The following is a 40999-nucleotide window of genomic DNA, read 5'->3' as shown; positions in this document are numbered from 1 at the left end:
ATTTGCCTCCGGCTTCCTTCAGATTCCGCCTCGCGACGGACACCCTTGCCCTTGGCTACGGTAGGCGCTCGCCAGCCCCCGTTCAGGACTTTCACCCTAAAGATGACGCCCATGCTGGGCGTACTACTGCAAGAAGCACCCGTGAGTACGGGTGCTTCTTGTATAATGATGGGTTATCCTCTACAGTTTTACCCTCTGTAAACAACCTAATGATCTTTTATTGACCAAATACGTTCCAATCAGTGGCAAAGTGAATTACAACTCACACGGCTGTGAGTTATTGTTTATTGAAACCCCCGCTGCCGCATGGCTTCAAAGAGCACAATCGTTGCCGCCATGGCCGCGTTTAGCGATTCGGCGCGGCCCTGCATCGGGATGCGCACGTGACGCTGCGCCAGCCGCTGTACCTCTGCGGATACGCCTTGGCCTTCGTTGCCGATAACAAACCAGGTAGGGCGGCGGAAGTCGCACTCATAGACACTGACCGCATCCTCAAGCCGGGTGGCCGCCACCTGGATGCCGTGGGAAGCCGCTTCCGGCAGCCATTGGGCCAGGTCCCCCTGCACAATAGGCAGATGGAACAAAGATCCCATTGTCGAGCGTACGGTCTTCGGGTTGTACAGATCTACCGTCCCCTTTCCGAGCAATACGCCCGAGGCGCCGACGGCGTCGGCGCTGCGGATGATCGTGCCGAGATTGCCGGGGTCCTGAATGCCGTCAATAACGACGACCAGGCCGTCCCGCTCGCTGGCCGATATTAAATCCGCCGCCCGCCATGGCAGCCTGGGAACAACCGCGAAAACCGGCTGGGGCGTTTCGGTGTCCGTACATTTGGCTAAGACCGCCTCCGATACTCGAACCAGTTCCACTCCGAGTGCGGCGGCTTCCTTTAGCAGCTCGATGCAGGCATCAGCCCGTTCGTCCGAATAAGCCACTGCTTCAGGAATCAGATCCGAGCGCAGCGCCTCCTGCACCAGATGAATGCCCTCAATCAGAAAGCGGCCTTGCTTTTCCCTTCCCTTGCGGCTTTGCAGCTCGGTCCACTGCTTGATCCTTGGATTTTGCACGGAGCTGATGACCGCTTCCGCTCTGCGATTCACTATCGGGTCCTTTGTATCCACTGCCTGTTCACCTATTCCTCAAAAGTCTTCTCAAACTGCTGCAAATCCGTATTTCTTCCCACTACAACGAGAATATCATGAGCTTTGATCGTATCCTCGGCATTCGGGGCAATATTCAATTTCTCTCCGGTTTTAATGCCTATGACGTTACAGCCGTATTGAGCGCGGATGTCCAGCTCCCTCAAATTTTTTCCGACCATCTGCCGGCTGGCTTGAATCTCGACAATACTGTAATCCTCAGAAAGCTCAATATAATCAAGAATATTGGCTGAAATCAAGTGATGCGCAACCCTCTGGCCCATATCCCGTTCCGGGAAAATGACCTTATCCGCCCCGATTTTCTTCAGCACCTTGCCCTGAAGCTCGGTCTGCGCCTTCACGACGACCATCGGCACACCGATTTCTTTTAAAATAATGGTTGTCAGAATGCTGGATTGGATGTCCTGCCCGATCGCAACCACCACGACGTCAAAATTACGCAAGCCGAGAGCGCGCACCGCTTCTTCATCCGTTGAGTCCGCCTGCACCACATGGGTTACGATACTGGAAATCTCCTGTGCCCTTTGCTCACTCTGGTCAATGGCAAGCACTTCATACCCAAGACTCGATAAATTTCTGGCTACGCTGGAGCCGAACCGCCCCATACCGATTACGGCGAATTGCTTTTTTTGTGCCATCAGGACGCATCTCCCTTCGCTTTGTTTTATTATAGCAAAACGAAGCTGTCCCCATCAAAATATACGGTACTTTAAGCATGAAGTGATGCGGTTGTGTACATATTAAGAAATGGAAAAAGACGAAAAGTGAGGAGCCTTCAATGAATTTGAATTTGAGACAAGCTATTATTCAACGCGTGCATGACAAAAATGACGATGATCTGAAGGATGTCATTGAGGATTCGATTGACGGCGAGGAGCGTGTGCTGCCCGGTCTTGGCGTGCTGTTCGAAATGATCTGGAAAAACAGCAGCGCCGATGCACAAAACCAGATGGTCCATACGTTAAAAGAACATCTAAATCATACCTCACCGACAGCATAAAAGGAGTAGTAAAAAGCGTACAGAACGAAATCGCTCTGCACGCTTTGTTTATTTATCCGGGCTTAGTCGAGTATCCCATGGACCAGACCGGGCGGCATAGGGGCCGGACGCTCACAGCTGCTTTGCATCATATAATGCTTGCCTTCATCCGCCGCATCATGGAAGCCGTGCATAGCCTCGAGCACATGATACGCAAGCTCTCCGCCTGCACGGTTCGCACGGCCGTTTTTTACGGCATAAGCCATATCGAGCACTCCCAAACCGCGGCTGTTCTCCGCATAGCCGTACATGAGAGGAATCTCGCTCCAGTCCTTATGATCGTGACGCTTTACGCGAATGGGACCGCCGAAGGTATTCGGATCGGGGACGCTGAGCGTTCCCTGACTTCCATAGATCTCTATCCGCGGAACCAGTGCGCCTCCGAATGCGTCAAACGACGTGATGATCGTACCGATGACACCGTTGTGAAAATCCATCACCCCGGCCACATGCGTCGGCGTTTCCACCTTAACCGTTTGGCCGAACTTCGGCTGGCTTATGATCGTGCGCTCAGGATACGAGATCCGCGTGGAACCCGTCACTCTGCGGATCGGACCCAGCATAGCGACGAGCGCCGTCAAGTAGTAGGGCCCCATATCAAACATCGGTCCGCCGCCCTTAGCATAATAAAACTCCGGATCGGGATGCCAATGCTCATGGCCGCGGCCGATCATAAACGCCGAGGCCGCTACGGGCGTGCCGATCCATCCGTCATCAAGCAGCTTGATGCAGGTCTGAATTCCGCCTCCAAGGAAGGTATCCGGCGCACTGCCGATCAGCCTGCCCTTCTCTTTGGCTTTGGCCAAAATCGCTTGACCCTCCTGCCTTGTCACGGCGAGCGGCTTCTCCACATACACATGCTTACCGGCTTCCAGCGCTTGAAGGCACACTTCCGCATGCGCTGCAGGGATCGTCAGATTGATAACAATATCGATTTCCTCATCCGCCAGCAGCTCGGAAACGGAATACGCCTTTGGCACACCGTGCTCTTCGGCGCTTGCTCTGGCCCGCGCCACATTCAAGTCTGCGCACGCGGCCACCTCCAGGACGGGATACGTTTTGCAATTTTGAAAATAAATGCTGCTGATTTTACCGCAGCCGATCATGCCTACTTTCAGCTTTTGCATATGAATTGTCCCTCCAGAGACGCTGTATTAGAATAATTTCTCCCCGGACACGCTCGTTTGATACGCGGCCAGACCTTTGCCTTCCGCCGCCCAAAGAAGACCTCTTCGCATGATTTCATTCACCTGCGGCATCTCCACGATATTGGCTTGATGTCCAAGCGAGCAGTAGAATACCCGGCCTATCCCCCAGCGTTTCGTCCAAACTACAGGCATATCAACCGCTTTGTTCAGCGAATGAGGCCCCTGTACTACCGGAAAACGCGTTGTAGCCAGCACTTCCACCGCCGGATCGACATGGAGATAGTACTGTTCGCTTTGGACTGTAAAATCGTCCATTCCCTCAAGCAAAGGGCTCGAGCTGTTTTTGATGTTGACCGTATATTCCACCCCGTCTCCGCCTGGATGTGACACCCAGTTGCCTCCGGTCATGAACTGCCAGTGCACGCTCTTCCGGAACGAATCGCACATGCCGCCATGACATCCGGCGATCCCTACGCCGCTTTGAACCGCCGCTGAAACGTTTTTTACCAGCTCCTCGTCAATTTCACCCATCGTCCATACGGGCACGATCAAATCCAGCTCCTTGAGCTTTGGTGCATCTGCGAACGCTTCCAGTTTATCGGATACTTCAACTTCATAGCCCCTGTCCTCAAGAAGGCCCCGAAAAATAGCCGCCACTTCCTCCGGCTGATGACCGAGCCAGCCCCCCCATACGATCAATGCTTTTTTCATGGTCGTCACTCCCCTATCATACTTCTTCGACTTGCACCCAGCGGCGCTCCGAAATCGATAAATCAACGGCTTCCAGCACCTGCTGGCATTTGACGCCGTCATGGAAATTCGGAACCGGCTGGCGGTCCTCCGCAAGCGCTTGCATCAGTTCCACCGTTTCATGGATGAACGTGTGCTCGTAGCCGATCGTATGCCCCGGCGGCCACCAGGCTTCAGCGTAAGCGTGTGCAGGATCGGTAGCCAGCACGCGCCGAAAGCCTTGGACATCCTCCGCATCGTCGGTAAAATACACCTGCAGCTCATTCATCCGTTCGAAATCAAACTTCACGCTGCCCTTGCTGCCATTGATCTCAAACGCATTTGTGCAGCGGTGTCCCGGGGCAAAGCGCGTTGCCTCAAAGCTTCCGAGCGCGCCGCCGGCAAAACGGGCGAGAAACAGCGTCGCATCATCCACCGTAACCCGACCCCGGGGCGCATCCTTGCTGCCCTTGGCACTGAGTCCGGTCATAGTACTTGGCAGCGGGCGTTCCTGGACGAAGGTCTCGTTCATGCCGATCACTTCCTTCATCTCACCGACAAGAAAGTGCGCCAAGTCAATCAAATGCGCACCCAAATCACCGTGTGAGCCGGAGCCGGCAACCTCTTTTTGCAGCCTCCATACGAGAGGGAAATCCGGATCTACAATCCAATCCTGCAGAAACCAGGCCCGGAAATGATAAATGGTACCGAGGCGGCCTTCCTCAATCAGCTTTTTGGCCAGCTGCACCGCCGGAGCGAACCGATAGTTGAAGCCGATCATGTGCTTTACACCCGCCGCTTCCACTGCCTTCAGCATTTCGCGGGAATCCTCCAGCGTCAGCGCAAGCGGCTTCTCGCAAAATACATGCTTGCCGCTGGCTGCGGCGGCCAGCGCTATTTCTTTATGCGCATCGCTGGGAGCATTAATATCGATCAAATCGATATCGTCCCGCTTCATGAGCTCCCGCCAATCGGTCGTATAACCCTCCCAGCCAAACTGCTCCGCGGCCTGAGCTGCCCCATCGGCGTCACGACCGCAAATCGCCTTCATCACCGGTTTGGCCGTCTTCGGAAAAAACATCGGCAAATCGCGGTAGGCGTGGCTGTGCGCTTTGCCCATAAATTTGTAACCGATCATCCCCACTCGAACCTGCTTCACCTGAATCCGCCTCCTCCAAGTTATGAACTCTTGCCTGCAGCTTACGATGGATTCCTGCTGGACTGACGAATAACGAGCTTCGTCTCCAGCTTCAGCTGAAAAACATCCGTTCCGGCATCTGCCCCTGTTCCCCCTGCGGCCCGAAGCAGCATATTCTCCGCTGCGAGTCGTCCCATCTCATAGAACGGTACGGCTACGCTGGTCAGCGGCGGATCCGTCATGCGTGCCGCGTCCGAATCGTCATAGCCAATAATGGCGAGATCCTTGCCCGGAACGCAGCCCAGCTCCCGCAAGCCCTGCATAAGACCTACCGCCATCCGGTCGTTCGAAACAAAGACCGCATCGATCCTGTCGAGATGACGATAAATCTCTGCCGCCGCATGGTATCCGCTAGTGCGGCTGTAATTTCCTTCATAATACCAATGTGCTGGGATTTCTTCGGGAGTCCCCGATTCCGCACCTTGCGCCAGAAATCCCGCTTCCTGCAGCGCTTTCGTATATCCCCGCAGCCGGTCTCCGCTATTGGAGAATTCCGGCGAGCCGTTGAGCATAGCAATCCTGCGATAACCCGTATCCAGCAGATGACGAATTGCAAGATAGGTCCCCGTCTCATGATCGGCGTCAACCTCATTAAAGCGCTCACCGTTATAATGCTGGTTAACCAGGCAGAACGGGAATCCTCCTTCTTCCAGCTTTTTGAGCTCCGTCCGCTCCCCTGGCGTATCCATAGCCCCCAGAATGATGCAGGCGTCTACTTTTTGCGACCGGAACATATGGGTATAATCGCTTTCCTCTCCAGGCGACCGAAACATCAGCAGCATGTCGTAGCCCGACTCCTTGACCTGCGCTCCGATCCCGCTTAAGATTTCGGAAAAATAATATGTAGAAAAAATATGGACCTTTGGAACAAAAGGAAGCACCACGCCCAGATTCCCGCTGCGACGGCGGGCAAAGCTCTGGGCAATCGCGTTCGGATGGTAGTTCAGTTTCTCGGCTGCCTGAAGCACCCTCAGCTTCGTTTCCTCCTTCATCGGCCCAACGCCGTTAAACACACGGGAAACGGTCGCTTCGGATACTCCCGCCAACTCCGCAACTTCCTTTCGGGTTACGATTCGAGCCACCTCCTCAAACCTGTATAATCATTATAATGTACGCGCGTTCATTATCTCATGGCACTTATTTCCTGTCAATCCTTCTAAAGCTCTGACCATAAATACATCTGTAACCCGCAGAAAAGGACGACCCTGTCTAGAGCCGTCCGTATGCTTTCGCGTAGCGATAAATCCTTCCATATATCCGTTTATCCTTGAGCTTCCTGAAGATAAACGGATCAGGGGACGTATTTACCTCCAGAATCCAGGGATAAAGCTTCTGATCCAATGCCACGTCAAGCCCCAGCTCCTTTATCCCGCCATATCTCGTCTGCATCTGTTTGGCCACAGAAAGACCCAACTGCTCCAAGTCCCGGAATAATCTCTTGCGCCCGGTCTCTCCCGTATGCCCCTTCAAGAGCGTATCGAACGGCAGAAGCGTTCCGCCGTTATGCACATTGGTCACCACCTTGCGCTTAGCTGCCATCCGGCCGATAATGCCCGTTGTGACCCAGCGTTTGGACGGGTTTTGTTGAACCATGACCCTAAGGTCGAAGCCTCGCTTGTTATATTTCAGCAGATGAATTCCTTTTTGAATCAGATATTTCCGTTTCCCTATCAGCTTAGAAAGCGCATTATACATTGCCCCAAAACTGGAAAATGTACTGATCTTCGTTCCCGATTGATAACTATACCCTGTTCCCCCCGGACCCGATCTCCGTTCTACGCGCATGACGCCAATTCCATATGTCCCTTTATCCGGTTTGATATATACCATTCCGTATTGATTCAGCATATCTTGGAGACGCTTTCGCGATATCACTTTCGTTTCGGGAATATGCTTGGCAATGGTTCGATTAGGCAGCAGCGCCTTGGTTTTTGCCCACTTGCTTGTAATATATCTCCGGTCATTCGGTTTGCCCATGTCATCCACCTTTCTTCTCTCCAGGCCAATGAAGCACATGAGCTCACTCGGCCTGACGGAAGCAAACTCCTGAATCCAACTTATTCTATGCCTTTAAGCATCTGTTGGATAAGGATAGCGGCCTAACCGCAATAAAGATCTGCACACGAAAGTCTCCTGAAAATAACAAACCCCTCTTCCGGTCACACCAACCGAAAAAGGGGCTTGATAATGTTATGGGGCCATCTCCAAAAACTTGAGATTCGGGTTTTTCTCCATTGCCGTACGCAGCGCATATTCGTTCTCGAACAAGGCTACGTAATTTTCCTTCTTGTCCTTGACCAGCTGCGAGTTGATCCGGAATTTCCCGGGATCGATCTCGTCTCCGACGAGCCAGCGGGCAAATTGATAGCTCATCCTCGAAAGCTGCACTTCAACGCCATACTCCGCCTTCATGCGGTATTCGAACACCTCGAACTGCAGCTGACCGACGACACCCAGGATCATGTCCTCGAAGCCGATCGTCTTGAATACCTGGATCGTGCCTTCCTCCGTCAGCTGATCGACGCCTTTTTGAAACTGCTTATGCTTGAGCGCATTCTTCACGGTCACCTTAGAGAACAGCTCCGGCGAGAAGGTCGGCAGCTCGTCAAACTCCAGTACACCGCCCTGGCAAAGCGTGTCTCCGATGCGGAAGATGCCCGGGTCAAACAGACCGATGATATCTCCCGGATAGGCGTCCTCCACAATATCCCGATCCTGCGCCAAAAATTGCTGCGGCTGCGCCAGCTTAATATCCTTGCCTACACGCACATGCTTCACCGACATGCCGCGCTCGAATTTCCCGGAGCAGATCCGCAAGAAAGCGATCCGGTCGCGGTGTGCCGGGTTCATATTCGCTTGAATTTTAAAAATGTATCCGGAAAATTTCTCATTCAGCGGATCAACCATGCCCTGTGTGCTCTTGCGCGGCGTAGGTGTCGGCGCAAGCTGCAGGAAGTTCTCAAGGAAGGTCTGTACACCGAAGTTGTTGATCGCACTGCCGAAGAACACAGGCGTCAGTTCACCAGCACGAATTTTATCGTAATCAAATTCGTCGCCCGCTACGTCGAGCAGCTCCAAATCCTGCACCAGCTGGTCGTAGAAAAATTCTCCTGCAATCTCCTTCACGACCGGATCATCATAGCCGCTTACCTTGCGCACGCTGATTTCCTTATGGTCATCCCCCTGAAACAGTTCTACCTGCGTCAGCTTGCGGTCATAAACACCGCAAAATTGCTTGCCCATGCCGATCGGCCAGTTCATCGGATACGAACGGATGCCCAGCACCTGCTCCAGCTCTTCCAGCAGGTCGAACGGATTTTGACCTTCGCGGTCCAACTTGTTAATGAACGTAAAAATCGGGATTCCCCGCTGACGACACACCTGGAACAGCTTCTTCGTCTGGGCCTCGACCCCTTTGGCCGAGTCAATCAGCATGACTGCACTGTCCGCTGCGGTTAACGTACGGTACGTATCCTCACTGAAATCCTGGTGGCCAGGCGTATCGAGGATATTCACCCGATGGCCGTTATAATCGAACTGCATGACGCTGGAAGTGACCGAAATTCCTCTTTGCTTCTCGATTTCCATCCAATCGCTTGTCGCATGACGGTTCGCTTTGCGCCCCTTTACCGTTCCGGCCAGCCGGATGGCCCCTCCGAAAAGCAAAAGCTTCTCGGTCAGCGTCGTTTTCCCTGCGTCAGGGTGAGATATAATAGCGAACGTGCGGCGTTTTTGTACCTCTTCTTGCAATTTACCGGTTGTGCCGATGCTCATGATCTAATCCAGTTCCTTCCTTATCAATTCGTCTGTTTCAACCTCAACTTAGACCAGCTTGACCGTCCAGTCCGCTTCCTTGATCCAGGTCCGGTTGCTGAACTCCCTGCCGCGCAGCCTTACTCTGTCTTTATATACCTGCACGTACAGGCCTTGCGATTTCTCCTTATCGACATGCTGAAAGCTTTTGTTCAATACGCGGCCGACGGAGGAATTGTGAAAGTAGTGAAAGCCCTCTTGAATGTAATGCTCCCCCGTGCCTTGAAAATCGTGATGACGATGTCCGCAAAACACGAACACATTTTTATAAGGCTTTACCAGCTCGCGAAATGGGTTCGCACGTATCAATTGATGCGTACGGCCGTCCTGGCCCGCCGGAGGCAGAGGCTGATGAGTCATGATGAAGACCGGCCGGCCGTCCTTATGGGCAGCCAGCTGCTTCTCCAGCCAAGCCAGCTGCTCGTCGGAATACCAGGCTCCCTCTCCGACCTCCGGATTTTCCTGAACATAGGTCTCCTGCGAGAGCATGATCAGATGGTGTCCCTTTACCCAATCGTCATGATACGGCTTCTGCAAGCCGAAAAACTTCTGAAACCGTTCGCGCGACTGCCAATCCGTTTTGCCGTTAGGCATCGTAGCCTGATTAAACGCCCCTTTGCGGTCGATCCAAATGTCGTAGTAATCATGATTGCCCATGTTTGCGTATACCGTGGGCAGCGGATAAGCCGACAAAATTTTATGCAGCTCCTGGTACTCCTTTTCCATACCATACTCGGTCAGGTCCCCTGTGATCACGACGGCCTCCACAAGCGTACCGAACTGCTTCATATCCTCGATGGCGCCTTTCAGCTTCTTGATGGTGCTTGGAACTTCCGCTGAAATGTGCAAATCGCTGAGAATCATATAAGAAAACTGGGCTGCGTCAGGATCTTTGCCCGGCTGCACAGCCTCCGACTCCAATACGCTTACCGGCTTTTGCAGCGTAAGTGCCTGATCCGGAGCGCGCTGTGAATCGACCGCTTTCTGAAGCAGCTTCAGGAGTGCTGTAGTCGCCGCACCGATCATAACAAGCAGTGCAACCATCCAGCGTATAAAAGTGCGTCTTGACATAGCAAGAATCCCCCATTGTTGCGCAACAGCTTACTCTCCATCATAACATATTTCCCGGTCCAAAAAAAAGAAACGAAATATAAAAAAAGCAAAACCGGGCTCACCCGGTTTTGCTTTTCATAACTTCCCCTTATTCGCCGTTAAGCGTTTTTTGAAGGTGAGGTTCATAAAATGAGTTTAGGAAAGTAATGGATGCGGAAAGTTTACGGCCGCCTTTGAAATCGAGTTGTTGCCGCAAGGTAAATCCATAGACAACTCGAATTTCAAGAAGCGGTGGAGCAGCCATTACTTTTCCGCCTCACACGTTTTAATGTCAATGAGCTTCAATACCCAAGCCTAACGCTGCGAATTCGCCCACTCCACTTCGCCCTCAAACTGACCGTTGACCGGCCACCAGCGGAAGCCGTCCTCCGCCACGAGCTGCTGTGCGCGTTCGGGTCCCCACGTTCCTGCCGGATACAAGTGCAAGTCTTCCGTACGTTCTCCCCAAGCCGAAGCGATCTTATCCACGTACTTCCAAGCAAGAGCCACTTCGTCCCACCGTGTGAAATAGGTGGAGTCTCCGCGGGCCGCATCGAAGAGAAGCCGTTCATACGCTTCAGGCGTGTTAAGGCCTACCTCGCAGCTTTGGCAGAAATCCATCGCTATCGGGATAATCATCCCTTCGGATCCCGGCTGCTTGGCATTCATTTTGAAATAGATGCCTTCGACCGGATTGACCCGGAACACCAGCAGATTCGGCTCCAGCTTGTGCTTTTTGGACAGGTATACGCTATTGGGCACATTTTTGAACTCGACAACCACTTCGGTCGTTTTGACCGGGAGTCTTTTCCCTGTACGGATGTAAAAAGGTACGCCCGCCCAGCGGAAATTATCGACGAACACCCTTGCTGCAAAATACGTCTCGGTTGTCGATTCCGGATTGACCGAGTCCTCTTGACGATAGCCGGGCACCTGGTGCCCCTTGACATTCCCCGCCACATATTGGCCCCGAACCGTATTCGCGCGCACCTCTGCTGCCGTTTGGAAGCCGCGAAGGCTGCGGAATACCTTCACCTTCTCGTCCCGGATATCTTCAGGGTGCATCCGGCTCGGCGGTTCCATCGCCATAATCGCCAGCATCTGAAGCATATGGTTTTGCCCCATATCCCTAAGCGCGCCGGAACGGTCGTAATACCCTCCGCGCTCTTCTACGCCGACCGTTTCGCTCAACGTAATTTGGATATTGGAAATGTACTTATTGTTCCACAGCGGCTCGAAAAAGGCATTCGCAAACCGTACGACATTGATATTTTGAACCATTTCCTTACCGAGGTAATGGTCGATCCGGTAAATATCCTTTTCCTCGAACACTTGGCGAATTTCTGCGTTCAGCTTCTCCGCCGACTGCAGATCGTAGCCAAAAGGCTTCTCAATGACCAAACGGTGCCAACCGTCGGATTCCAGCAAGCCGCCGGCTTGCAAATGATGCGACACACTTCCGAAAAGCTCAGGTGCTAAGGCCAAATAGAACAAGCGGTTGCCCCCGACGCCGAACCTGTCATCCAAACGATCGGTCAGCTCGCGAAGCTGACGAAAACCGCCCACATCGTTAATATCCAGCGACATATATTCAAAATGATCGGCAAACGAATCCCACTGCTCGTCCTTCGTTACGTTGTAACGGGCGAACTCCTTAATGGATTCATGTACATCGTCTCGGAACTGCTCATTTGAACGCGGACGCCGTGCTAACCCGACGACGGCAAAATCATCGCCCAGCTTTCGTTCGCGGTATAAGCTGTAAAACGCCGGAAACAGCTTGCGGCGGGCCAAATCCCCGGTCGCTCCAAAAATGATAAACACAGCACTTGTCATGGTTCCCTCATTCTTTCTATATGTAGATTTATGAAAAAACTTTCCGTTCTTCATTACCCTATAGCATAACCAAAACAGGAGTGAGATTCAACATGATTCAACATGATTCAACATAGGCCTTGTTTCGAAATTGGGCGGATTCCTTAAGGCATTCGTCTAGGACGGCACCACACGCGCCCGCATAGTCTAAAGTGTAGGAAAGCATTAACGGAGGTGAATTCGCGTGACACCGATCCATCCTATTTCTGAAGAAGTCTGCAAAGCTTTTTACGGTAAACCCGTGTGCGTGATTTTGAAGGACGGCGCCGAGCTTTTCGGCACATTGAGCCGTTGGGAGAAGGGAAAGCTGATCTTTAACGACGAGTCGGCGGTAAAGCTGCAAGCCAAAACCAAAAAAAGCGGGGCCAAAAAAGGGAAAGCAGGCTCCAGAACCAACAAAGCGCTGGAAACCCAAACGACGGCCTTTCCGGCAGCCCTCTCCCCGATCCACCCCTTCGGCGGCAGTCGAATGGAGTTTGAGCCCTCCAGGATCGCGATGCTGTTTGCACTCATCTAAGGCCAAGCGGCATGAACCAAAAAACGTCCGTTTTCATCGGACGTTTTTTGGTTTCAAAACTAACCCATGGACTTTCTGAGCAAATAACACCGTAACCGGTAATCGTAATATACAGCCTCATAACCATGCTTTGTATAGAAGCGCTGCGCTTGCCCATTGGCCTCGTCAACCCAAAGTACGATTTCCCGCAGTCCGTACTCTCCCGCCGTTCGCTCAGCCTGACGCATCAGTCGTGAGCCGATACCCCGGCCCTGGTACTTGGGATCGACCGCCAGCATATCAATCGACAGCCGGTCCCTCTCCCGCTTCAGAGCGATAAATCCTGCAGCCTTGTCTCCCGCAGCGGCATACACGAATGTCGTGCACGATGTGAGCCGCTTTATTATGGTGCTCCGGTTCAAACGAAGTCCAGGCATCGTCTGCTGGGCAAAGGGCAGCAGCAGTCTTTCCACGAGTCCGTAGATCGCAGCGTTATCCCGCTTCGGAACACGCTTTCGCAGCATGCGAAGACCGCCTTTCCTACGCTAAAGTAAGTACTTTATCGTATGAAACGCGGCAGTGTAAGGTTAATACATTTCACCCGAAAAACCGATATAAAGGCTATATTATTTCATATATTTTTTGGCCACGAACGCCATGAAGCCAACACAAATGATTAAAACACCCGCAATAACGATCCATTGAATCCAGTTCATGATTCGGTACAAGCTCCCATGTGTAAGTTAAGGTTGATAGATTATCATACTGTAGAAGCAGTAGGGGTGTCAAGAAAAACCATTTTATTGAAATAAGAAGCTTCATTTATAATTGTCATAAGCATATTGAATGAATGTGAGGCGAACGACAAATGACCGATCCCATTCAACGCATATCCCGTTCTTATGAAATCCATTCCCAGTGGTATGATTGGGAGTATAACCAAAACAGGCCATCCGGCGGTCATGCCTCCCCTAAACCCTTTCCCGCCATCCCCGCTGTGGACGAACCCGCCGTACAGCACGATTTTGACCGTTTTGCCCAGTGGATCGCGGAGAGACTGGCGGCCGTTTTATCTGCCGCCGAAACCTTGAAGCTGACAACCGAGACGCTGAAGGAGGCATCCCCCGGATCCACTTTAAGCAGAAGACTGGTAGAATGGGCGCCTGCTCCGGCACTAAACGCCATGGTTCACGATGACGCCCGGATAACGACCTATCTGATCCGACTTGACAGCGTAGCACAAGCGCAAAGGAATATCGGACTTCCACAAAAACGAACGGACGTTTCCCCTTTAGCCGGAAGCCTTTGCGAATTTAAATTGAACTCCTTTTCGGGATATTCCAGCCGAATATCCGTTGCTTTCGGACCTGCCGATACCAACGAACAGGCGCTGAGAAGAATCCGCCGTGCCGTGAACGAGGCTAAAGCCGGAGTGACTGCCCTATTGATCCGCGACCGTCGGGAAGATAAGCTGACGCTGGAGTTGAAAGCGGATGCCACCGGGGTAGGCAGCGCCTTCAGCTTAACGGACGTCCAGGGCGATGCTGCTGCGCTCACGGGGATTGACCGTATGGTGCAGGCCGCGGAGAATGCCATCTACACCATTAATGAAGGAACTTTGGTCAGCTCTGCCTCCAACGAGGTGAAGCTGGATGAGGAACGTCTGACCTTGATATGGAGAGAGTCCTCCGCAGAATCGGTGATCCTTTCCGTGTATCCGGATGCGGCAACCGTCAAGAAACAGCTCACCGCGGTGATCTCCCGTTACAATGAGCTTATTGTCGTGCTGCAGGAAGCTGCGGAAGCGCTGAATCCCGACGTAAGCCGCGACCTTCTTGAAGACTTGCCCTTACATTTTCCTGAAGAGCTTGGCATCCTAAAGCAAGCCGATCATACATTGCGGCTGGATGATGAGAAGCTGGACACGCAAATCCGTTCGCGGTTCGATATCGTTAAGGCGCGGCTGACAGAAAGCGGCGGGCTGATCACTCAAATCCACCATGCCGCAGACAAGCTGACCAACTCTTCACCGGATACCTTATTGAATAAACAAAACGGCGCCTACCGCACCTTGATTAGTTACGCATATGGACCCGACAAAAGGCTTCGCTCGTATCTGCCCGTTCCCATTACCGGATATCTGATGAATTTCTATTCGTAACTGCCGTTTTGGCTACGGCCTATGCGGGCCGGAGGCCGGTTCCACAGCAGAGGGCAGTTCTTCGACAATCCGGTCTACGGCCTGAAGCACCTTATCGGCCGGACTGCCCGTGCTTAAGGCATCGTGCAAACCGATCTGCAGAACGGATGAAATGTCAGCATAGTGGGCGGCTTTAGGCCGAAAATGTGCATTTTCCAGAACGGCCGGTATATCCCGGTAGAAGGGGTTAAAGACAAGCACTTCAGGGTCCTCAAAGGTGCGTTTCAAAACCGGAATTCTGGAGTGCTCAAGGGCGATCTGTTTTTGCGCTTCTTCGCTGATTATAAATTTGAGAAAGGCAACCGCCGCCGCCTTACGGGATTCGGAGATCCGGGCATTTATTCCCAGGCTTGAACCCCCGATGCTCGAGCCTCCTTTCGTCCCATGCGGACCGACAGGCAGAGGCGCGATCCCGATCCGGCCCCTGACTTTCGAGCCCTCCCGGTTGGACAGTCCCCATACGATCGGACCGCTTCGAAGAAATGCGGATCTCCCATTAAGAAACCAATCCCTGGAATCTCCTTCTTTAAAATCCAATACCTCTTTAGGAGAAATGCCTTCTTGAATCAGCCGCTGCATATATTGCAATGCCTCCACCGATTCCCGGCTGTACAGCTGAGGACGGCTGCCGGGCTGTCCAAGCCTGCCTCCATTATTCCAAACCGTTTCCAGAAAATTCACGGTCAAGCCCTCATAGGCATTGGCCTGGAATACGTAGCCTTGTTCTACAAGTCCGGTCCGCTTCAGATGCTCCGCTTGTGCGATGAAGTCGGTCCAGGTCGCGGGAGGACGCTGGCCTAACGATTCCAGCAGGTCCTTGCGGTAAAACAGCAGACCTGTATCCGCATACCAGGGCAGCGCGTACATCCTGCCGCGGGAATAGACGCCCTCCAATGGTTTAGGGAGCATGCCCTGCAGCTCATCGGCTGAAAAATATTCGTCCAACGAGGCCAACCACCCGGCGGAAGCAAACTCTTCAACCCATATGACATCCAGCGCAAACAAATCGGTTTGTGTGGAACCGCTAACCAATTGATTGACGTATTCATTGTGCATCACATCGGAAATGGGCGGAAGAATGACCGTTTTGACAAGGATATCCGGATGCTGCCGCATGAACGCCTCCGCCATTTTTTGCGCCGTCCCTGTCCCTGTTTCCAAAGAAGAGAACGTGATCGTCACCGGTTCATTCGGTACAGGCTCAGGCCCGGACCTCTCGGTCGATTGACAGGCTGTTCCAAACACAAGCGTCAATAACATCAGCAGGAGCATACGCCGATGTCGTCCGGCGTTCCGACGCCATCCGGTCATAAGGCCTGCTCCTCCCTGATCGGAAAGGCGGCATGCTCTGATTTATAGACATATTGCTCCCGCCATTCCTTGGGCGTCATCCCGCTGCATTCTTTAAAGCAGCGGGTAAAATATTTATAATCGGAAAATCCGATCTCGCTTGCAATCTCGTATAATTTTTTATGTGTATGCTTCAGCTGCTCCTTGGTCCACTCCATTTTCTGCTCCATGACGTATTCCAAGAATGTTTTTCCAACCGCCTGCTTGAACAAGGCGCTGAAATGGCTTCGGCTCAGATGCACATGATCGGAAACGTCACTCATTTTCAGTTCTTCCCGAAGATGCTTCTGAATATAAGCCAGCGCCTTGTGAATTTCGGGACGCAGAGCATGCATGCCGGAGGTGCCTTCCGCCTCCTGCGCCCACACGGCCAGCTCGCTTGCAACCAACTGCTTCACCTGCGACACCTTGCCCATCGGCTGCGGATCGTAAACGGCGGTTACTGGCAAGGCTGGCTGATGCTTGTGCCTTGCGAACCGGATCATCCCGATCATGGAAGAGGCCATTTCCTTTACAGCGGCAGAGGAAACTCCCGGCTTCCAACGTCCCATCAGCTGCTCGAATAAAGCTCTTGCCTCCGGCACCGCCTGCCTGACCAGCGCCTCAATCCAAAGCTGCTTCTCCTTTCCTGTAAATAAGGCATTCGCCGCTTCCTGTAAAGCCGAAGGAGCTTCCGTCATGTAAAACGTCTTCATTCCTTCATCGTAAAAAAAAGCTTCCATTCCCCACCTGGCCTGTTCAAAAGCCGGTTTTGCCTGATGGATGGATTTGAAAGGAGAGGCCGCCCCTATAAACAGCTCCTCTCTCCTGCAGCCGAACAGTTGAAGAAGGCGGCCCGACCAAAGCTGTACCTTTTGCTGAGCCTCCATAGCGGAAAGCGCCGAATGATACCACAGCATAACGACCAGATAGGGCTCCGCATCCAGCGTACAGAACAGCTCCTTGTCTTCCGCGAATTGTTCCTCAAGCCGAAGGCAGCTCATATAGAGAGGCTCGGAATGTTCGGAATTCAATGAGCGTGCGGCCAGCAGCAGATAGCTCCCATGTTCTGCCGAATGCGCTACCTTCATTGAAGCCGACGGTTCATTCCCCCCTGAATGGTCCCCGCGGGCCAAAACCGCCCTCAGCTCAGCCTGCTTCTCCAGCCGCTTGCTTTGCTCAATCTGCCTGATCATCTCATCTACACTTTTGCGTTCCAAGAGCTTGGCTTGTACCTTACTTAATGCCCGGTCCACCTCTTGCTCATCCATCGTCGTTTTCACCAAATAATCAACGGCGCCGAGCGTGATCGCCTCCTTGGCATATTCAAAATCGTCATGACAGCTCAAAATGACCGGTATCGTTTCGGGGTATCGCTCCCTGAGCTTCTTAAGCAGCGCCAGCCCGTCCAATTGCGGCATCCGGATATCCGTGATAACGACATCGGGCCGCAGCAGCTCCATAGCCTCAAGCGCTTTCATGCCGTTAGGAAAATCCCCCGCCACCTGCATGCCGTATTGAGCCCACGGAATCGTCGAGGCCAAGCCGCGCCGCACCAATACTTCATCATCGACAATGATCACTTTCCACATCCGTTATTCCCCCCGAATCGGCAGACTAAGAATCACCTTCGTTCCCTGACCTGCCTCGCTCATGATGCTGATGCCATACGGACTTCCGTATAAACGCTTGATTTTCTCCGCTACGTTAGCAATGCCGATTCCGCTGAACTTCCCTGCAAAATCACTTTCGCTGTGCAGCAGCCGCTCCACCTCTTCCGGTGTCATGCCAATCCCATCGTCCGTAACCGAGAGCAAAAGCATGGTTCCTGTCAATTTCGCTTCAATCCAGATATGCCCTGTTCCGTCCTCCAGCCCGTGAAAAATACTGTTTTCGACCAACGGCTGCAGAATCAGCCGGGGTACAATACACCCTCCGGCTTCCGGATCCGTCTGATAATCTACGGAAAGCCCCTGACCAAAACGGTACTGTTGAATCAGAATGTAGTTGCGCAAATCGTCGATCTCCTCGTTCAGCGTCACAAAAGCTCCTTTTTTACCGAGACTGGATTGAAGCAGCTTGATCAGAGCGGCAAGCAGCTCTTTAATTTGCGGAACGCCATGCATCACGGCAAGCCATTGAACCGAATTCAGCGTATTATATAAAAAATGGGGATTGATCTGGTACTGCAATGCCTTCAACTCGGCGTCCTTCTTGGCTCCTTCTTCTTCCTTCACCCGGTTTAAAAGCGAGTCGATCGTATCCAGCATTTCATTATAAGAAGCGCTCAATTCCCCGATTTCGTCATTGCCAGGCACTTCCACCCGGGTTTGAAACGACCCGGTTTTCGTTTTTCGGATCGCATTGCGCAACAGACGCAGCGGCTTAAGCACGTGCTTTGAAAAAGCCAGCGCCAGCAGCAGACCCAAAAGTCCAGCAGCCAAGGTGATCGTAAGAGTGAAGCTCCTCGCATCCCGGGATGATGTGAAAAGCTGCTCATAAGGAATGCTCGCTGCGATCGTCCACCCGGTCACCGGGGAGACCCGGCGAATGTCCAACTCATCTGAGGCAGGACTCAATACACCCTCTTGACCGAGAACGGCTCTTCCTGCCCGATCAATCAAGCCTACCTTTTGTCCCGCATACCCGGTTCCCGTTTCAAATTCCCCAAGCAGCACATCAGACGACATGTGAACAAAAACCCATTGGCGGCCCGTTCCCTGAGATGGGAAAGGATAGAACAGGTTGATGCTTTTAGGGCCCTGCAGCCGTATCTTGTAATAACTGGCCATATGCGGCGCTACAAAAACGCCGGACGCGCTTTGAAGCACCTCCGGCCACCAGGGCTGATTCGCCAAGAGATCCGGCGACAGGTCGGTATCCGTGCCTGACCGGACCGCGAGCTTCTGATTCTGGTCTGAAGACAAAAGATAGATTCCGCGAATATAGGGACGGCTTCCCTTTTGCGCATTCAAAAAGTATCGGATGTCCAATTCCTCTTTGTATCGCCTTTGCAATTGGTCCACGCTGCTGTCTGCACCTGTATCCTGAGGCTTCTGCAGCCACTGGACGATAGAGCGGTCCAGCACAATGACCTTGGCTATAGAGATCAAATCGAGCATATATGTGTCCACATTGCTGCTGATTTGCTGCAATGAGGCTTGGGCGGAAGCTGTTGTTTGCCGCTCGATGCTGCTTTCGAATTTAGAGTACGCGAAAATATTAACGATCGTCAGCGGGACAACCGCCAGCACCAAAAAAGAAAGGACCAATCGCGCGCGGATCTTCAAGTTAAATCTCCACCGCATTGATCTCACCACGTTTCTATTAGGTTCATCATGTCTAATGCTCAAAGAAAGCTTCAGATACCCACAGATTATCCCTTGACTGCGCCGGACGTCAACCCCGAAATAATTCTTCTCTGGAAAATTAACACCAAAATTACCAACGGGAAAGTGGATATAAAGGAAGCCGCAGAGATTTGTCCCCAAGGCACATCGTAATCCGACGGCAGGCCTACGATGGCTACCGGCATCGTTTTGAGCGCATCCTTGGAAATGAAGGTAACGGCGTATAAAAACTCATTCCAGGCAAAAATGAATACCAGGATCGCCGTGGTAAACATCCCCGGAGCCACAAGCGGAAGCAAAATTTTATAGAACGTTTGAAAAGGTGTGGCGCCGTCCACATCGGCCGATTCGTCCAGCTCCTTGGGCAGCTTGCGGAAAAAGGTGGTCAGGTTCCATAACGAAAACGGCAGTGTAAAGGCGATATAAGGGAAAATCAAAGCCATGTACGTGTTCATCAAATCCAGCTTCTGAATCATAAAATATAATGGCGAAATGATGACCATCGCCGGAAACATGGAAATGCCGAGCACGAAATAAAGAATCATCTTGGAGCCCGGAAATTTGAGACGGGCCAGCGCATAGGCGGCAATGGAAGATACCATTAACGCAATCAGCATGCTCAGGGAAGCTACGAAAAAGCTGTTGACCAAGTATTTAAGGAAAGCTTTTTTCTGGAACACGTCGATATAGTTGTGCCAATACGTTAAGTCCGGCAGCCAGCGTATATCGTTAATATTATAAAGCACACGTTCGTCCTGGAAGGAGGCGTTGGTGATCCAGTAAAACGGAAAAACCGTGAACAGCACCGCACCGATGACAATCAATACTAAAGCGACGTTTTCCCATGCAGCGGTTTTGGTTTTCATGCGCGTTCCTCCTTTTCCGATAAAGTCCAAATGTAAATAGCGCTGATCGCGGCAATGACAATCAGAATGGATACGGCCAGCGTTGAGCCGTAGCCGAAATCCAAATCTTTAAACAGCGTTTTATAGGCGTACAAGCTTGTTACTTCCGTCGCGTTGCCCGGTCCGCCCATGGTCATGACATAGACCAGATCGAAGACGCGGAAGCTGTCCAGTGTACGGAACAGAACGGCTACCAGAATCGTCGATTTGATCATCGGCAGCGTGATAGAGAAAAATTGGCGCAGACGCGTTGCGCCGTCTACCGCTGCCGATTCATACATATCTTTGGGAATCATCTGCAGGCCGGCCAGGATCAGCAGTGCCATAAACGGAGTCGTTTTCCACACATCGGACACGATGACCGCAGCCAGAGCACTCGCGGGCTCGGACAGCCAGGCGTGATATTGATCGATGAGCCCCAGTTTACCGAGCAAAATATTGACAAAGCCCCATTGGTCGTTATACAGCCACAGCCACATGGTAGCGGATACGACGGTCGGAATGGCCCAAGGCACCAAGGCAGCGGCTCTGACAATACCGATCATCCGCAGCGGCAAATTCATAATGAGCGCTAATATTAATCCGAGCACCAGCTCGAAGAATACGCTGACGACGGTGAAAATGATCGTATTCCACAGCGAGTTCCAGAATCTCGCGTCGTGAATCAACTTTTGGTAATTTTCCAAGCCGATAAATTGCTGATCCTGAGGAGCCAGAAGCGAATATTCATAAAAGCTGAGCTTGACCGTCTGAAACAGCGGGTAGATCGCTACCAACAGGATAAGCAGGATTGCCGGCGCTACAAATATGTAACCCCATCCCGCCTTTCTCTTCTCCAAATAGGTCATTTGAGTTTTCATCGCCTGTGCAGCTCCTTTCTTGCATAATGGTCCCCTCTGCCGCTTGGCAGAGGGGCTTTTGGTCATGCATACCTATTTTATTTCGCAACGTCCTCAAGCTTTTTCTGAAGATCGGTCAACGCCTGCTCAACCGGCTTTTGACCGTTGAAAGCAAGCGAAACTTCCTGCTGAATCGCCTCGGTTACTTTACCGTAACGCGGGGATTTCGGACGGGAAACACCGTTTTTCAGCACTTCATAGAAGCTTTTAAATGAAGCATTTTGGGTAAGCACTTCCTGATCCTCATACAGTGATACATCCGACGGCAGGCGTCCGCCTTCGATGGCCTTCACTTTTTGCTGCTTCGCTTCGGTCATCCATTTGATAAATTCAAAGGCCTCTTTCGGATGCTTGGACGTTTGGGATACAGCCAGGTTCCAACCGCCAAGTGTGGAGGCATGCTTACCGTTCTCGCCCTTAGGCAGCGGCACTACGCCCACCTTGCCTTTGACCGCGCTTCCTTCTTTTTCGGCAAGTGGCCATACGGAATTCCAATGTCTCATGAATACCGCGTTGCCGTTCAGGAACGTTTCTTGGCTTTCTTTTTCCATATAGGTATTTACGCCGTTTGGCATAACTTCCTTCAGCTTCACCATGGTCTGAAGCGCTTTTACGTTCTCGGGCGAATTGACAACCGGCTTACCGGAATTGTCCAAAATTTTGCCGTTGTACGATTCCATAATTTCCAGCACGTTGGTAACCAAGCCTTCATACTGCTTGTATTGGCCGACAAAGCCGTTCATGTTGTATTTTTGGCCCAGCTGCTTGGAAAGGGTCAGAAGCTCATTCCATGTTTCCGGCGGCTTGACGCCTTCTTTCTCCAAAATGTCTTTGCGATAGTAAAGCATTCCCGCCGTGGAATTCCATGGTACCGCATACATTTTGCCATCCACCGTAACCGCGTCAACCGGCGCTTTCAAGAATCCGGTTTTCACCTTTTCCTTCATGGCCGAATCCATCATGTCCTCCACCGGGCTGATCCAGCCGGCCTTGGCAAATTCACTGATCCATACAATATCAAGGCCGAGTACGTCCAAAGAATCATCCTTGGCCGCCAACCACGTCGTCAGACGGTCCCTCAGTTCTCCGGATGGCAGCGGTTTATACGTCACTTTAATATCGGGATGAGACTGGTTAAACGTATCGACCAGCTTCTTATCTACACCTACACCATCATCAAAAATCGTAAACGTGAGTTCTACCGGCTTGTTCGCTGCCCCGTCCTTACCCGCACCCGCTTCTTTCTTTTCTCCCGACGGAGCGCAGCCGGTTACAGCCAAGCTCAATAGCAGTAAACTCGCAGCCCATTTTTTCATTTCCATGTTCCTCCCTTTTTCATGCTTTGTTATGTAAGTGGTTACATCCGTCATTATAGGCTATCAATTGAAAGCGGTAACACGGGTCAATCATCTGTTTTGGGTGGTCAATCGTCTGATGTAAGCCTTTACAGTAACCCGTTCATTTCCTTTAAGGGTCGATCGTCTGATTCATGGTGGACATTCGTCCTGATCTTTGCAGAAGCACTAGCCGGCCCGATGCGGGAATGATACGCTTTCATCACAATCCATCACATGATCCACTTTTTTTTGGAAAGGAGCCATATACTTTCATGATTCGCCATATGATTGGAGCCTCAGCGGTTATCCGGAAGCTTCCCGAAAACGGTCAAGACAAGCCGCTGGACGTAGGAGGCGCGGGAATCACCGCCAGCATCGGCGGTGACGGCAAGCTGCGTTCTTTCAATGACAAGCACAGTGTTCACGGCTACGTCACCCTGACCGGCATTGAACCGTTCCCGAATTCCAAATGGTATCACTCCGAATATGTCCGAAGCTACCGTACCCGCCTGGTGGAGCCTGGCGTTACCGGCTTCGGCTGTATACCGGAGCATGACGAGAATTCGGAACTTTTGCTCATCGATCACCGCTACCCGGCATGGGAATCAAGCGGCGGCGCTTGGGAAGCGGCGTCCATTTATCTCGTTGACGAATCGAGGCCCGATCTGCCCAGACTCGTACAATGGATCCGCTGCAGGAATACAAGCCGCGAGCCTGTCGATATGCGCTGGGTTTTCGAGGGGCGCTTTAGCCTGCATCGCTGCAGCTATGGACAGCTCACCGAAGGCGGACCTATACCGCTGCCGGAGACGAAGATCGGAGTATCGGCTGATCAACGGGGATTATTTATCCAAAGTCCATCGTATGCCGCTGAGGCTGCCGTCCTCTTGTTCGGCTGGGATCAAGCCCTGGAGGAAGAGACCCGAAGCATCACTGCAGATGCGGATAAGCCGGTCGATTATTCCAAGCCTTTGACTGTGCACATTATGCCTGGTGAAACTAAGGATTTGTTTATCACCTATCAAATCAGGGATTTGACCGCTTCTGAAGACTTCGGTCCGGTTCATTACGCCTCGCCTGACGCTGAAGCGTTGAAGACCCTCATCGGCTCCAACGACCTGAAGCTGCTGCCTTCTGCCGAAGCTATGCCGGGCATTCATTTTTGGGCTAAAAATGTGGATTATATTCTTTCGTGCTGCGCCGTTCCCATCAAGCCCGATTATTGCTGCATTATAACCGATCATCAACTGCTGCCCTTATCGTGGAACCGCGACTCATTCTACATGATGATGCTGCTTGTCCAGGCCTATGAACAGGCGGAGCATGTATTCCGGGAGCCGGAAGCCATTCGAAAGCGGATTCTTCAGGTTTTGCGGGGGCATTTGTTATGGATGTTCGAGAAGGCGGATTGTCCGGAGCAGTATTGGGGCCGGGCCTATCTCACCAACGGATATTGCAAGGATTTGATTTACCAGCTTGATCAGCAGTGTTACCCGCTCTGGGAGCTGGCCGTATATTATCAGCTGTCGGAAGACAGGTCGGTACTCGAGCGCTGCAAGGACCGGTTCGTGCAGGCGGTTCAAGGGCTGTTCCATGCGAAGGATCCCGACCACTGGCTGTTCCGCACCGCCGAAACGCCGGCGGACGATAAAGTGGAACTGCCGTATCATCTGTCCAGTCACATTCTGCTGTGGAAAACCTTACAGGCGGTAGAGCCGCTCAATCAAATGACCGGCTGGATTCAAGACGATATGGGTTCTTGGGCTAAAAGCGTCAAATCAGCGGTAGACGAACACTTCAGCGGCAGCTGGAAGGACAGCCCGGTCTGGGCTTATTTAACCGATGGGCGCGGAAAGCACTCCTACTATCACGACGCCAATGATCTGCCCACGGTACTGGCTCCGGAATGGGGTTTTGTCGAGCCCGGGACTCCAGCGTGGGAACGGTGGAACATGACGATGGCCTTCGCTTTTACGGAAGACAACAAAGGAGGATTTTATCCTGGGCCTTTCGGGGGCCTCGGCTCCGTTCATACGCCCCATCCGTGGCCGCTTGGCGACGCTCAGGAGCTGGCTTGGCACCGGTTAAACGGCAGACCGGAGGCTTGGGCGCGGGTGTGGAACAAGCTTCAGGCCATCGCCCAGCGCGACGGCCTGTTTCCGGAAGCGGTTGACGAGCAAACCGGCCGCGTCCGGTCCCGTTACTGGTTTTCTTGGCCCGGCGCAACCATCGCGTTGGAGTGGCTGAAGCAAGCCGTTCAGCATTGAACATGAGGCTCTTACCACAAATAGGAGCGCCCTGCAAGCAGACTGCTCACAGGGCGCTCCTTCTAATCCACTAATCCTTGCTTATAGGCGTAAATAGCTGCCTGCGTCCGGTCCTCCACACCGAGCTTGGCGAGAATATTCGTGACATGAAACTTCACGGTCTTCACGCCGATGAACAGCTCGTCGGCCACATCCTGATTGGACTTCCCCGAAGCGATCAGACGCAGCACTTCCATCTCGCGCTCGGTCAGCTCCTGATGGGGAAGCGATACTTGTTTCGGCTGACGGAAACGATTCATCAGCTTGGAGGCGACCTGCGGCTCAAGCATCGACTGCCCCTTCACCGCAGAGCGGATGGCCTGGGCGATTTCACCGGCGCGTGATGTTTTCAAAAGATAGCTGAATGCTCCTGCCTCGATGACCGGATATATTTTCTCGTCATCGATGAAGCTGGTCAGCACGATGACCTTGCAGTCCGGGTGCTGCTGCAGCAGCCGGCGCGTCGTCTCGATTCCGTCCATGCCGTCCATGACCAAATCCATCAGCACGACATCGGGCTTGTATTCGAGCGCCAGACGAATGCCCTCCTGACCGCTGCTCGCTTCACCCACCACCTCGATCCCGTCCTCCGTGCCGAGCACGGCGGCCAATCCAATGCGGACCATCTCGTGATCGTCCACCAGCAGCACCTTAATCGTCGCTTCTTCCATCCTGAAGTCCTCCTTCCGCCATAATCGGAATCCGAATATCAATACGCGTTCCTTTACCGGGAGCGGTGATCAAATTCATCGAGCCGCCGATTTCAACGACACGCTCCTTCATGGTGACAATCCCATAGGAAGCCTGCTTCTTCATATCCATATTAAAGCCGACGCCGTCATCCCATATCAGCAGCCGAACCGCATCCGCCGACGGCTTCGTGAGGCGAACCTCCAGCTTGGAGGCCTTGGAATGCCGCAGCGCATTGGACATCGCCTCCTGCACAATGCGGAACAAGTGATCCTCAATGCCCCGCGGCAGCTTGATGTCCTCGGTCAGTTCCCAGTTGATCTGCATCGGCACCTTGGCAGATAATTCCTGCAGCAGCTCGACCAGCCCTTCGGACAGCCGTTTGCCTTCCAGATGGACGGGACGCAGATGCAAAAGCAGCGCCCTCATCTCGGACTGCGCTACGGATGCCATCTCCTCGATCAGATGGATCTGCCTCTGCGCCTTGTCGAAGTCTTTGTCCAGCGTCCGCAGGGCTGCCGTCGCCGTCATCGAGATGGCGAACAGCTGCTGGCTGACGGCATCGTGCAGCTCCCGGGCCAGACGCTGCCGCTCTTCAACAATAGCCGAATACTTGGCCCTTTGCGCAAGCTGGGCGTTGTTGTTGGACAGCCGCTGAAGCGAGGTGACCTGCTCCTCCCACTTTTGCGTGATCGCATTGAGCTGCTCCCCCAAACGCCCGATCTCATCCTCTCCCAGCGGAGGCACCGAACGGCTGAGGTTTCCCTTTTCCAGGGAGAGCATCGCTTCGCGCAGAAGCTCCAGCCTCCGCTTCGTTCGGCTGCTGTGCCAAAGCCCGTAAGAGCCGCCGATGACGACAACGATTCCGATCAGGGTCAGGCTCACCCATACGCCTTCCTGCCAGGTCTCGAACGCTTTTATGTATCCGTTGGTTTGCAGGAAATAAACCACCACGGCAAACAAAACAAGGCTGAGCCCGATCGACTCCGCCATGCTTCGCCATATCATGTTGGTCAGACGTTTGTCATGTCCATCCATTTCCACCAGCGCCTCCAACGGTTTTAAACGATTTTGATATCAATGTCGGCCACGATATACGAAATTTCCAGGTTCACCTGACGATCGGCCGTCCAGTAGTTTGGAGACCGCCATACGATTTTATTAAGCACCCCGGCTTCTTTATCGTAGCCGATGCTCGTCTGTCCGAACCATACCGAAGCCGATACGGACAGTCCCATATCCTCCGGTACGATCAAATCGATATCGGCAATCACGCCCTGCAGGATGACCGTCGTTTCTTTCTGCTCGGGAATGGCATAGGTGAAATCCATCTGCAGCTCCCCAAGCACGTTCCAGATCGACATGCTGCGCAAAATCCATGGCTCCCTGCCCCAACGGATGCTCTCGATCAGGCTCTGCTTTCGAACGTGTCTATCATCCTGATGCATTTTACGCATTTTATTATAAAAAAAGCCCAGAGAAATCAGAATAATCGCCGCAACCATAAGTAAATTGCCGCCTACCAGCAGCAGCAGCCCGATGATCATCAGCACATATCCCTTTCTCTCGTTTCCCGAACGAACCTTGTGCACACCGATCAGAAGCAAAAAGAGGGCGGCCACGGTAAAGAAACTGAGATGATTATCCGCCAGCAAAAACAATCCTGCGCCGATGAGCATCAGCGCAATGTTGCGATTGCGTTTGCGATGCATCCGTGCCGCCCCCTTTCGCATAGTCTCCGGTGATTTAAGCAAAAGCCACAGCGGCTTGAAACGGCCGACCATGGCTTTTGCCTTTCATAGCATATCACAATTGCTCGCTTTGCTCCAAGAGCATTTTTCCTTGCGTTTACTGCCCTTGTTCAGAGGTGATTTTATCCTTCAGCAGCTGCAGCTGATCCTCCACCTTTTGCTGCTTAACCGGATCTGTAGACGTTGCGCTTCCGTAAAGGGACCCTGTATAGGCAGAGCCTGCATAGGGCTTGCGTGCGATTTCCGCCTCCACTTCCATCGTCATGATTTTCTCTTCCATGCGGCGGAAGCCCTTCACGGCGCTGCCCCCGTCGATCACGTTGTTATGAGTGACTTCAGCCATTTGCTTTTTCGCTTTCGCAAGCTGTGCCCGGGTGACCAGCTCGCTGCGCTTGTTGCGCATTTGGTAATACGCATCCTTCATTTCATGCAGCTGCTGCAGCAGCTCCGCCGCTTGGGCTTTGGCTTGTTCATGCATTTCCGCATATTCCGTCATTTTTCCGTCATAGTACAATTTTTGCTCCAGAGCTTGACGCGCCGCCGCTTCTTGACCGTTCTTCAGCGCTTCCTTGGCTTGCTGCTCGGATTGCGCGCTGAGGCGGACCGCTTCATCCCCACGCTCTTTAAGCTTGCGCTCGCTGGAGATTTGACGGGCTACCGTCACCTCCGCCTGCGCGATTTCCTCTTCCATATCCCGAAGGTATTGGTTCAGCATAATGATCGGGTCTTCCACCTTATCCAACAATTCATGCATCGATGCCTTCGTCATATCCTTAATTCTTTTAAATACTCCCATGCTACACATCTCCCTTAGCTTGATTTTGTTGTCGTTCATATTGCGCTACTTTGGCGCGAAGCTCTTCGATTTCTTTTCTCATCGCTTTCTTTTCAATGTCTTTCATCATATCGTCCAGATGGCTCCCGGCCGCATCTTCATAACCAGAAGCTCTACGTGCGTGCTCCGCTTCATAAGCAGGGTTGTCATTATGCGGGGCCCAGCCGTACTTTTGCGCCTTGCGGTAATGCTTCTCCGCACGCTTCCAATCCTTCCAGCTGCCGTATTGGTAGCCCCACTTGTGTCCGTAGCCGTCTTCCCGAGCGTACCCCGGGCCGCCGCCGTAGGGTCCGCCTGTATAAGGCTCGTTGGGAATAACCAATACCGCCAAGAAATAAAGTGGAATCACCACACCCGCCGAGAAGAACGCCGCGATCACGACCAGGAGGCGCAGCAGCGTGGCGTCGATGCCGAACAGCTCGGCAAGACCTCCGCACAAGCCGGCAATTTTGCGGTCGGTACGCGAACGGTAAATGTTAGTCATAACTAGTTCCAGCCCTCCTGTTTCAGTTTATTGCGCAGCTTCGCAAGCTCCTGCTCAACCGCTTTCGATGCGGCTCCGCCTACATTCGACCAAGCCTCGCGCATCCCGCTTCTTACTTCCCGCAGGGTGTGCGCCGATAGCTCCATATCGGAAACCCGTTCCTCCAGCCGTTCGAACATCCGCGACCTCGGTCTGCCGTCCCCATGACGCAGCCGCTCATTCATGCGCTGCTGCAGCTTGACGGATTCAAGTCTTGCCATGTAATAGCTTCGTTTGGAGGCGACTTCGTCAAATTCCGACTTGAGCTGCCGAAGCTGCTCCTCCAGCTCGAGGATGCCCAGCTTGCTTTGATCGTACAGCGCTTTGTATTGGGCGGCTTTCTCCTCCTGCTGCATTTTTTCCTGCAGCGCCATGCGTGCGATTTCGTCCTCGCCGGCTTTTAAGGCCAGCAGTGCTTGCTGCTCCCTGCGTTCCTTCAGCTGCTCGGCCGAGGAATACTGCTGGCGAAGCGATGCCGCGTGTGTCAGAATCTGCTGCAGAAGCCGTTCGGATTCCCGAATTTGCTCCGATTGGCTTGCCAAATATTTATCAATCAAGCGAACGGGGTCTTCCGCGTTCTCCAGCATTTCGTTGAAATGCGCTACCGTTATGTCCCGGAATCGTTTGCCTAAGCTCATGCCCTGCTCAACCACCTTTTCTTCTCAGTTTTATTTCCTGTTGCCGCTAATAAGCTTTCCTGCCTCGGAGCATGGATATGCCGTAACCAATTAATCCGACAGCAATCAAAATTCCGATCAAGCCGGACAGCTTGCCAAGAAGGATCATGCCTCCAATGACGATCAAAATCCAGCCGATGACGCTCCTCCCGTTTTTCAGACCGAGAAATCCGAGGCCTACCATCGCGACGGGGAACAGAATTCCCATGATGTGATGCCCGAAGTGAAAGCCCATTTTGTTCAGCAGAATCAAAGAACCGAAGGTGATCAACAGCAGCGCCAAGCCCATCCGTTTGTTCATTTTCATTCGCTTCACTCACCGCCTTTCGTTTCGTTCTCGTTGGCTTATGTCTTTATTTTAGGGGAACGGAAGGCACTTCAAAACGGACCTGCGGCGGTTTTTGAAGCTGGACCTAAGTCCAGTAGCCAACCCTTCTGCAGACAAGCTTGCACCAAGCCTGCCGGACCGCATGAAAGCGCAATCCGGGGGCATACTAGTCTCAACCAATTTAAGAATAGGAGGGTACACCCGAATGAAGTCTGCCAAACTTACAGCAACCATTTGGTCGGTCCTTGCACTGCTGCTTTTACTGCCGGTTTTGGGAGCCGCCGTCGCCCCGAATTCAAACTCCGCTGCGCAGCAGGAACCCGCCCCTTATCCGGTACTCATCTATGACGTTAAGCAGGATAAAGTGGCTCAAGCGATCCCCAATAGTGCCGAGATCCGCCAAGAAGCCGCAGACTGGTTTCAGCGTGTCGGAGGCTTATCGGGACGATTCAGCGTCGGGGCAAACAGCGGTATTGTCATCCGCGTGCCGTTTCATCCCCCGCTTCCCGTGACCAAAGCTGAATTGTCCTTTCAATGCAAAGAGCTGTTCGTCATCCTTCCCAGCCATGAAGAAAAAGAAAGTCCCCAGCTGCTGGCCTTCAGCGCTGAGGACAAGACGTTCGTATTTGAATGTTCTTATAAAGAATTCGAGCCTTTTCTCAAAAAATATAACATTGCTTTTTGAAGCCTTTACAGCTGTGTTTGGGATGATAAAGGAGTTCCAAACGGGCTTGGATCCGACCGACCGCATGCCACGTCATTGACCTGACTTTCTCGAAAACCGCGACGCCTAGAAAAAATCAGGCAAATACGTTTGACGCACGGGTATAAGCCGCTCCAGCCTTTCGACCATCTCCGGCTTGCACTTCAGCCTGCCGATTTCCCTCAAAAAGCCCGGGCGCTGATAACCCATGAGCATCGTTGTCAAGGTTTGAACATCACACTGCACCAGCGGCCAGTCTGCCGCCACACTCGAAGCACCGGCTACCCGGGCCGTGCCGGACTCGTCCACCTTCAAAACGAACGTCCGATTGTTCCACTCCGCATCTCCGTCGGACACTTCCAGAAGCAGCGTGCTCTCCGTACCCGAAGCGAAAGGGTATTTCTCCAAGAAGCCTCCCGCATCTACGATCCGGGCCATAAAGTAAGGCACAAGCTCCTGCTTCACCCTTGGGTTATCCAGCAGGAAGGGCAGCCGGTCCTCCGCCGGTGCGCTGACGAGCAGCTTATCGATCATCGAATCGTGGTCCGCCAAGAAACGCCATAAGGCCAAACGGGCCTGATGGTGCAAACTGACAAGCTCATGAACTGTCAACACCCTATCCTTCACCTGATAGAAAACGTAGCCTGCCGGCTGGTCGTCACTATCATAATACGCTGCGACCGTTCCCTGCTTAGAAGCAAATATGCGCTCCCGCCACCACGCTTCATCTCTGACCAATGCGCCGTTAAACCGGGAGGCGTATTTCTCATAGATCGCTCCCAGAAGCGGAATGTCCTGCCCTGCGCGTACGATGCGTCCAGGTTGAGCGCCTACTCTCGGCAGCAGTCCCGTAGGGATCTCATACCTTTTATACTCCGTATAGGTTTCCCAACCATATTTACGGTAAAAAGCGAACTGAAAGGGATGCAAAAACGATACGGTCTGCCCATTATCCCGCATGATGCGCAGCGCATGAGCCAGCAGCCGCGCAACCAGACCGCCGCGCCGGTACTCCGGCCATGTCGCCACTCCGGCGATGCCCCCCATAGCAAACGTTATGCCCTGAATACGAGTCTCCAAATTAAGAATCGTCATTTTGGCAGCCAGCTGTCCATCCACATAGGCGCCCCACAATTCATCGGAACGAAGGCCGGCTATACGCTGCGACCGTTCTTCCGGAGTAAATATGTTTTGAAACGCAAATTCGGACAGCTCCAGGCTCTCGGCAAAATCCTCGCTTGGAATGTTGCGAATCTCTAGATTTCCGTTCATGCCCTATCCCTTTCCTTTACGCATATGTTGGCAAGAGAAAAAAACGATGTATATTACTCCCTTGTGATGGGGCGATGTTTAGTCTTGTGCCATTGTAACCCAATTTCACGATAATTTCCACGATTCCCGTCTGTACTCCTTTGAATGACAGGTGTTTTTGTCCCTAAATTCGGGCTTTCGTCCAATCCATAGGCCGCTACTCTTCATATCTTATACCATGTCTTCTGAAAGGGGGATGCCACATGAGCTTTGTTGGCGGGTACTTTACGTCTACCGGTATAATTCTGGTACTCTTCATCCTGCTTGTTATCGTTTCCCGTGCATGGTTTATCTAATGCCAAAAGCCCCGGACATGGCGTCATGACTCCAGCCGGGGTTTTCCATTCCTTCTTATTTTTCAGCCAACCGCATGATACGGACCTTTTCCCCCTGTGCCGCCCCCCTGCCGCCTGAGGGAATGCAGATCAGGCAGTCGGCATCTTTAATCGATACCATAATACTCGACTTGTCGAATCCGGCCGGCTGAACCTTTAAAATACCGCCTTCGACTCGCGAAGTGCCGCGCACGTAACGGGGATATGCGGAGCCTTTGCTGTAATCCACATCCAAAATAGCCTCGACTTCCGGCAGAAGCGGATACTTCGCACCAAGAGACGCTTTCATATACGGACGAACGAGCAGCTCAAAGCCTACATAAGAAGCCCCGGGATTACCCGATAACGCAAAAAGCGGCTTACCATGCCACATCCCGCACGAGGTCGGACTTCCGGGTCGCATGGAAATCTTATTAAAGAGCAGGGCTCCGTCCCAACGCTTGAATAAATCGACCAGGACATCCTTATCGCCCACCGAAACGCCACCTGTTGTCAGCACGATGTCTGCCCAGTCAAGCGCTGCGAGCAGCTGCTTTTCCACAATGTCCGCCTCGTCAGGCAAAATCGGCATCAGGCGGGGAAGTCCGCCTGCTTCCCGGACTTGACTGGCCAGCATATATCCGTTGCTTCCTCGAATTTTACCGGGAGCCAGCGGGGACTCCACCGGCAGCAGCTCCGAGCCGGTAGAGAAAATCGCCACCTTAGGCTGTTGAAAGACCGGCACACGGTGGTATCCAAAGGTTGCAAGAATCGCCGCCTCCCCCGGTCCGACGATACAGCCCCGTTCCAGCAGCGGTGCCCCGGGTGATACCTCCTGGCCAACCGGCGTGATGTTCTCGCCTGCGGTCATCGCTTTACGAATCCCTACGGTCCCGTCCATGGCATCCTCTGCTCTGTCGGTCATCTCCAGCATAATCACTGCGTCCGCACCTTCCGGCACGACAGCTCCGGTCATGATGCGCGCCGCTTGCCCCGGACCGATCTCTTGGCTCGGTACCGAACCGCAGGGGATCATTTCCGTAACCTCCATCCTTATAGGAGCATCAGCCGCAGCAGCCTTCGTATCCGCTGATCTCACCGCATACCCGTCTACTCCAGACCTGCGAAAATGAGGTACCGGTTCGTGTGCGGTGATATCCATTGCCAGCCTTCTCCCAAATGCTTCCTCCAGCAGGACCTCTTCTATATTCAGCAGCCGTGCTTGATGAAGTACTTGCCGCTGCGCTTCCTCTAAAGTCATGGCCTTACGGCCAAATCTTAAACTGCTCACGTTTCACCCTCCAATGTGCGACATAGATCTGACTGTCGATGTATGGCTCTGCTGTTCGCTCTGGAGCTCCTGGATTCATCTCATCGCTATATAAAAAGCATGTCATACCATTCCCTGTTGGTTCGGGGAATTTACTTATCCGGTTTGGATTCATTATGACATAAAAAATAACCGCTTCCAAGGTTCAAAAGCTTGTTATACGCTTCCGGGTTGTTGATGTTTTCCGTGAAATTCGTCGGAATCCCGAGTTCTTCAAAAAAAGAGGCCTCCGCTTCACGAACCTGAAGCTCACGAAGCAAACGCATCATCCGGAAGTCTTCTTCGGCAAGCATCCGCTCCACAGTCTGAAGGCAGCGCCGGTGGTATAAACCGTGCAGCGGATGCAAGCGTCCATGCAGCCGTGCAATCACCGCATCGCTGTCCGTATCTTCGCGCAGCCCGCTCATCGCTTCCGCGGCTCTGGCACTCACCGCTGGCATATCGCAGCCGACGATCCATAATTCATCGTTACCTGCGGCAGCCATAGCCGCCTGCAATCCAGCAAGCGGCCCCTTCCCCGGCTGCAGATCGGGAATGACCCGAACGACGCCGGCGAATGCCCTTAGTTCCCTCTCATACTGCCCAGGCTCTTGTGTCACCAGAATCAGCTCATTGCAGATCCTGGCAAGCTCCATCAGCTGTCTGGCCAAAAACGTCCTGCCCTCATACTTCAGCAGCGCCTTGCGGTAACCGCCCATGCGCCGGTTCAACCCTCCGGCCAAGATAACGCCCGATCTCTTCATTTCGCTTTGGCTTCTGTCTTGCATTGATGCAAGCACCTGCCTTTACGCTCGTTCTCGTTCTTATTTCATACCTTACTATAGGACAAAGAAGCCGGATTGTCTACGGCTGCCGGGCGATCATCATTCCAGCATGATTTTTGCAGTCTCCCGGCCTTCATCTCGGCACCGCATCAAAAAAAGCCTGGACCATTTGATCCAAGCTCTCTATTCACATATTCATTTATTATTGTAAATAACCCATAATAATGCCGGCTGTTTCTTCAATCGCTTTATCCGTTACATTAATGACCAAGCAGCCCACCTGCTTCATTAAGTCTTGAGCGTATCGGAGCTCCTCGTCGATCCGTTCCATGGTCGCATACTTGGCTCCGAATGGGAGCCCTACCGCCTTCAGCCGTTCCGTGCGAATCTTATAAAGCTTCTCCGCATCCATTGTCAGACCGACGATCCGCTTACCCGGCACCAGGAACAATTCCTTCGGGGCCTTTACCTCCGGAACCAGAGGAAGATTGGAAACCTTAATCCCCTTGTGAGCCAAAAAAATGCTAAGCGGCGTCTTGGAGGTACGCGATACGCCGATGAGAACAAGATTGGCCTTCAACAGCGCACTCGTATCGCGCCCGTCATCGCATTTGACGGCAAATTCGATGGCTTCCACCCTTCGGAAATAATCTTCATCCATCAAGTGCAGCAGACCCGGTTTACGCTTGGGGGCATCATTAAAGGTATCGACGAACGCCTCCATCATCGGTCCCATAATATCTACAGCTCTTATCCCCAGCCTGAGCGCTTCTTCCTTCATCGTTTCTCTTAGTTCAGGCTGTACCAGCGTGTATGCGACAAATCCCCCCCTCTTGGCCGCTTCCTCCAAGATTGAACGGATCTCATCCTCACTTTTGATATGACCGATTCGCTTGGTTCTCACCTGATGTGCGTCAAATTGTCGAATCGTCGCCCTCACGACCGCTTCGGCCGTTTCCCCGACGGAATCCGAGCATATGGTTATTTCATAGGACTGATCTTCACTCATCCGGTTCCTTCTCCTTTTATCCGCGAAATCCTTAATGGCCGACAGCCAAATCCAGCAAAATTTTCGTCATTATGGTTTTGGTTACCCTGCCGACCACATCCCACCGGGGGATGCCTCCTGATTGTTCAAGCTTCGACGGGACGACGACCGGCAAGCTGTCCACCTGGTGATGAATCATTTTCTTGGCCGCATCGATCACCGATTCATCCGGCGTTACATGGATGATGTTGGGCTCGCGCGTCATCACCATACTTACGGGCATTGTCGCCGCATTCGTATTGCCGAATGTAAATTTGAGCAGGTCTTTGCGTGAGATCATACCTGACAAGCAGCCCTGATCATCCACAACGATCAAGCTCCCTACATTTTCCATGAAAAGGGAAACCACAGCGTCACCAACGGACGCATTTTCTTTTACGATCACTGGGATCGCCTGTACTTCTTTTACTTTCGTGTTCAGCAGCTTTCTGGAGGCCTGGGAACCCGAAGACACGGCCGAGCCCGGGGTATATCCTACCTTCGGCTTGGCGTCAACGAGACCCAGCATTACGAGCAGCGCAAGGTCCGATCGTAACGTCGGGCGGCTAAGCCCGAGCATTTCCGCTATTTGTTCGCCTGTAATCGGGGCGTTTGCTTTTACCAGTTCTACGATCTGTAATTGGCGCGCAGTCAGTTCGATGACCGGTCCCTCCTCATGTCAAAGCAGCCTCTGCCGGCTGCCTCTTGATTACTCTCCAATTGTACCAAAAATGCTTTCAAACTCATAGAACCGTATTCCCGTTTATTTTTCTTGGAATTTTCTTGGAATATGGTGTACTTTTAAACAATATGTGTTTATTTATTGCGCATTATTTAATAATTAATTATACTATATACGATTGTAAAAGAACACCATTATTGTTTAGGAGGCGCGAATGGGATGGAAAGAGAATTGGCGCTCGAGATAGTTCGAGTCACAGAGCTCGCCGCATTATCGGCTGCAAAATGGATGGGCCGGGGCGACAAAAACCAGGCAGATGGGGCTGCAACCACAGCGATGCGCGCCATGTTCGATTCTGTATCCATTCGGGGAACCGTTGTGATCGGCGAAGGCGAAATGGACGAAGCGCCCATGCTTTACATCGGGGAGCAAGTCGGTAACGGACAAGGGCCCGAGGTTGACGTGGCCGTCGATCCGCTTGAGGGTACCGAGCTTGTAGCCAAAGGGCTTAACAATGCCTTGGCGGTCATCGCGATCGCAGGCAAAGGAAATTTATTGCATGCCCCGGATATGTATATGGAAAAATTAGCGGTAGGACCTGCGCTTGCCGGACATTTGAATTTAAACGATCCGTTGGAAACGACACTGAAGCGCGCTGCCGAAGTACTCGATAAACCGCTCAGCAATTTGACGATTATGATTCTCGACAGAGAGCGTCATCGCGAAAAAATCGAAACCTTGCGCCGTGTAGGCGTGCGGATCAAGTTCTTGAGCGACGGCGATGTAGCCGGAGCCATGGCGCCAGCCCTTTCGGAATCCGGAATCGACATGTACGTTGGCTCTGGCGGAGCTCCGGAAGGTGTATTGGCAGCCGCGGCATTGCGATGCTTAGGCGGGGAGCTGTTAGGCCGATTGCTGCCGGCCAACGATGAAGAATATCAACGCTGTATTGCTATGGGAATTACCGATCCGCACAAAATATTGACGATGGACGATATGGTCGGAACCGATGACGTTATCTTTGCGGCTACCGGCATTACGCCGGGCGAGTTTTTGAGCGGTATCCGGTATATGCCTAACATGCGGGCGGAGACTCATTCGATCGTCATGCGTGCCAAAACCCGTACGATACGTTTTATCCAATCAAGCCATTATTTGCCTAATAAACAATTGCTGCAAGAATCTTAATTCGGGTTCATTGATTTCTTCTATTCCTGTGGTACTATGTACTATGTATATAGAACAAAATGGAAATGGAAGAAGGAATGCCCTATGAGTATTCTGTTTTATACCGCCGTCGGTTTAATTGCCGCCACGTTTGGAAGCTTGGTCGGCCTCGGGGGCGGTATTATTATTGTCCCTGCCCTGGTTTATTTGGGGCCATATTTCATTGGAGAATCGATTCCGATTGCAACCGCCGTAGGCACTTCATTAGCTGTTCTTATTTTTACAGCACTTTCTTCTACAATAACGTTCTTCAGACAAAAGCGGGTCGACTTTAAAAGCGGGTGGCTCCTTTTTATTACCTGCGGCCCCGGAGCCATGCTCGGTTCGTACACGACTCAATTCGCCAATGCCAAGTCGTTTCAGCTGGGCTTCGGCTTATTCATGCTGTTTATGGCCGTACTGCTTATCCTTCGGGATTATATGAAACCATTTGATATCAAGTGGGGAATTGAACGGGCATATACGGACGGAAAAGGCCAAACCTTTCAGTACGGCTACAGCATTCCCCCGGTATTAATCATCGGATTAGCTGTCGGATTCATTTCGGGGTTATTTGGTGTCGGAGGGGGAGCCTTGCTTGTTCCGGTCTTGGTTATTTTATTTCGTTATCCTCCCCATGTTGCTACGGCTACATCCATGTTCGTTATTTTACTTTCCGCGTTAATGGGAAGCATGACTCATTTTGCGCTGGGTGAAGTGAACCTGTGGATGGTCCTTGGATTAGCACCAACCGCCATCATCGGAGGCTGGCTGGGTGCAGTCATTGCAAGCAGGCTTAGCAGTAAAAAGCTGCTTTGGGTGCTCCGCATCACTTTCTTTCTTGTAGCGATGAAGATGATATGGGAAGGCGCTTTTCTAGGTTGAAGAAAAATTCATGGTATAAGATTTAGCCGCGCAGCATTCATCATAAAGGCATAATTTCCTTCCTCTTATCCAAAACTAAAGGAGCTATAAGCTAGTGTAGTGATAAGGGGGAACTTTATGATTCGACAACCGCTCGCGGCTTTTTTCTATGCTTTGATGGCTTGCATCGTCTTATCTTCCTGTAGCCCGCTTGCGAATCATGATCCGGAAATACCCGATGCCGATTCTTATCCATCACAACAAGCAAAACAGATCTCCATAGTGAGACAGCAGCCTCCTGACCAAGCACCTTTGATTCCGGAGTCTGACCCAGACAACCAACGCTCAGTTCAGAAGCTCCCTTCCCCATCCGCTTTGCAGCAGCCTGCTGCAGTAGAGAAAGCGGCCCCTCCGCCGCCGGAAACAATGCTCAAAGAAAAGCTTAAATCAGCTCCAAAGCAGCTGGCGAGCCGCAAAAAAACATTGCCTGAAAAACCCGTAAGGGAGACGGCTACCCGGAATAAAGGGTTGACCTTATCCCAATTAGTTAAAAAGTACCCTGATTTATTGCTGCTCAAAGGTCCTCAAGGTTCGCGGCAGGTGGCACTTACTTTCGATGACGCACCGGATATGCACTATACTCCTCAAGTGCTTAATGTACTTAAACAATACCATGTCCGGGCAACCTTCTTTCTTTTAGGCTCGCAAGCGGAACATTATCCTGAGATTGTCAAACGTATTGCTCGAGAAGGGCACGTTATCGGTAACCATTCTTATAATCATAAGCTGTTCACTAAGCTATCTGACGAAAGCTTTCAAACTCAGGTGCTGCTTACACAAAAATCGTTAAAGCCTCTGATCGGGTATGCACCGAGACTGGTTCGGCCTCCCTATGGAGAAATCAGTGAGAATCAGCTTCTGTGGGCATCCAAGCAAGGGTATCGTATCGTGAACTGGAATGTCGATTCGGAGGATTGGAAGCAGCTCAATCCGCAGCAAGTCGCTAATAATATTTTAAACCATGTGAAAACGGGGTCCATCGTACTTCAACACTCCGGGGGCGGTCCTGGACAAAACCTTAGCGGAACCGTTCAAGCTCTGCCCACTATCATCCAAACCTTACAGTCCCGCGGTTACAAGCTGGTCACTTTGCCCGAGCTGCTTCAAGTGTCCAAGCAATTAAAGTAAGCTGAATGAAACAATCAAAAAAGCCTAGAGAGCAATTCGCTCTCTAGGCTTTTTTGATTGTGATGCCGGTAGAGGGACTTGAACCCCCACGGTTTCCCTCACGATTTTGAGTCGCGCGCGTCTGCCAATTCCGCCATACCGGCACGTCCTGTGAATTGAGTTATCTAACTCAGTTCACTGTAGTACTACGTGCCCTGAGAGATTCGAACTCCCGACCTTTTGATTCGTAGTCAAACGCTCTATCCAGCTGAGCTAAGGGCACATATTCGGTTATTGGAGTGGTGCCGAAGACCAGACTTGAACTGGTACGGTAGTCACCTACCGCAGGATTTTAAGTCCTGTGCGTCTGCCGATTCCGCCACTCCGGCAAAAGAATGGAGGCGCCACCCAGATTCGAACTGGGGGTAAAGCTTTTGCAGAGCTCTGCCTTACCACTTGGCTATGGCGCCATATGATGGAGCGGAAGACGGGATTCGAACCCGCGACCCTCGCCTTGGCAAGGCGATGCTCTACCCCTGAGCCACTTCCGCAAGATAAATGTTGGACCTAGAATGATAAGTATCCTCCAGGGGTCCATTACTGGGGATCTAGGATTCGAACCTAGGCATGACGGAGTCAAAGTCCGTTGCCTTACCGCTTGGCTAATCCCCAATACCAGAAAAATAATGGGGCGGTCGAAGGGAATTGAACCCTCGAATGTCGGATCCACAAACCGATGCGTTAACCACTTCGCCACGACCGCCACTATATAAAGATATTGGCAGGGGCAGCAGGAATCGAACCCACACCAAAGGTTTTGGAGACCTTTGTTCTACCTTTAAACTATGCCCCTATAATAAACTGGTGGAGGCTGATGGATTCGAACCACCGAACTCGTCAGAGAACAGATTTACAGTCTGCTGCGTTTGGCCACTTCGCTAAGCCTCCATATGAAGTTGTTACTGGTGCCGTCGAGAGGACTTGAACCCCCAACCTACTGATTACAAGTCAGTTGCTCTACCAATTGAGCTACAACGGCATAATCATGGTGGCTCGGGACGGAATCGAACCGCCGACACGAGGATTTTCAGTCCTCTGCTCTACCGACTGAGCTACCGAGCCATAATTATAATACATTTAAATCTACTTGTAAATCACTTTATATCTTTTAATGGCGGAGCCGACGGGATACTCTTCGTTACACTCGAGACTGCGATGCAGTGCTAACGAAGCTTATGCTCCGACGAACCCCAATGGGTTCTCATCCCTTACAGGATGTAAAATCATGGCGGAGCCGACGGGATTCGAACCCGCGGTCTCCTGCGTGACAGGCAGGCATGTTAGGCCTCTACACCACGGCTCCACACAAAATTTGGTTGCGGGGGCAGGATTTGAACCTGCGGCCTTCGGGTTATGAGCCCGACGAGCTACCGGGCTGCTCCACCCCGCGTCAGTAAAATATTCTATGGTGGAGGCTGACGGGATCGAACCGCCGACCCTCTGCTTGTAAGGCAGATGCTCTCCCAGCTGAGCTAAGCCTCCATAGGAATGTAAAGATAATGGTGACCCGTAGGGGATTCGAACCCCTGTTACCTCCGTGAAAGGGAGGTGTCTTAACCCCTTGACCAACGGGCCATGCTTCAAAAAACTACGGAGAGAGAGGGATTCGAACCCTCGAGACGCTTGTGACGCCTACACGATTTCCAATCGTGCTCCTTCGGCCAACTCGGACACCTCTCCATGATGGCTCCCCGAACAGGACTCGAACCTGTGACAACTCGATTAACAGTCGAGTGCTCTACCAACTGAGCTATCAGGGAATACTGCTTGGCGACGTTCTACTCTCCCAGGACCCTGCGGTCCAAGTACCATCGACGCTGGAAGGCTTAACGGTCGTGTTCGGTATGGGTACGCGTGGTTCCCTTCCGCCATCATCACCAAACTAAGAGTT

Annotated in this window: 38 protein-coding genes, 17 tRNA genes and 1 rRNA gene; 9 read left to right on the top strand and 47 right to left on the bottom strand. The window is 52.3% G+C overall.

What is annotated here, in order from left to right:
- Nucleotides 1-284: 284 nt before the first annotated feature.
- On the bottom strand, nt 285-1121 hold the full coding sequence (locus ACZYR9_RS22955; protein ID WP_488980745.1) for a TrmH family RNA methyltransferase: 837 nt from the start codon (nt 1119-1121) through the stop codon (nt 285-287).
- 11 nt (nt 1122-1132) lie between these two features.
- Nucleotides 1133-1798 carry a potassium channel family protein gene (locus tag ACZYR9_RS22950; RefSeq protein ID WP_488980744.1) on the bottom strand — a complete coding sequence of 222 codons (666 nt, stop codon included), beginning with the start codon at nt 1796-1798 and terminating at the stop codon, nt 1133-1135.
- Between the two features lie 140 nt (nt 1799-1938).
- On the opposite strand from ACZYR9_RS22950, the gene sspI reads away from it, so the two are divergent.
- Nucleotides 1939-2160 carry a small acid-soluble spore protein SspI gene (gene sspI / locus ACZYR9_RS22945; protein WP_488980743.1) on the top strand — a complete coding sequence of 74 codons (222 nt, stop codon included), beginning with the start codon at nt 1939-1941 and terminating at the stop codon, nt 2158-2160.
- Between the two features lie 62 nt (nt 2161-2222).
- On the opposite strand, the gene ACZYR9_RS22940 is transcribed toward sspI, so the two are convergent.
- The 8 genes from ACZYR9_RS22940 to zwf all read right to left on the bottom strand — a co-directional run bounded on the left by ACZYR9_RS22940 (nt 2223) and on the right by zwf (nt 12015).
- Entirely contained in the window at nt 2223-3326 is a 1104-nt protein-coding gene (locus ACZYR9_RS22940) for a Gfo/Idh/MocA family protein (protein ID WP_488980742.1), read from the bottom strand.
- Between the two features lie 27 nt (nt 3327-3353).
- Nucleotides 3354-4058: a ThuA domain-containing protein gene (locus ACZYR9_RS22935; protein WP_488980741.1), complete on the bottom strand. Its 705-nt coding sequence runs from the start codon at nt 4056-4058 to the stop codon at nt 3354-3356.
- Between the two features lie 16 nt (nt 4059-4074).
- A complete protein-coding gene (locus ACZYR9_RS22930) occupies nt 4075-5235 on the bottom strand; it encodes a Gfo/Idh/MocA family protein (RefSeq protein ID WP_488980740.1) in 1161 nt (386 codons plus the stop codon).
- A 41-nt stretch (nt 5236-5276) separates the two neighbouring features.
- Complete coding sequence (locus ACZYR9_RS22925) at nt 5277-6347, bottom strand: LacI family DNA-binding transcriptional regulator (RefSeq protein WP_488980748.1); 1071 nt, start codon at nt 6345-6347, stop codon at nt 5277-5279.
- A 136-nt stretch (nt 6348-6483) separates the two neighbouring features.
- On the bottom strand, nt 6484-7251 hold the full coding sequence (locus ACZYR9_RS22920) for a YheC/YheD family protein (RefSeq protein ID WP_488980739.1): 768 nt from the start codon (nt 7249-7251) through the stop codon (nt 6484-6486).
- A 213-nt stretch (nt 7252-7464) separates the two neighbouring features.
- Nucleotides 7465-9048, bottom strand: coding sequence for a peptide chain release factor 3 (locus ACZYR9_RS22915; RefSeq protein WP_488980738.1), 1584 nt, complete (start codon nt 9046-9048; stop codon nt 7465-7467).
- Nucleotides 9049-9096: 48 nt separating this feature from the next.
- Nucleotides 9097-10158, bottom strand: a complete 1062-nt coding sequence (locus ACZYR9_RS22910) for a metallophosphoesterase family protein (RefSeq protein WP_488980737.1) — start codon at nt 10156-10158, stop codon at nt 9097-9099.
- A gap of 336 nt (nt 10159-10494) precedes the next feature.
- A complete protein-coding gene (gene zwf, locus ACZYR9_RS22905) occupies nt 10495-12015 on the bottom strand; it encodes a glucose-6-phosphate dehydrogenase (RefSeq protein WP_488980736.1) in 1521 nt (506 codons plus the stop codon).
- 223 nt (nt 12016-12238) lie between these two features.
- Here zwf and ACZYR9_RS22900 point away from each other — a divergent pair, with 223 nt between their 5' ends.
- The gene (locus tag ACZYR9_RS22900; protein ID WP_488980735.1) at nt 12239-12571 is read left to right on the top strand and encodes a hypothetical protein; all 333 of its coding nucleotides are present in this window, start codon (nt 12239-12241) and stop codon (nt 12569-12571) included.
- Nucleotides 12572-12630: 59 nt separating this feature from the next.
- Here the strand turns inward: ACZYR9_RS22900 and ACZYR9_RS22895 are convergent, their stop codons facing one another.
- Complete coding sequence (locus ACZYR9_RS22895) at nt 12631-13074, bottom strand: GNAT family N-acetyltransferase (protein WP_488980734.1); 444 nt, start codon at nt 13072-13074, stop codon at nt 12631-12633.
- A gap of 344 nt (nt 13075-13418) precedes the next feature.
- On the opposite strand from ACZYR9_RS22895, the gene ACZYR9_RS22890 reads away from it, so the two are divergent.
- A complete protein-coding gene (locus ACZYR9_RS22890) occupies nt 13419-14711 on the top strand; it encodes a hypothetical protein (RefSeq protein WP_488980733.1) in 1293 nt (430 codons plus the stop codon).
- Between the two features lie 12 nt (nt 14712-14723).
- Here the strand turns inward: ACZYR9_RS22890 and ACZYR9_RS22885 are convergent, their stop codons facing one another.
- The 6 genes from ACZYR9_RS22885 to ACZYR9_RS22860 all read right to left on the bottom strand — a co-directional run bounded on the left by ACZYR9_RS22885 (nt 14724) and on the right by ACZYR9_RS22860 (nt 22549).
- Complete coding sequence (locus ACZYR9_RS22885) at nt 14724-16061, bottom strand: ABC transporter substrate-binding protein (protein ID WP_488980732.1); 1338 nt, start codon at nt 16059-16061, stop codon at nt 14724-14726.
- Entirely contained in the window at nt 16058-17671 is a 1614-nt protein-coding gene (locus ACZYR9_RS22880) for a response regulator transcription factor (protein WP_488980731.1), read from the bottom strand. The genes ACZYR9_RS22885 and ACZYR9_RS22880 overlap by 4 nt, the downstream gene beginning before the upstream one ends.
- A 3-nt stretch (nt 17672-17674) precedes the next feature.
- Nucleotides 17675-19369 (bottom strand): sensor histidine kinase, encoded by a 1695-nt coding sequence (locus ACZYR9_RS22875; RefSeq protein ID WP_488980730.1) that lies wholly within the window; start codon nt 19367-19369, stop codon nt 17675-17677.
- Between the two features lie 86 nt (nt 19370-19455).
- On the bottom strand, nt 19456-20295 hold the full coding sequence (locus ACZYR9_RS22870) for a carbohydrate ABC transporter permease (protein ID WP_488980729.1): 840 nt from the start codon (nt 20293-20295) through the stop codon (nt 19456-19458).
- Nucleotides 20292-21194, bottom strand: a complete 903-nt coding sequence (locus ACZYR9_RS22865) for a carbohydrate ABC transporter permease (protein ID WP_488980728.1) — start codon at nt 21192-21194, stop codon at nt 20292-20294. The genes ACZYR9_RS22870 and ACZYR9_RS22865 overlap by 4 nt, the downstream gene beginning before the upstream one ends.
- 77 nt (nt 21195-21271) lie before the next feature.
- On the bottom strand, nt 21272-22549 hold the full coding sequence (locus ACZYR9_RS22860; protein WP_488980727.1) for an ABC transporter substrate-binding protein: 1278 nt from the start codon (nt 22547-22549) through the stop codon (nt 21272-21274).
- Nucleotides 22550-22842: 293 nt separating this feature from the next.
- On the opposite strand from ACZYR9_RS22860, the gene ACZYR9_RS22855 reads away from it, so the two are divergent.
- Complete coding sequence (locus ACZYR9_RS22855) at nt 22843-24837, top strand: glycoside hydrolase family 125 protein (RefSeq protein WP_488980726.1); 1995 nt, start codon at nt 22843-22845, stop codon at nt 24835-24837.
- 62 nt (nt 24838-24899) lie between these two features.
- Here ACZYR9_RS22855 and ACZYR9_RS22850 read toward each other — a convergent pair whose 3' ends face one another.
- The 7 genes from ACZYR9_RS22850 to ACZYR9_RS22820 all read right to left on the bottom strand — a co-directional run bounded on the left by ACZYR9_RS22850 (nt 24900) and on the right by ACZYR9_RS22820 (nt 29659).
- Nucleotides 24900-25547, bottom strand: coding sequence for a response regulator (locus ACZYR9_RS22850; RefSeq protein ID WP_488980747.1), 648 nt, complete (start codon nt 25545-25547; stop codon nt 24900-24902).
- A complete protein-coding gene (locus tag ACZYR9_RS22845) occupies nt 25528-26604 on the bottom strand; it encodes a sensor histidine kinase (protein WP_488980725.1) in 1077 nt (358 codons plus the stop codon). The genes ACZYR9_RS22850 and ACZYR9_RS22845 overlap by 20 nt, the downstream gene beginning before the upstream one ends.
- A gap of 23 nt (nt 26605-26627) precedes the next feature.
- Entirely contained in the window at nt 26628-27278 is a 651-nt protein-coding gene (liaF, locus tag ACZYR9_RS22840) for a cell wall-active antibiotics response protein LiaF (protein ID WP_488980724.1), read from the bottom strand.
- A 136-nt stretch (nt 27279-27414) separates the two neighbouring features.
- Nucleotides 27415-28113: a PspA/IM30 family protein gene (locus tag ACZYR9_RS22835; RefSeq protein ID WP_488980723.1), complete on the bottom strand. Its 699-nt coding sequence runs from the start codon at nt 28111-28113 to the stop codon at nt 27415-27417.
- Nucleotide 28114: 1 nt separating this feature from the next.
- A complete protein-coding gene (locus ACZYR9_RS22830; RefSeq protein WP_488980722.1) occupies nt 28115-28636 on the bottom strand; it encodes a PspC domain-containing protein in 522 nt (173 codons plus the stop codon).
- A 2-nt stretch (nt 28637-28638) separates the two neighbouring features.
- Nucleotides 28639-29313 carry a PspA/IM30 family protein gene (locus tag ACZYR9_RS22825; RefSeq protein ID WP_488980721.1) on the bottom strand — a complete coding sequence of 225 codons (675 nt, stop codon included), beginning with the start codon at nt 29311-29313 and terminating at the stop codon, nt 28639-28641.
- 46 nt (nt 29314-29359) lie between these two features.
- The gene (locus tag ACZYR9_RS22820) at nt 29360-29659 is read right to left on the bottom strand and encodes a LiaF transmembrane domain-containing protein (RefSeq protein WP_488980720.1); all 300 of its coding nucleotides are present in this window, start codon (nt 29657-29659) and stop codon (nt 29360-29362) included.
- 226 nt (nt 29660-29885) lie between these two features.
- Between ACZYR9_RS22820 and ACZYR9_RS22815 the strand changes: the two genes are divergently transcribed.
- Nucleotides 29886-30365, top strand: a complete 480-nt coding sequence (locus tag ACZYR9_RS22815; protein WP_488980719.1) for a hypothetical protein — start codon at nt 29886-29888, stop codon at nt 30363-30365.
- A 105-nt stretch (nt 30366-30470) separates the two neighbouring features.
- On the opposite strand, the gene ACZYR9_RS22810 is transcribed toward ACZYR9_RS22815, so the two are convergent.
- Nucleotides 30471-31655: a GNAT family N-acetyltransferase gene (locus ACZYR9_RS22810; protein WP_488980718.1), complete on the bottom strand. Its 1185-nt coding sequence runs from the start codon at nt 31653-31655 to the stop codon at nt 30471-30473.
- Between the two features lie 242 nt (nt 31656-31897).
- Between ACZYR9_RS22810 and yjcZ the strand changes: the two genes are divergently transcribed.
- Nucleotides 31898-31990, top strand: a complete 93-nt coding sequence (gene yjcZ / locus ACZYR9_RS22805; RefSeq protein WP_488980717.1) for a sporulation protein YjcZ — start codon at nt 31898-31900, stop codon at nt 31988-31990.
- A gap of 55 nt (nt 31991-32045) precedes the next feature.
- On the opposite strand, the gene ACZYR9_RS22800 is transcribed toward yjcZ, so the two are convergent.
- The 4 genes from ACZYR9_RS22800 to ACZYR9_RS22785 form a co-directional block, all read right to left on the bottom strand.
- Nucleotides 32046-33299: a molybdopterin molybdotransferase MoeA gene (locus ACZYR9_RS22800; RefSeq protein WP_488980716.1), complete on the bottom strand. Its 1254-nt coding sequence runs from the start codon at nt 33297-33299 to the stop codon at nt 32046-32048.
- A gap of 131 nt (nt 33300-33430) precedes the next feature.
- Nucleotides 33431-34105, bottom strand: a complete 675-nt coding sequence (gene mobA, locus ACZYR9_RS22795; protein ID WP_488980715.1) for a molybdenum cofactor guanylyltransferase — start codon at nt 34103-34105, stop codon at nt 33431-33433.
- 199 nt (nt 34106-34304) lie between these two features.
- Nucleotides 34305-35111, bottom strand: a complete 807-nt coding sequence (locus tag ACZYR9_RS22790) for a pyruvate, water dikinase regulatory protein (protein WP_488980714.1) — start codon at nt 35109-35111, stop codon at nt 34305-34307.
- Between the two features lie 31 nt (nt 35112-35142).
- On the bottom strand, nt 35143-35790 hold the full coding sequence (locus ACZYR9_RS22785) for a helix-turn-helix transcriptional regulator (RefSeq protein WP_488980746.1): 648 nt from the start codon (nt 35788-35790) through the stop codon (nt 35143-35145).
- Nucleotides 35791-36030: 240 nt separating this feature from the next.
- Between ACZYR9_RS22785 and glpX the strand changes: the two genes are divergently transcribed.
- The 3 genes from glpX to ACZYR9_RS22770 all read left to right on the top strand — a co-directional run bounded on the left by glpX (nt 36031) and on the right by ACZYR9_RS22770 (nt 39069).
- A complete protein-coding gene (gene glpX / locus ACZYR9_RS22780; protein ID WP_488980713.1) occupies nt 36031-36999 on the top strand; it encodes a class II fructose-bisphosphatase in 969 nt (322 codons plus the stop codon).
- An 84-nt stretch (nt 37000-37083) separates the two neighbouring features.
- A complete protein-coding gene (locus tag ACZYR9_RS22775; protein ID WP_488980712.1) occupies nt 37084-37902 on the top strand; it encodes a sulfite exporter TauE/SafE family protein in 819 nt (272 codons plus the stop codon).
- A 117-nt stretch (nt 37903-38019) separates the two neighbouring features.
- Nucleotides 38020-39069 carry a polysaccharide deacetylase family protein gene (locus tag ACZYR9_RS22770; RefSeq protein ID WP_488980711.1) on the top strand — a complete coding sequence of 350 codons (1050 nt, stop codon included), beginning with the start codon at nt 38020-38022 and terminating at the stop codon, nt 39067-39069.
- Nucleotides 39070-39132: 63 nt separating this feature from the next.
- Here the strand turns inward: ACZYR9_RS22770 and ACZYR9_RS22765 are convergent.
- The 18 genes from ACZYR9_RS22765 to rrf form a co-directional block, all read right to left on the bottom strand.
- Nucleotides 39133-39212 (bottom strand) — tRNA-Leu (locus ACZYR9_RS22765).
- Nucleotides 39213-39257: 45 nt separating this feature from the next.
- Nucleotides 39258-39331, bottom strand: a tRNA-Arg gene (locus ACZYR9_RS22760).
- A 17-nt stretch (nt 39332-39348) separates the two neighbouring features.
- Nucleotides 39349-39437 (bottom strand) — tRNA-Leu (locus tag ACZYR9_RS22755).
- A gap of 7 nt (nt 39438-39444) precedes the next feature.
- Nucleotides 39445-39518 (bottom strand) — tRNA-Cys (locus ACZYR9_RS22750).
- A gap of 6 nt (nt 39519-39524) precedes the next feature.
- Nucleotides 39525-39599, bottom strand: a tRNA-Gly gene (locus ACZYR9_RS22745).
- 49 nt (nt 39600-39648) lie between these two features.
- A tRNA-Gln gene (locus ACZYR9_RS22740) sits at nt 39649-39720 on the bottom strand.
- 15 nt (nt 39721-39735) lie between these two features.
- A tRNA-His gene (locus tag ACZYR9_RS22735) sits at nt 39736-39811 on the bottom strand.
- A gap of 16 nt (nt 39812-39827) precedes the next feature.
- Nucleotides 39828-39901, bottom strand: a tRNA-Trp gene (locus ACZYR9_RS22730).
- A 9-nt stretch (nt 39902-39910) separates the two neighbouring features.
- Nucleotides 39911-39996 (bottom strand) — tRNA-Tyr (locus tag ACZYR9_RS22725).
- A 15-nt stretch (nt 39997-40011) separates the two neighbouring features.
- Nucleotides 40012-40087, bottom strand: a tRNA-Thr gene (locus ACZYR9_RS22720).
- A 7-nt stretch (nt 40088-40094) separates the two neighbouring features.
- Nucleotides 40095-40170: transfer RNA gene (locus tag ACZYR9_RS22715), tRNA-Phe, on the bottom strand.
- Between the two features lie 164 nt (nt 40171-40334).
- Nucleotides 40335-40411 (bottom strand) — tRNA-Asp (locus ACZYR9_RS22710).
- A gap of 10 nt (nt 40412-40421) precedes the next feature.
- Nucleotides 40422-40498 (bottom strand) — tRNA-Met (locus ACZYR9_RS22705).
- Nucleotides 40499-40514: 16 nt separating this feature from the next.
- Nucleotides 40515-40590, bottom strand: a tRNA-Val gene (locus tag ACZYR9_RS22700).
- An 18-nt stretch (nt 40591-40608) separates the two neighbouring features.
- Nucleotides 40609-40683: transfer RNA gene (locus tag ACZYR9_RS22695), tRNA-Glu, on the bottom strand.
- Between the two features lie 16 nt (nt 40684-40699).
- Nucleotides 40700-40788, bottom strand: a tRNA-Ser gene (locus ACZYR9_RS22690).
- A 4-nt stretch (nt 40789-40792) separates the two neighbouring features.
- Nucleotides 40793-40868: transfer RNA gene (locus tag ACZYR9_RS22685), tRNA-Asn, on the bottom strand.
- Between the two features lie 5 nt (nt 40869-40873).
- Nucleotides 40874-40990 (bottom strand): 5S ribosomal RNA (gene rrf / locus ACZYR9_RS22680).
- Nucleotides 40991-40999: the final 9 nt, after the last annotated feature.

This window comes from Paenibacillus sp. F024, from assembly GCF_057814255.1.
This window is presented reverse-complemented; position numbering and strand designations above follow the sequence as displayed.

What these genes read in the sequence shown, in the direction of transcription:
- ACZYR9_RS22855 (WP_488980726.1), top strand. Translation starts at nt 22,843, where the DNA reads ATGATTCGCCATATGATTGGAGCCTCAGCGGTTATCCGGAAGCTTCCC.
- ACZYR9_RS22835 (WP_488980723.1), bottom strand. Translation starts at nt 28,113, where the DNA reads ATGGGAGTATTTAAAAGAATTAAGGATATGACGAAGGCATCGATGCAT.
- ACZYR9_RS22870 (WP_488980729.1), bottom strand. Translation starts at nt 20,295, where the DNA reads ATGAAAACCAAAACCGCTGCATGGGAAAACGTCGCTTTAGTATTGATT.
- ACZYR9_RS22890 (WP_488980733.1), top strand. Translation starts at nt 13,419, where the DNA reads ATGACCGATCCCATTCAACGCATATCCCGTTCTTATGAAATCCATTCC.
- mobA (WP_488980715.1), bottom strand. Translation starts at nt 34,105, where the DNA reads ATGCAAGACAGAAGCCAAAGCGAAATGAAGAGATCGGGCGTTATCTTG.
- ACZYR9_RS22860 (WP_488980727.1), bottom strand. Translation starts at nt 22,549, where the DNA reads ATGAAAAAATGGGCTGCGAGTTTACTGCTATTGAGCTTGGCTGTAACC.
- zwf (WP_488980736.1), bottom strand. Translation starts at nt 12,015, where the DNA reads ATGACAAGTGCTGTGTTTATCATTTTTGGAGCGACCGGGGATTTGGCC.
- ACZYR9_RS22915 (WP_488980738.1), bottom strand. Translation starts at nt 9,048, where the DNA reads ATGAGCATCGGCACAACCGGTAAATTGCAAGAAGAGGTACAAAAACGC.
- yjcZ (WP_488980717.1), top strand. Translation starts at nt 31,898, where the DNA reads ATGAGCTTTGTTGGCGGGTACTTTACGTCTACCGGTATAATTCTGGTA.
- ACZYR9_RS22940 (WP_488980742.1), bottom strand. Translation starts at nt 3,326, where the DNA reads ATGCAAAAGCTGAAAGTAGGCATGATCGGCTGCGGTAAAATCAGCAGC.
- ACZYR9_RS22865 (WP_488980728.1), bottom strand. Translation starts at nt 21,194, where the DNA reads ATGAAAACTCAAATGACCTATTTGGAGAAGAGAAAGGCGGGATGGGGT.
- ACZYR9_RS22920 (WP_488980739.1), bottom strand. Translation starts at nt 7,251, where the DNA reads ATGGGCAAACCGAATGACCGGAGATATATTACAAGCAAGTGGGCAAAA.
- ACZYR9_RS22820 (WP_488980720.1), bottom strand. Translation starts at nt 29,659, where the DNA reads ATGAAAATGAACAAACGGATGGGCTTGGCGCTGCTGTTGATCACCTTC.
- liaF (WP_488980724.1), bottom strand. Translation starts at nt 27,278, where the DNA reads ATGCATCGCAAACGCAATCGCAACATTGCGCTGATGCTCATCGGCGCA.
- ACZYR9_RS22895 (WP_488980734.1), bottom strand. Translation starts at nt 13,074, where the DNA reads ATGCTGCGAAAGCGTGTTCCGAAGCGGGATAACGCTGCGATCTACGGA.
- ACZYR9_RS22770 (WP_488980711.1), top strand. Translation starts at nt 38,020, where the DNA reads ATGATTCGACAACCGCTCGCGGCTTTTTTCTATGCTTTGATGGCTTGC.
- ACZYR9_RS22830 (WP_488980722.1), bottom strand. Translation starts at nt 28,636, where the DNA reads ATGACTAACATTTACCGTTCGCGTACCGACCGCAAAATTGCCGGCTTG.
- ACZYR9_RS22935 (WP_488980741.1), bottom strand. Translation starts at nt 4,058, where the DNA reads ATGAAAAAAGCATTGATCGTATGGGGGGGCTGGCTCGGTCATCAGCCG.
- ACZYR9_RS22885 (WP_488980732.1), bottom strand. Translation starts at nt 16,061, where the DNA reads ATGACCGGATGGCGTCGGAACGCCGGACGACATCGGCGTATGCTCCTG.
- ACZYR9_RS22910 (WP_488980737.1), bottom strand. Translation starts at nt 10,158, where the DNA reads ATGTCAAGACGCACTTTTATACGCTGGATGGTTGCACTGCTTGTTATG.
- ACZYR9_RS22775 (WP_488980712.1), top strand. Translation starts at nt 37,084, where the DNA reads ATGAGTATTCTGTTTTATACCGCCGTCGGTTTAATTGCCGCCACGTTT.
- sspI (WP_488980743.1), top strand. Translation starts at nt 1,939, where the DNA reads ATGAATTTGAATTTGAGACAAGCTATTATTCAACGCGTGCATGACAAA.
- ACZYR9_RS22880 (WP_488980731.1), bottom strand. Translation starts at nt 17,671, where the DNA reads ATGTGGAAAGTGATCATTGTCGATGATGAAGTATTGGTGCGGCGCGGC.
- ACZYR9_RS22825 (WP_488980721.1), bottom strand. Translation starts at nt 29,313, where the DNA reads ATGAGCTTAGGCAAACGATTCCGGGACATAACGGTAGCGCATTTCAAC.
- ACZYR9_RS22950 (WP_488980744.1), bottom strand. Translation starts at nt 1,798, where the DNA reads ATGGCACAAAAAAAGCAATTCGCCGTAATCGGTATGGGGCGGTTCGGC.
- ACZYR9_RS22850 (WP_488980747.1), bottom strand. Translation starts at nt 25,547, where the DNA reads ATGGAAGAAGCGACGATTAAGGTGCTGCTGGTGGACGATCACGAGATG.
- ACZYR9_RS22815 (WP_488980719.1), top strand. Translation starts at nt 29,886, where the DNA reads ATGAAGTCTGCCAAACTTACAGCAACCATTTGGTCGGTCCTTGCACTG.
- glpX (WP_488980713.1), top strand. Translation starts at nt 36,031, where the DNA reads ATGGAAAGAGAATTGGCGCTCGAGATAGTTCGAGTCACAGAGCTCGCC.
- ACZYR9_RS22845 (WP_488980725.1), bottom strand. Translation starts at nt 26,604, where the DNA reads ATGGATGGACATGACAAACGTCTGACCAACATGATATGGCGAAGCATG.
- ACZYR9_RS22790 (WP_488980714.1), bottom strand. Translation starts at nt 35,111, where the DNA reads ATGAGTGAAGATCAGTCCTATGAAATAACCATATGCTCGGATTCCGTC.
- ACZYR9_RS22810 (WP_488980718.1), bottom strand. Translation starts at nt 31,655, where the DNA reads ATGAACGGAAATCTAGAGATTCGCAACATTCCAAGCGAGGATTTTGCC.